We start from the raw sequence: 57,671 nt of genomic DNA, 5'->3' as shown, positions 1-57,671 counted from the left end.
CTGCAATTTCTAAGGAAAAGTCACTTTGGCGCTGTTCTTGCTGATGACATGGGCCTTGGCAAAACGGTGCAAACCCTGGCACACCTGCAAGTCGAAAAAGAGCAAGGACGTGTCAACCGGGCCAATCTTATTGTGGCACCCACAAGCCTCGTTTTAAATTGGTTTGAAGAAGCCAGGCGCTTTACCCCCAAACTAAAGGTGTTGGTTTTTCATGGCGCAAGCAGGCACGCTGACGAATTCGATGATTATGATCTGGTCGTTTCTACTTATGGCTTAATTCAGCGAGACAAGTCTCGGTTTTTAGATTATTCCTTTTACTATCTAATTTTGGATGAGTCGCAGTCCATTAAAAATGCAAGAACCAAAACCACACAAATTATCCAGCAAATTAAGGCTGAGCATCGCTTGTGCCTATCGGGAACGCCACTTGAGAATCATCTCGGTGAACTTTGGTCCCTTTTTCATTTCTTAATGCCAGGTTTATTGGGTGATGCCAAACAATTTCGCCAATTTTTCAAAAATCCTATTGAAAAGGAAGGCGACCTGGAAAGAAGGCAGCTTTTGGCCAAGCGTGTTCAACCGTTTATTCTTAGACGCACTAAAAACCAAGTTGCGCAGGAATTACCGGCCAAAACTGAAATGACGCGTACCATTGAACTGTCCGGATCACAAAGGGACCTTTATGAAGCCATTCGCATGAGCATGGAAAGAAAAATTCGCGAAGCCATTGCCAAACAAGGAATGGAAAAAAGCCATATCCTCCTTTTGGATGCACTGTTGAAATTAAGGCAAGTCTGTTGTGATCCCAAATTGCTATCAATGCCCGAAGCCGAAATGGCTTATGGGAATTCCGCAAAACTAAAAGCTTTACTCGAGTTACTGGACAGTTTGCTGGAAGAGGGAAGACGCGTTCTTATTTTTTCCCAATTTACTTCCATGCTGAAATTGATAGAGGAAGAGCTTAAAGGTCGAAACTACGAATATCTTAAATTAACAGGACAAACCCAAAACAGGCAGGCTTTGGTCAATCGCTTCCAAGAAGGAACTACGCCTATATTTTTAATCAGTTTGAAAGCGGGTGGAACTGGTTTAAATCTAACGCGTGCCGACACAGTCATTCATTATGATCCCTGGTGGAATCCTGCTGTTGAAGATCAGGCAACAGACAGAAGTCATCGGATTGGTCAGGAAAACCCTGTCTTCGTCTATAAATTAATAACCGCAGGCACAGTGGAAGAAGCCATTCTCGCTATGCAAAATAAAAAGAGGGAGTTATTTGAAGGAATATTGTCGGACAACCGGGATGCAATGATTAATTTAAGCACGAAAGACATTGAGCAATTTTTTGCTCCTTTGCCTAATCACTAAATGCTTCGCTCAGTTTAACTCTAACTTCTAAGGCTTTGATAAAATTTTTTTTCCAGCCAATTGCAAACCAGAACATCATAGCCTATTCTTTTTGTGAGAAAAATTATGGAGAAACTCTCATGAAACAATGGAAGGCCTTAGTTGCATTTGTGTTAGCTGTTCTGTTTATTCCCGCTGCATTAGCCCAATCTCCAGCAGGGACCTGGACAACTATTGATGATAAAACCGGCAAGAAAAGAGCGGTTATTCGTCTTAACGTCTCTGGTGGTACTTTGAATGGAACGGTTGTAAAAGTGTATCCTCAACCTGGTGATACCGGTGTTTGCTCCAAATGCCCTGGTGCTTTCAAAAATAAACCCATCCAAGGTTTACAAATTGTGTGGGGCTTAAAAGATAAAGGCAATGGTGAATGGGACGGTGGTCAAATCCTAGATCCTAAAACCGGAAAAGTCTATCGTGCCAAAATGACTGTTCAAGGCAACAAACTCTATGTTCGTGGCTATGTTGGCATGTCCATGCTCGGACGTACGCAAGTTTGGGTTCGCTAATAGAATTGAGTTGATGTAAAAAAAAGGCACACCCAGGTGTGTCTTTTTTTTTATTCAGCATTACAATAGCAGCAGTTCGCAGATTATTATTCGATTATGGCCGCCGAAATCAAAGTTCGAAAAGACACAGTCAACACCTTAAAAGCACCGCCTCATTCCGCTGAAGCGGAACAAGCCATTATTGGCGGATTGATGCTGGATAATCATTCTTGGGATGTCATCAGTTTAAAATTATGTGAAGCCGATTTTTACCGCACCGAACACCGGGTTTTGTTTCGCGCCATCAGTGATTTGGCTAAAAAAGATCAGCCATTTGATGTAGTAACCTTATTGGATATTTTAAAATCCAACCATCAACTCGATGATGCAGGTGGCGAAACTTATCTGTTTGAATTGGCAAACAATACACCGAGTGTCGCTAACATCAGTGCTTACGCGGATATCGTTCGCGAAAAATCGGTGCAAAGACAGCTCATCACTGTGGCCAATGAAATTGCTGATTCGGCATATAACACCTTGGGGAGGGATGTAACTGAATTATTGGACGCCGCTGAAACCAAGGTATTTGCCATTGGTGAACAAACAGGAGGGGATGGCGGTCCTGAAAGCATCAAATCCATTCTGGTCAAAACGGTTGAAAAAATTGATATGCTTTATAACAATGGCGATGCCTTAACGGGTTTAGCCACAGGCTTAAAGGATTTCGACGAAAGAACTTCGGGTTTACAGCCTTCTGATTTGATCATCGTAGCGGGACGTCCTTCTATGGGAAAAACCAGCTTGGTCATGAATATGGCTGAACATGCTGCCATTCAAGGTGGAAGGCCTGTGTTGGTGTTTTCCATGGAAATGCCTGCAGATTCCCTGGCTATGAGAATGATGTCGTCCTTAGGCCGGATTGATCAACATCGACTCCGCACCGGAAAATTACAAGACGACGATTGGCCAAGGGTCACATCCGCTGTGCATTTACTGTCCGAAGCGCCCTTGTTTATTGACGATACTCCAGCTTTAACGCCGGCTGAAATGCGTGCCCGCGCCAGACGTTTGGCCAAAGAACATGGCCAATTAGGGCTTATTGTGGTGGATTATTTACAATTGATGAAAGTTCCTGGCTTTAAAGCCGATAATCGCACAGCTGAAATTTCAGAAATTTCACGAAGCCTTAAATCTTTAGCCAAAGAATTGGAAGTACCAGTGATTGCGTTGTCGCAATTGAATCGAAGCCTTGAGCAACGTCAGGATAAACGGCCGGTGATGTCCGACTTGCGCGAATCCGGTGCAATTGAGCAGGATGCCGATTTGATTTGCTTCATTTATCGGGATGAAGTCTACAACGAAGACAGTCCTGACAAAGGAGTTGCCGAATTGATCATAGCCAAGCAGAGAAATGGCCCTATCGGTAAAGTACGAGTGGCCTTTCTTGGTCAATACACACGCTTTGAAGATTTGGCTTTTAACGGCTACCAGGGAGTTGACGAATAACGTGACAAGACCGACCCGTGTGCAAATTGATGCCAAAGCACTAGTGCACAATCTAAATGCAGTGAAGCGCTATGCACCAAACAGCAAAGTCATTGCCATGGTGAAAGCCAATGCCTATGGTTGTGGCCTTGCTTCGGTCATTCCTGTTTTGGAAGGGCAAGTGGATGCTTTTGGAGTGGCTTGCATTGAAGAGGCAATGGCCATTCGCTCCCTTGGTAGCCGAAGTGATTGCGTTCTGTTTCAAGGCGTGTTTAGCGCGGATGAGCTGCAGTTGGCTTCCACACATCAATTTCAATGCGTGATTCATCAGCCGCATCAATTACAGTGGCTGTTAAACCAAACTCTTCCCAGCAAAATTAAAGTATGGGTGAAGGTGAACACAGGCATGCACCGTTTGGGTTTCCCTACTCAGGACATTTATGAAATCATTGAGGCTTTAAGCCATTGCCCATGGGTGGATTCTGAAATTGGTTTAATGACTCATCTGGCTTGTGCAGATAATCCTAAGGAACCCAGCAATGAAAGACAGCTCCGCCTCTTTAATGAGCTTAGTCTTCCTTCGGTGAAACTCACCAAAAGCATCTGTAATTCGGCAGCAATTATGTCTTTTCCTGATGCTCACGCTGAGGTAGTCCGTCCAGGCATCATGCTTTACGGCGTTTCTCCTTTTGCTGAAACAACGGGGCAAGACATCGGTCTTATGCCAGTAATGCGTTTTATTTCTGCCATTAGTGCTATCAACCATTATCCAGATAAGGCGCGAATTGGCTATGGGGGCGTCTGGCAAACCTCAAGACCTTCAACCATTGGCATTGTGGCAGTGGGTTACGGTGATGGTTATCCAAGACACATTGCCGCCAACACAGCCGTTTGGATTAATGGCTTTAAAGCCCCTATAGTCGGGCGAGTGTCCATGGATATGCTAACGGTCGATTTGACGGATGCTCCTGACGTAGCTGTAGGCGATGTTGTTGAATTGTGGGGACCACATATTCCAGTGGAATCAATTGCTTCTTCAGCAGGAACCATTGCTTACGAATTACTTTGCCAATTTTCTCCCCGCATCCGTCAGATATAAAGGTTTAAAATTGGACAAAATATGGATAATATCTAATCGTAATGCTAGAATGGCAACCGATTTTACAATGATACTCAGGTGAATCATGAAAAAAATAGCAATAGTATCTCTTTCTTTATCCATGTTTCTTGCCGGTTGTGCGCAAGTGACCAATGAAGGGGTGGGTACTGTCACAGGTGGCGTTATTGGGGGACTCATTGGTAGCCAGTTTGGTGGAGGCTCTGGAAAAGTTGCTGCTGCTGCCGGTGGTGCTTTATTAGGAGCATACCTTGGTGGCAATATTGGCCGTACCATGGATCGTCTGGACAGACTTGAAATGCAAAAAGCTCTGGAAACTGCACCAACCGGAAGAGCGGTGGTTTGGCAAAATCCAGACACCGGTTACCGCTACACCGTTCAACCAACAAGAACTTATTACAGCAACAGCCAGCCTTGCCGAGAATACATCACAAGAGCAATGATTGGTGGAAAATCCCAGCAAATTTATGGGAAAGCTTGCCGTCAAGCAGATGGTTCCTGGAAAGTTGCCAGTTAAAAATGAACTCTGCCCTTTCTTTGGAGGGGCAGAGCTTCTTCTAATGTGAATTTATTGGGAGCCCATATTACAAGAGATCTGCTCTTCGCTTTTGACCTCTTCTGTACCGTAGGCATTTTTTAGGTTCTCAATGAATTGAGCCGTATTCGTTTTTTCTTCTCTTTCTTCGGCTTTAAACTTTAATCGATGTTGGTTAATGACGTTCTGGTTCTTCTCAAGCCAGGTATTTAACACTTCACCAACTTGTTTGCCATGGTTTGTAGGGTCTTGCAGAAGCGTTTTCAACTCTCCCAAGGCTGAAATTTTCCTTTCGGGGCTGCGCATGAATGGATTCCAGCTGGATTGAAGCCCTTTAATATGTTGTTCAAGTTCTCCCAACAGTTGACTTATTTTACCTTGCGAAGCCTCTTTTCCATTGGTGGAAACAGTTTTTTTGGTTTGCTGCAACTGTTCCTTCATATTTTGCGTAATCTGCCTCGACGCTGCATTCGTGGGTGCCTTTGTTTTAATCGATGATGGATTCTTCAATGAAACATCAGAATGGTTAGCCTGGGTTGCAACAGCGCCTGTAGCTTTTACTTGAGGTGGGGTAGCACTTTGTTTTTGTGTAACCTGTGCATGGGACTTTGTCTGGTTCGTATGACCGATTGCTGCCTTGCTATGCGTTTCGGAGGGAGTATGGCTTGCGGTACCAATCGGCCCCATGGCAGGATTTGGGAAGGATGTTTGGCTTTGAGTTGGACCCTCTCTGTTCATGCCACGGATTGGCGTTGATTGAGTCGTGGGGCCTTGTTTGCTCATGTCAAAATTCGAGGAAGACGGTTGACTGTGGCTAGGGCCTTGTCTACTTGTGCCATGAGTCTGCGAAGGCGTATGGCTGGAAGTATTCATCGATTCCATGGCATTAATCGGGGATGAAACACCTCTTGCCCCTCCCATGGCATGAGTCTGGCTTTTAGACTGGGATGAAACACCTCTTGCCCCTCCAATGGCATGAGTCTGGCTTTCAGACTGGGATGAAACGCCTCTTGCCCCTCCCATGGCATGAGTCTGGCTTTCAGACTGGGATGAAGCGCCTCTTGCCCCTCCCATGGCATGAGTCTGGCTCTGAGTTGCTGGCTGAGGATTCGGTGGAGTCCACATAACATGAGTCTGGCTTTGAGTTTGACTTGGAGTACCAATTGGTCCCATCGCATGGTTTTGTGTGTCTGCTTTATTTTGAGTGGTAGCGCTCTGGACTGCTTGTTGTTGTTTGCCAAAATTAAACTGCGCTGCAAACGCTTTGCCTAAGGCAACTTGCACAGTGGGGCTGGAATTAACCAAGGCATTTGGGTCAGAAATGTGTAATCCACAACCACTTCCTTCGTTCTCATCTGAGTAATAATACCTTCCACGGGAACTTGCATTGTATAAAGTCAGGTGTTTGCTGGCTTCGGCCAGCTCTCCCTCTCGGTTGAAAACGCTTTCTAATTTCTTTTGCCCTGCCTGAATCGAAGTAAGGCCTGGTTGAACCGGGCAAATGGATGATTCTGACACTAATCCACTACCAATATGTGGGTATTGAAACTTTGAACCTGAAAATAACTCTGGCAGTACTGTGTCTGTCATAAGCGCAGGCATCCTATCTTCCAGGTGAGTCGGGTATATCGAAGTGACTGAACCAGCTAAGGCGGGGGAATTGAATATCTTATCTTCAAGGACTTGCCCTTCAATTTTAACGCGCCATTGTCCAGGTGCAGTTGTACTTTCATAAAGGCTAATGCCATCGTTTTCTACTGCAAGTTGAGCTTTGAGCTCGCTCATTACTAATTCGGCAGTTTGCTTGTCATAAGGGGGGAGAACAACTGGTTATTTGCAGAATTTTCTTTCCAATCACTTTTAAGCTTGGGATGCAAGGAAGCCAAAATTTGAGTGGCAATTCTTCTTTTTGCGGAGTCAGACAGGTTTATTTTCTCCCTTTTTGAGGAGGACTGTGTAGTAGTTGCAGCCTGACTTAAATTCGCATCCTGTTTTTGTGTTTCAGGATGAACGGAGACTTTGTTAGACATGTAAGGGTTTGGCGATGCCTGAGATGGCGTTCCAGTGACATTTTGCGTTTTTGATGTAGGGACTGCTTGATTCACGGCATCTCTAGATTGAGGTGTAGCCATGGTGTAAAGGTGCGCTTCACTATTATCCTGCGAAACCGGCTTAGGTGTGGCGTTGTTAGTCGCTCCTCTAGATTGAGGCGACGCCATGGTGTAAAGATGTGCTTCACTATTTTCCTGTGGAGCGGGCTTAGGCGTTGCATTGTTAGTTGCTCCTCTAGATTGAGGTGACGCCATGGTGTAAAGGTGTGCTTCACTATTTTCCTGTGTAGCGGGCTTAGGCGTTGCATTGTTAGTTGCTCCTCTAGATTGAGGTGACGCCATGGTGTAAAGGTGTGCTTCACTATTTTCCTGTGTAGCGGGCTTAGGCGTTGCATTGTTAGTTGCTCCTCTAGATTGAGGTGACGCCATGGTGTAAAGGTGTGCTTCACTATTTTCCTGTGGAGTGGACTTAGGCGTTGCATTGTTAGTTGCTCCTCTAGATTGAGGTGAAGCTATGGTGTAAAGGTGTGCTTCATCATTGTCAGCTAAAACAGCTGTAGATGCCCGGTTGCTTTTTGGCTCTGGGTTGGTTTGAGCCTGAGCATTTCCAGGGTAAGAGGTGCTGGGTTGTGGATAGCCTATTCCAGATGAAGGAGTGACTCCAATGGCCTGATTGTGAACACTGGCTGCCCAAATAGCCTGCGCTTGATAAGCATTCGCTTGTTGTCCAATAGCATAATATGAAGCTGGGTCCACAGGTGCTGTTTGCGCAATCGGCTGCACAAAATTAGTTGGCGTGGGTTGAACAGCATTGGCTGCCCAAATAGCTTGCGCCTGGTATGCATTGGCTTGTTGCCCAATAGCATAATAGGAAGCCGGATTCACAGGAGCCGTTCCGGTCACCGGCTGCGCAAAATTAGTTGCCGTGGGTTGAACAGAATTGGCCGCCAAAATGGCCTGTGCTTGGTATGCATTGGCTTGTTGCCCAATAGCATAATAGGAAGCCGGATTCACAGGAGCCGTTCCGGTCGCCGGCTGCGCAAAATTAGTTGCCGTGGGTTGAACAGAATTGGCCGCCAAAATGGCCTGTGCTTGGTATGCATTGGCTTGTTGCCCAATAGCATAATAGGAAGCCGGATTCACAGGAGCCGTTCCGGTCGCCGGCTGCGCAAAATTAGTTGCCGTGGGTTGAACAGAATTGGCTGCCGAAATGGCCTGTGCTTGGTATGCATTGGCTTGTTGCCCCACAGCATAATAGGAAGCCGGATTTACAGGAGCCGTTCCCGTCATCGGCTGTGCAAAATTAGTTGGCGTGGATTGAACAGCATTGGCTGCCAAAATGGCCTGCGCCTGATAAGCATTAGCTTGCTGACCAATGGCATAGTAGGAGGCTGGGTTGACTTCAGGCGTTTGCGCCATTGGCTGAACATAATTCGTCATGGGTTGGACAAAATTGCCCTGGGTAACTGGGACTTGGTAAGGATTTGCCTGCGCAACCCCAAAGCTATACCCAGAGGCCAGATTAGGATTATTCGGCCATTGGGCCTGTCCCATGGCAGCATTGGCAGCGACAGGAGTAGGATTGCTTTGGAGTGGCTGGACAACCTGATTCGCGGTTGGACCAATGTTTGTGAAATCAAATGTTGGATCGTAACTGACCTGATGTCGCTGGACTCTAAAAGGCAAGGATTCCGCGGCAATTATATTGGCCTGGCTGTCATCAAAATAATGAATGTCCGTTGTAGGTTGAATGATATTCTGATTCGACATGCATTGATGTAAAAAGCTCAGCTGACCATTTTTATGAATGTTTTGCTGCTGAAGAGTGGCTATAGTACCGTTAAATTCATCCGCACTGGAAGCATTGATCCAGCTTACTAAGACAGGTGTATTAGATCCTTTCACCTGATATGTTGTGACAGCATAGGGTCCAGAGTATTGAGTGTTTACAGGTGTGAATTCTTTATCTCCAAGCATTCTGGAAAGAAACCCGGCCACCATGCTGGGGTTATTGTGGAAGGTTGCAATGGCAGAGGCTTGTTGATCATTATGGATGAAGAAGGATTCAGCTCCTGGTTTACGATTTCTATCGAACTCCTCTTTTCCCAGTTGATACATGTCCGCTTCACTTGCATTGGGAAATAAGGCTCTTTCCGTGTGTTTAAAAGTATGATTGACAGTTAAGGTTTGATCAAAATCAAACAAATGGACAGTATTTGGCATTTTTGGTCACAATTGATCAATATATAATTAAATGTAGCAAGTTAATACAATGATAGCAGAATATAAGCGAAAAATAATCCATTTTGTACAAATTATAGAAAATGTAAAAACTGATTGTGCTATATATTAAATAAGAATGGATGAAATCCCCATTTTAAGGATTGGGAGTTTTACTATGGCTCACCTAATTTTTTCAGCTTTGCCACAACCCAGGCGTTCTATTATTTACGTAAGCCCAACCCTTACAGCTGCTGAATGCGTTAAAAAAATGACTGAGGATGATATTGGAGCGCTGGTTGTAAGGGATGAAGAGAAACTTTACGGTATTGTTAGCGAGCGGGATGTGCTGCGCGCCTGTCTTTATAATGGTTTGAATCCTTTTAGTACCCCCGCAGCGGATATAGCTTTTACCGCAGTAAGTTTATTAAATTTATTTGATCCCGTTGAAAAAGCGATGGAAGTCATCACCCAAACCAAACGAAGACATGTACTGATTGAAGACAAAGGTGAAATTGTTGCCATTCTTTCTATTGGGGACTTGCTGCTTCACCTGCTGGAAGATAAGACTCGCGTCATCGAGCAGTTAGAAAATTATATTCACACCTATTAAGCTATCTGTCTCGCATTCATCTCAGTGATTGGGTTGTCACTCCTGAAAAATAATGTATAGTGGAGCATTATGAATGAAGGGTTTGAGTATGCGACTGATACTAAAGTGTTTTTTTAGCATTCTCTTGAGTCTTTTTTTGATCGCTTCCTGGGCAAAAGATTCGACTTCCACATGGGTTAAGCAAACCGACAAGCAACTTAAGATACCGGTTTATTTATTTTTATCCTCTACCTGTCCTTATTGCCATAAGGCGGATGAATTTTTCAAGACTCTTGAAGCTTCTCCCTGGCTTGAGGTTCATCGATACTTCATAAACACCGATAAATCAGCCTTAGCGACTTTTAATAATTTTCTTGTGCAACAAAACAGCAGTAATTTTAGCGTTCCTGCGTTCTTTTTTTGCAATTCACACTGGATCAGTTTTGCGGATGCACAAAGCACCGGGAAAACTCTGTTGCGGGCTTTAACCTTTTGTCGAGACGAAGTACAGAAAAATGGTCAGTTAACTGAAACAACAACAAAGGTTTTGCGCCAATGGGCCAATGCCAACTGGTATGAAAACAGCATTACTGAATATCCTTCGGCCGCCAATTTTATTGTATTGATGGCGATAAGTGATAGTTTAAATCCATGCTCCCTTTTTTGTTTTCTGGCCTTGTTTGCTTTTTTATGGTTAGTTGACAATCCGCGACTAAAAGTGGTTGCGGGTTTCTGTTTTATCTTTGCTGTGGCTTTGATGCATGCCTTACAACAAATTCCAAATGCCCTGTTCATCCAGTGGTTGAGCTGGATGCGCTTGCCTGCAGCCTTCATTGGTTTAGCATTGGCTGCATACGCCTTGAATTATTTTCGCAATTTAACCCGCCAAAGGCCCTATGCTTTTTTAATGTTGGTGGTATTGAGTGCGCTGGCAATACAGGCCTTTATGCAAATCTGTCTACCTAATTTTTCTCTTATTTTTGAACAGTGGCGAGTTAATCAGCCATTTTCCAAAGCAGAGGTCATTCTGCTGGAAATCATTTACCAACTGATATATGTCATGCCCCTGCTGATTGCCATGTTGATTTTCGGGTGGTTGCCCAGGGCAAATCGGGTTAAAAGACACAGTAAAACCTTAAGCAAAACCGCGCAACTGTTGCTGTTATTGACAGCGCTTTTACTAGTAATTTATCCGGTCTGGCTCTCAGTTTTTGGCATTTCAGTGCTGGTGTTGGCCGTAGCTATCCTTGCTGCTGTTATCTTTCGCTCAAAGGATCCGCTCTTTTTCTAGAGCAGGTTTATTGAAGTGCTGCCACCTCTAACTTTGGGCCACCCAGCCTGATCTCCTCCAGGGATTGATTAATTTCTTTCAATCGTTTGGTGTCGGCCCCGTTCACATCTACGATGATTTGCAAGATGTCTTTAATGGCTGAATCTTGTTCACGTTTGAGGCTGGTGGAGAAAAAGCCATATTCTCGGGAATGAAGCTGCTGTTGGAGGGCACTAATCATCTCCTTCAACCCTGTTTTTCCAGTTAAAAAATCATCCACGATTCTCTTATACAGAACAGGGATATCTTCTTGGCGCTCGTTGAACATAAGCCGCATATTATAAAAGCACATTTGCTCCTGGATTCGTTTCTCCAGGTTATTAACAGCTTCCTGCCTTCGGGAGCTGCGGCCAGAAATGGCATGGAATTGGTTCCAGTTGTTGATTGCCTCCTGAACATTTTGCAGCAGAGCAAGTGTTTTTTCAGGATGGCGGTAATTGCCAAACTTGGAAAACCGTTCCACCACCTCATGTAGGCGAAGCGTTCGATCAGAAGGATAGTCAAAAATAACGGAACTTTCCTTTTGCCATTTCATCCATTCATCATTGATTAAAGATTGCATTTGATAGTGAGTGTGTAAAGCTGGGGCGTGAGCCTTGATATACTCGAGTGTGACACTTCTTGGGTCTAATCGGTTAATGCTGATGTAATCCTTGATAAGAGCTGTCAACTCAATCATGTTCTGATCCGAATAAATTCGTTTATTTTCGGAAAGAGCGAAGTAGGGAATTTTTGTATGATTATTGATGATTCCCAAATCCCTGAAAAAGGCCATAGCTTGGTTGGTTTGTTCATAATCCGGTTTGAAATGCCCACTGCCACCATCGATCATCTGCGGTTCTCCACGAGGAATTTCCGCTTGCCCAGCCATAAACATTGGCAAATGGGAATAACTGTCGGCGTAGGAGGGGTGCAAAATGGCTTCGGGATCAAACAATATCGAAGTCCGGTCTGGAGCCAGGCTTCGTCCAAGGAAAAAGCTGCCATTGCAGTGAACGGTATAAATGCCACGTTGTTTATAATCTTCATCCTGCATCGTGAATGTGTCTTTCGCTTTGATGGCCAATTTATCGGTGGAGACGTAATCAAAACCCAGTCTTCTCTCGTCTTGTTTTCCAGTAATTTTAAATTTTATCAGTTTGGATTGATAAGGAAGAATTCGAAATTCCTCCAGTTCCTCGGCGGAGTAACTCTTCTCTTCAACCTTTGAGCGATAGGCCCAGAAATTATCTTCTGAATCTCGGCCTCCCAGTTTTAACAGATTGGCACTGCGTTTTAAGTTGGAATGAAATTTATTAAACTGTTCCTGAATTTCTTCTGAAGGGCGTTCCTGATGACTTACAAACAAGTTCACTGGATCATTGCTTACATCCCCGGGTTGTGGACGAGCCCAGGGCATAAAAAAAGAGTCATAGGGACGAATTTTTTCTCTTAATGCTATTTTTTCTCGAATTTCTTCCGCGTCTTTCCCGTTAATAATGTGAGCAATGACGTCGATGACTGAAGAAGCTAATTCTTGATGATTAGGGCTTGATGGCTGTGATTCAGCATGATGAAGCAAATGAATAAGATGATCAAAGCGTTCATAAATGGTTCTAGCATTGTACACGCTTCTTAGGAGCTGTTCGGCTTCCTTGTCAGGATTCGTTTTGGTCTTCCTTTTCCAATCGTCTACCGACAAGAGAGTTGGAAATGGCATAGTTGCTTCACTCGTAATAATACTACACTAACTATAGTTTAGAAAATTAACATTAAGTTAAAATTAAAAGCGGGTAGAAAAGTGAAAAAACAAAAATCTGGACAGGGAATTCCCTCTTTTTTTCCCATTCCCTACGAAGTTGAAGCAGGAAAGATCTATTACTGGTGCAGCTGCGGTAAAAGCAAACAACAGCCTCTTTGCGATCAAAAAAGTTGCGACAATCAATCCATTCCATATCGGGCTATACTTACAGAGACCCTCTATTTTTGTGGTTGTAAACAAACTAGAAATCCACCACTTTGTGATGGGTCACATGCCAAATTAATGCTCGATTACATAAGAAGAAAACAGAAAAATACTTAAGGAAGAGAAAAAAAGGATTTGAATGATGCTTGATCAACAATCTAAAAAGAAATCAGCTCACACGCTCAGTGAGTATGAAAAGCAGTGTCATAAATTACAAACCGAAGTCAATGTTTTGAAAAAAGCGATTGACCAATTGACTACTCTCCCAAGCGGCATCCATTTGGATTTGGATAAGCATTTAGTTGATCTCAAAAAGGCTCTTAAAAAGAATAAAGACTCCAAAGCCATTCAATCTCGGGTAGCCTCCCTGGTAGACGTGATGTCACATTTACAACAGCAAAGGCAGGACGAAAAAATTCTAATAACCGATTTCATCCACCAGGGTGCAAATCTATTGCATGAAATGCTGATTGAATTTAAGGATAAAGCGGCTTTTGAAAAAATGGAGCAATTACTAAAAACGGATGCAGATGAAAGAAAATTAATTAAGGAATTTGGCAAATTACTTACAGAATGCATCACCACAGTTGCGAAGCAGATTGAATATTGCGAGCAACATCATCACCATTTTTCTTCGAAACAAGTTAACAATCTCAACACAAAACTAAATGCAATCCTGCATATTTTGCTTGATAATTTACCAGCTCCTGAGCACCTTAAACCAAAGCAGGAAATGCTAAGGCTCAGTTTGGAAGAGGACTTAACGGAAGAGACTCTCATAACCATCGTTGATGAGTTGAAAGAACTTGTTATAAACAGCTATCAACATGAACAGCATCACTTGAAAGCTTTTGTTTCGGAGTTTTCTCAGCATTTGCGTGATTTGGATAAATATTTAAGGTCAACCACCGCTGACCTTGAGCTAGCTGAACAAGAAACGCAACACTTTGAAGAAGAGGTCAATTTAAACATTCAGAACATTAAGCAAGTGCTCAAGGAGTCAGATTCAACTGGGCAGCTCAGTGAACAGCTTAATGCAAGTTTGGCCGCCATAAAATCCCACACGAGTCATTATGTTGAAAATGAACTCACTCGTTTGGCAAATTATGAGCAACGCATTTTGGTTTTGCAGGATAAGATTTTAGAAACTGAACATGGGGCAGAGGATATAAAGCGCATGCTCTCTTTTGAGCAGATAAGAAATAACATTGACCCTCTAACGGGTTTGCCCAATAAAATGTCTTACCAAGAGCGTATTCAGGAAGCTTATAACCGATGGCGACGCGGTTTTGGCGAATTGTCTCTGGCAATTGCCAATATGGATAATTTTAAATCAATAAATGACCACTGTGGTCATCTAATTGGTGATAAAATTTTAAAGGAAATCGCCAGGATATTTCGCACTTCAATCCGCGCTGTCGATTTTCTTGCTTGTTATGGGGGTGAGGAATTCGTCTTTATTTTTGAACGAACTCAACTGCATCACGCAGTGAAAGTGGCTGAAGGGCTACGCAATGCGATAGAAGGCAATGCTTTTTATATGAATAACCATAAAATTCTTGTTACCGTTTCATTCGGTTTAACGAACCTTCAACATGGCGATAATCTCGAAAGCCTGTTCAAACGAGCCGATGCTGCATTGTTTGAGGCTAAACAATCCGGGCGTAATTGCATTGTAAGTTTTAAATAACTTGATCTAGTCTTATCAATTTGGGATCATCTTTGCCAGTGCCTATGGGGTTGGTGTTAGTATGAGTAAATTAAAAAGTATTCCTGTTGTGGTTGAAAGTGGACAGAAATATCGCACTGAGCAGGGTGTGGTTGCCATTAAAGATGGAATTAAATCAACAGAGCAATTGACAGAACGCTTGCCCAAACCAAAGTGGTTGCGCATCGTCAATCATACAACCCCCGCCTATCAGGAAGTGAAGCAGCAAGTGGTAAAACACAGGCTCGCTACGGTTTGCGAGGAAGCCAAATGTCCAAATATCGGTGAATGCTGGTCACACGGCACTGCAACCATCATGCTCATGGGGGCCGTTTGCACCCGGGCTTGTCGCTTTTGCGCGGTTGATACCGGAAATCCTCATGGCTGGCTTGACGCGAATGAACCTGAGAACACAGCAAATACCGTAGCATTAATGAATTTGGAGTATGTTGTACTGACGTCAGTGAATCGGGATGATCTTCCTGATGGCGGGGCAAAGCACTATGCCGATACCGTAAGGGCAATTAAGGCTCGTTGCCCACAAACCAAAGTGGAAGTGCTAACGCCCGACTTTCAGGGCATCGAAGCATGCATAGCGCTGTTATTGGACAGTGGAGTCGATGTTTTTGCCCAAAATGTAGAGACTGTGGAGCGATTGACGCATCCTGTTCGCGATAATCGCGCCGGTTATTGGCAAACTTTGAATGTATTGGCTTATGCCAAGAAATATCGTCCTGACGTGCTTACTAAAACCAGTTTAATGTTGGGTTTAGGTGAGACCGATGAGGAAATTATTAAAACAATGGATGAATTGCGAGCTCAACATGTAGATATTTTAACACTCGGCCAATATTTACAACCCACCAAAAATCACTTGCCAGTGGCTCGCTACGTAACCCCCGAGCAATTTCTTCAATTTCGCGAGATCGGTTTGCAAAAAGGCTTTTTCGAAGTGGCCTCAGGTCCTTTGGTGCGTTCAAGCTATCGAGCTGACCGTGTCTTTAAACGCGATAACTTAGGTTTATAACATAAGGAAAGATCGTGTCAGTTCCTTTAATTCCTATTATTTTATGTGGCGGGGCAGGTTCACGATTGTGGCCAGTCTCTCGCGAATTACACCCTAAGCCGTTTATTCGTCTGGCTGATGGCCAAAGCTTGCTGCAAAAAACATTTTTGCGTGCAGCCTCCCTAAGAGGGGTTGAGGACATTCTAACGGTTACCAACCGTGACTTATTTTTTAAAACCGAAGACGAATTCCGCGAGGTACAAACACAAGCTTTAAATTTATCTTTTATTTTAGAACCCTTCGGTCGTAACACGGCTGCCGCGATAGCTGCTGCTGCCTTGCAAATCCATGATGAGTATGGACCTGAGGCAAGGGCTTTGGTATTGCCCGCTGATCATCTTATCTCAAATCAGCAAGCTTTTGCTTTGGCTGTAAATCAGGCACTGGATTTAGCGGCTGATGAGCGCATTGTGACGTTTGGCATTCAACCGCAATCACCCGAAACAGGTTATGGTTACATTGAAGCCCAAGGCAACCAGGTGTTGCGTTTCGTTGAAAAACCAAATCTTGAAAATGCCAAAGAATATTCAAAGAGCGGCCGTTTTCTCTGGAATTCCGGAATGTTTTGTTTTCGCGCCCAAACCATGTTGTCGCAAATGGAAGTTCATTGTCCGGAAATTCTCCTTAAAACTAAAAGTTGTTTGGAGGTTTCAAGATCGGCGCGCGGGAAGGGCTTTTTTCAACTTGAGCTTGAAAGCAATGGTTTTGCTGCAGTTCCGGATATTTCCATAGACTACGCAGTCATTGAAAAATCCTCTGCGATTTCGGTGGTTCCTTGTGATATTGGCTGGAGTGATATTGGTTCCTGGAGTGCGCTTGGTGATTTGGTTGAACCTGACGTCCGAGGCAATCGCGTGGAAGGTGAGGCTTTATTGCAAGACGTTTCCGATTGCTATATTCGCAGCCAGGATCGTTTGTTGTGTGCCATAGGTGTCGATAATTTATTTATTATTGACACTCCGGACGCGCTATTGGTCGCCGACAAATCCCGAGCCCAAGACATTAAAAACATTTATCTGCAACTGAAAGAGCAGGGCCATGAAGCCCATAAACTGCACAGAACCGTTCATAGGCCTTGGGGTTCTTACACCGTATTGGAAGAGGGGCCACGCTTTAAAATCAAACGAATTGAAGTAAGGCCTAATGCCAGCTTAAGTTTGCAGATGCATTACCACCGAAGCGAACACTGGATTGTGGTAAGCGGGATGGCTAAAGTCATCAATGGCGATCAGGAAATGTTTGTTAACACCAATGAGTCGACCTATATTCCTGCCGGTCATAAACACCGTCTGGAAAACCCAGGTGTCCTTCCTCTGGTCATGATAGAGGTACAAAGTGGCGAATACATGGGGGAAGACGACATTGTCCGATTTGAAGATGTCTATGGGCGAAGTTAGCTGCTAAAGGCATAAGGGTTTCCTTTAGCAGCTACTCGAAGGCTTATGAACCTAAATTTCTTATCAGGCAAGTTCAATACTTCGTCGTTTAAAACGCTGAGTTAAAGATCTTGCAAGAATAAACATCACCAGTCCTAAGCCTACTGAAGCTAAACCTATGCCGAGATAATACTGCTGATAAACGCCTATACTGGCTTCAGGCAATATATTGTCCTCAGGAAGTGCCACAAACGCTGCCAATCGACCTGAAATGGCATTCGACAGGGATGAGGCTATGTACCAAACTCCCATGGCAAAAGCAATTTGTTCGCTGTCGCAATACAGGCCAATCATGCTCAAACCAATGGCAGAAACCCATAACTCGGCCAATGTGATCAGCACATAACTTAAACCAATGTAGTTGCCATTGATCAAGCCATTGGAGGCCATTCTGCATGCAAAAGCCAACAGCAGCAAAGCGGCTCCAGCCAATAAGGTACCAGCCGCAAACTGGTAGGGAATGATGAATCGTGGAAAGCGCGCGTAGAAACGAGGCAATTGAGTTCCAAGAATAATGATCAATAAAGGATTTAGCATCTGGTATTGGGCAGGGGAGAGCGTGAAACCCAGGAAGTGCAAGTCGGAATTATTTTTTGCGAACAGCACCAATGTGCTATTCATTTGATTATAAATGACGAAAAACACCACGGCTTCAGCGATTAACAACAGTGCCAGCAATTGCTTGGACCGTATTTGGCCAGTTAAAGACAAAGTTCTCTTTAAAAACCATAAAATACCAAATATGCAAGCCGTTGTAAGAATCACACTGGCTTGGTAGACATGGGAATAGGCATATAAGGTGAATAAATAAATAACCAGTATATAAGCGGCTAGGGTCCACATGTTTTGTCTGGAAAACGGGCTTTTATCTTTTCCCCAAAGCACATTGTCATAGAGCGAATAGCGCTTGGCAAAATTAATCGCAGCAATGGATTTCCCTATAAAGACCAATGTCAAAACCGAAAGGGGCCCATAAGGGCTATCTAACAGCTTTGGCGCAATGAGTGCAGCCAATAATCCGCCTACATTAATGGCCATGTAATAAAAAGTCATGGCTGATTTCCCTGCAATGGCATCATTGGCATAAATATGCGATACCATGCTGGATGCCGTTCCCATCAGCAGGGAATTGGTAACCGGAATCAGCGCGTAAGCAGCGATAAAAAAGGTGTCGCCATGAGAAACCAAAGTGAATCCGCTTAACATTACCAGCAAATAGGCCAGAGCCAATAGGACACTGCCTAGCAGAATGGCACGGCGAATGCCAATGATTTTATCGGCCATAAAACCACCGAGAATGGGCATTAGGTAGCCTGTGGCCTGGCTTATCCCTATAAATGCATAGGCTTTTTCTTGAGAGTATCCTAAGCCATGGGTTAGTAAAGGCCTGGTAAGGAATAGAATCAGGATGGTGTTTAACGCATAAACCGAAAATTGGCTCCAGAACGTTATGAAAATAATGTTATTCGTTTGCTGCTGGCGGATGCTGAATTGCGGGAAGTAGCTCTTGATTGTTTGTGCCACCATATAAACTCCCTTTATAGGCAGAAATCCTTTTCCATAAACTACTGTAACTTAAGTTTATTTCTTAGCCAATATCACATCAATAATATGGGTATCATGATAGGGGAAGCTGAATATTTCATTAAAAAGACGCTTGATGCGGTTTAATAGGAAATTTTTCGGCAGCATGCGGATGGTCAAGCTGTTGAGGAACCAGGTGCCTTCAATGCCAAACTGGATTAATTCTTCAATATTGTTCAATACAATTGGAATGTATAAGCGCTCATGCCGGACAATTTTAAATTGATGCTGAGAAAACACATGCCTTAACTCATCAAGTCCCGAGGCAACAGTCGTATTTTTGGTGAGAGCTTTGTAATAATGTCCTACAACCGTGCTTTTTAATGTTCCTTGTGCTATGAATTCGGCAAGGTATTGCTGAGCTACCGGAAAGGATTCATAGGTTGTGGTAATAAGCGAAAAATAGCCGTTTGAGCGAGTTAGGAGATCGGCTTCATTAAATAAAGTCTGAATGGGGATGTAGGCATTGATGAAATGGGCCAATACCAAATCCTGGCTATGATGGGGGAGGAAGCGGCTTGCCTCTGTGGCGCTGCCTTCAATGGTGGTCAAAGTTAAGGCCTGGCGAGCAAGCTCCAGCATTTCCGAAGAAATGTCAATGCCCGTGAAATCGGCCTCAGGCATGCAATGTGTCAGTTGCGCCAAAAATGCACCGTCACCCACACCAAAGTCTAGTACTTTATAGTGTGGCCTTAACCCCAAATGTTCTCGTTTAATTTGTGCAATCGCTGCTCGATGACTTTGGCTTATCGAGCCAAAACGATCGGCTGTGGCATAATGGCCTGCAATTTCATTATACATGGCCTTTAAGGACACTACGCTTTCCAAGTTAGAAACATCCAAACAGTATATCTCTATTTAACAGCGTTTTGCGACTATTCTTTGCTGGAAAAAATGATTGACGGTGAATAAAGGGGCATTATGAGAGATAAATAAAAAGAGATTTTTTATTTATCTGATGTTATGATTCACCCAAAAAAACGTCATCTTCAAGGAGCTCAGGTTTGAAGGATTTCAAGTTTTTATTTGCTCTTATGTCATTGATTTGGTTTACGGATGCATACGCCTACCTGGATCCAGGTACTGGAAGCTTAATCATTCAATCCACAATTGCAGCGGTTACCGGCGGCCTTTTTGTTCTGAAAACTTATTGGCATAAATTAAAATCGCTGTTTTGCAGAAAACAAAATACAGCCGAGGAAGAAAAAAGCCAGAGTCCTGAGTCGCCGCATAATCATTAATACAATGGATTAAGAAACGGATGAGCTTTTTGATTGTAGAGATTGATCAATGATTCAAATAACCATACAGATTTTGCTGTTTACTGGCTGTTTTCTTCTGGCTCTACTCTTAATTCTCCCTTGTGCACGTTTATTCGGTATTCAAATCCTTTCATCGGAAAGGGATTCTCATCTTGATGGGATACGAGGAATAGCCGCAATGATGGTTGTATGCTGTCACATCAACCAACACCTGCTTTCTTTTTTTAATCTGACTCAATATGCCGATGTAGGAAACCGGTTCGGCTTACTCGGTGTTGAAATATTTTTTGGGTTAACGGCTTACTTATTCACCAAGAGGGCTTGGCAGGGGAAGTTTGATCCGGCAACTTTTTATATATCCCGAATTAGACGAATAGTCCCCCTATACCTCTTCGCCTGTTTAATGACTCTGGTTTTTACATTTTATTTTGCCGGGGTTCACATTCCGAAATGGTCATTGTTTATTAAGTATTGCCTCGATGTCATAAGCTTTGGCTTCATCAGCGACAGGAACTTGATGATTGAAGGTTTCAATGCCAAAGCTTTGATTGGTGTGGCCTGGTCATTGAGTTATGAATGGAAATTTTATCTGTTTTTGCCCGTTTTATATTATCTTTATCAGTATTCCAGCAGATTGGCGATGATGGTTTGTGCTGTTCTTTTCCTGTTGGCGGCCCGGGATTTTTACGAAGCCGGAGCCGTATACTGGCCCTTTTTTATGATTGGCAGCAGCGCTGCTGTAATCACTTCATTTTGTAATGTGAATTCCGCTTCAATTAAGCGATTATTTTCCATCCTATTTTGGCTTTTTTTATCGTTAACATTGTTCTTCCCCAATTTTTCCTATCAGCATTTTTTATTGCTTTTTCCAGCTTTTATTTTCTTATTGTTAGGCGAGCCGAGCATATTGACCATTCGTCCACTCGTTGCTTTAGGACGGGTAAGTTACAGCATTTATTTGCTCCAGTATCTGGTTTTAATGCCTGTTGTGACTATTTGCTGGAGCAAGGATATTAAAACAGCAGGTCCTATTCTTAAATTTGCTGCAGCCTATTCCGTGGTCTGTATCCTCATACCATTCGCGTGTTTTACCTACAAATACATTGAATTGAAATGGTTGCACGGCAAGCCATTTTGGCGAAGGAGTAATGCTCTTGAGAGCGTTCCTGCCTAATCAACTGTTTATATCACTCAAATTTAGTCTGAACGGAAGATAGTACGCATGAAGATGAAACTTATTGATAGCAACCAGCAGATAGAAGCCGCACAACGCGTGAACTCTTCTTTTCGTGATCCGGGAGCTCAGGTTTATGAATTAAACGGTGTCATTTACCGGGAAATTTATGAGTCTTCCCATCCTGATTATCTGAAATTGATGTCGTCTGGTCTTTATGATGCACTGTCATCGCGTGGGCTATTGATAAAACATGAGGAAGTAGGCCATGAACGGGCATTAAACCCTCATGCTAAAGTGATTATTAAGCCTGAAATAATCCCTTTTATTTCCTACCCTTATGAATGGTCGTTTTCACAATTAAAAGATGCAGCTTTACTAACCCTTGAAATCGCTAAAACAGCAATTGAATATGGCATGATTTTAAAAGATGCCAGTGCTTACAATATTCAATTTTATCGCGGCAAACCTGTTTTAATCGATACAAGCTCATTGACTATTTACGAAGAAGGTACCCCCTGGATAGCATACAATCAATTCTGTAGACATTTTCTTGCGCCCTTAGCTTTAATGGCAAACAAGGATGTCCGATTAAACTGTTTATGCAAACAGTTTATTGATGGCATTCCGCTGGATTTGGCCAGTACTCTGCTGCCTTCAAGAACAAAACTTTCGCTCTCCTTATTTATCCATATCCATGTTCATGCAAGAGCACAACAAAAATTTAGTGATTCAGCGCAAAAAGTTACTTCAAAGCAAAATATTTCTAAAGTGGGTTTGCTCGGGCTATTAGACAGCTTAACCTCGGCAATTAATAAACAGCGCTGGAAACCGATTAAAACAGAATGGTCTGATTACTACACCCAAACCAATTACACCGATAAAGCGGCTGAACATAAGTCGCAAGTGATTGAGCAGTACGTCAATAAGGCGGCTGCCAAAGCCATTTGGGATTTGGGGGCCAATAATGGCTTTTACAGCCGTGTTGCAGCAAAAACAGGGGCTGATGTCATCAGTTTTGATATTGATCCTGTGGCAGTTGAAAGCAATTACATCAAGGTTAAACAAGAAAAAAATGTTACCATTCTTCCCTTGTTGCAAGACTTGACTGCACCAAGTCCTAATATTGGCTGGTCTGAAGGGGAGCGTGATGGATTTAAAGAGAGAGCTTCACCGGATTTGGTGATGGCCTTAGCTCTAATACACCATTTAGCTATATCCAATAATGTTCCCTTAACTCATATTGCTGAATTGTTTTCAAGTCTGGCAGATTATTTAATAATTGAGTTTGTGCCCAAAGAAGATTCGCAAGTACAACGATTATTATCCAGTCGCCCTGATATTTTCCCGACCTACCACCTTGAAGGCTTTAAGTCTGTTTTCTCTAACTACTATACGATTGTGGACGAAGTGTCCCTGCATGATAGCCAGAGAACACTGTTTCTGATGAAGAGGAGATAAGAGGGTGGGGCAATTCAAAGCAAATTGGCGTTATTTATTTGTATTTCCTTTTTTCTTAACGGCCATATTGACCTCATTTCTTGCTGCTAATGGCATTGAGAGTACCAGTCACGAAGCATTAACCTGTTACTTGTTGTTAACTGGTATAAGCTTCTTTCCAGGTTTGTTATTGATGTATGGAGGGGCTTTCTTAAGGATCAGTTTATTGTCATTTTTGGTTATTTTGTTAATACTTAGCCAGTTCAAAACGCTGCCTGTATTGCCTTTTTCATTGAAATACCGCTATTTGATACCTGTGCTTTTTGCAACAGTAGCCAGCCTTTTATATGTCCTTAGGAACAAATTGGACGAGCTAGTATTCCTGGTTTTTGGCTTGCTTTGGATTGGCGCTTTCTTTACTCCGAAAAGCAGTTTTATCCATGTTCAAGAATTTCAACCCGAACGGGATGCAAACAGTAATTTACCACCCTATGTCGAAGTGGTGCTTGATGAGCACATTGGCCTTGAAGGCGTTGATCCCAAGGATGCGCCGCAATTGGTGGATCAGATTAAAAATAAATACATCAATGAGCATTTCCGCGTGTTTGGCCGAGCCTTCAGTAGGGATGTGCGTTCGATTGCCTCATTTTCAAATTTCTTAAATTTTAAACCCATAAACGATCTTAGCCCTTATTTGAATGATGTAACAGAAGAAGATAAGCACAGCGTTATTAAAAATAAACTGTTTAAAGCACTTAGTCAGCAAGGTTATCATATTAATGTATTGCAAAGTTCTTACCTGGATGTGTGTGAACCTCAAAACCATGTTGCCTTTAAAACCTGCGTCACCTACAAGCACATTGCGCCAACCCCGGGCAATCCTTCAACGGGTACAATAACTAAGTCTGTGGCAATACTTAAAAATATTTTTTCCATATTGCACCTGGAAATCGTTTATAATCGCCTCAAAGAAAGCAAAGTTTGGGCATTGCTTGATTTGCCAAAACAGGATGATGAAACCTTATTGAGTCCGTCAACGGCAGCTTATAAAGCCTTTCCTGAAGTGTTAAGACTGGCGCAAAATATAAAGCGGGGAAATGCCTATTTTATTCATTTGCTTCTTCCACATGCCCCCTATGTATTTAATAAAGAGTGCCAGTATGTCGGGGAGCAGCAAAACAAAACCCAGGCTTATTTTAATCAGGTAGAGTGTACACATAAGTTATTAACTGAGTTTTTGCAGGTAGTGAATAACAACCCTGAGACGGCAAACAGCACAATCATTTTTCATGGGGATCATGGTTCGAGAATAGAAGAACCAGATGTACGAAGAAATTATCAATTTACTCAGGAAAATATTATTAAAAATTTCAGTGCCTTTTTCGCAGTGAAAAGCCCTTTATATTCTGCGGGCTATGACTTAACTGAATTGCCTTTGGACTTTCTCCTTAAGAAAATTATTTCAGGGAAAGATATAAAGGCAGAGGAAAAAACTGCAAACTTCGTGTATTTGAGAAGCCGCAATCAATTTGATTTGGGAAAAATGGCTATGCCTGATTTTCGCCTAGGCCAAGTGGCAGGACAACCAACAACAACCACATGATGAGATTATTAAAAACCTCTGGCTTGTCTGGTGTTGCTACTCTTTTAAAGATACTTACCAGTTTACTGAGTCTTAAAATCGTTTCCATCTATACAGGGCCTGAGGGTGTGGCCATTCTTGGACAGTTTATGGCCTTGGTAAACATCTTTGCCGTGATTGCCGGTGGGGGGATTAGTCTTGGGGTTATCAAATACGTTGCAGAGTATCGATTATCCTCCTCACGTTTGATTTCATTTTTGGGCAATGCGTCAGCTTATACTCTCTTTTTTTCAACAATAACCCTGTTGTTGGGTTTAATGTTTAGCAGGTATTTATCCCACTTAATTTTAGGAGCGGCTGAGTACGATTATTTAATCCGCTGGCTGGCCATTGTTCAATTGTTTGTTGCAATAAATACGTTATTTTGCTCTGTAATTAATGGATTTGAACAAATAAAACGCTTAGTCATTGTCAATATAAGCAGTAGCGTTATTAGTATGGTACTGGTCAGCATAATGTCTGTCTATTTTCAGCTCAAAGGCACTTTACTGGCATTTATTTTGTCCCAGGGATTAGCTGCTTTTATTACTCTGCTCGTCATTGTTCGACAGGATTGGTTTCCTCATTTATTGGCTTTTAGGTTTAAAACAACTTACTGGCTTGATTTATCCCGTTATTCTTTAATGAATATCATCAGTGCACTTACTGTCCCTGTTGCCCAAATTATTGTTCGAAATGACTTAAATCATCAATTTGGCTGGGAGTTCGTAGGCTATTGGCAGGCCGTTTTGCGGGTTTCCGATGCTTATTTGCTTTTTGTTACCACGGCTCTAACGGCTTATTATTTGCCCCGACTTTCACAACTTAAGACCAATCAAGCTTTAAAAGCGGAAATGTGGCAATCTTATAAAATTTTAATGCCAATCATTGCTGTAACTTTATTTTCCATTCAGGCAGGCCGGGACTTGATCATTCGAATTCTTTACACGGAAGGATTTGAGGCGGCGAGTGATTTATTCCTTTGGCAATTGGTCGGTGATTTTTTTAGAATCGCAGGCTGGTTGCTGACTTATCTGCTGTTGGCAAAATCCTGGACAAAAATGTACATCGCTACTGAAATTACCTTGAGCATCTTGTTTGTCATCATTAGCCATGTTTTATCCAGAGGCTACGGCTTGATTGGTGCCAGTTATGCTTTTGCACTGACTTATTTTATTTATTGGTTAATTATGCTGGGAGTAAGTTTAATTTACTTTAGGAAAAACAGAGAAATAATTCCAGACCTGGGCCATTCCTATTCCGTTTAGCGAATTGTTCAACATTGAAATAAGCTTTTTTTTCGAGTAGACTTCGGCCCTGAAAGAACAAAAAACCTGGGTATTATTACATAGAGGTAAAGGAATAGATGATTAAGGAATTATCAAGTAATGCAAGTAATAATGACCCTCTAATACCAAGTTCACTATTCATTAAATACATCCCTGTAAATCCCGGTGATTTACACACCCCCGTATCTTCAAGTGCACAGTCATTGTTTAATGCTTTTTTTGGTCATGGCGATTATGAAACCAGTCATTAAACTATTCGGATATTTTCTTGGTGGTTTTTTTTTGCTGTACTCCTTTTGGCAAGTACACTGGGATGAGTTTTTAACCTGCATCAAAAATATCGATTTGAGATGGATTATCGTCATGGCGGTCTCCTTACTGTTGTCGATGTTTTTGCGCAGCATCCGTTGGCAATTGATACTGGGTTTACCCAGACAGGACATGGGTCGGGTTTGGGATGCAACCTGCATAGGCTATCTTGGCACAGCAATTTATCCTGCAAAAGCAGGGGATGTCCTTAAAATTCTGCGCTTGCAAAAAACAACAGGCATAACCACTGGTGAAGCATTAATGAGCCTTATTGTCGATAGGATTTTTGATGGTTTGGCACTGAGTGCTTTGTTGGCTGTTTCCATTCTGGCCTGGGGAAAACTGCTCAATGTAAGTCATAGCCTCTGGCTGGTGGTGGCAGGTTTTATGGTTGTATTTCTACTCCTTTCCTGGTTTTGCATTAGCGGCCATCGGTTGGAACCCTTGTTTTTAAAATTATCCAACAAACACTCCTTCGGAAAATGGTTTTACCAGTTTTATCAACAATCCCTCAATGGATTGAAATTATTAAAATCTCCAAAACGACTATTTGCCTGTGGCGGTATCCAAGCTTTCATTACGGCATTTGATATTCTGGCTTGTTGGTATTTGTTCCTTGCGTTTGGCTGGAAAGATTTATCCCTACTGCCAGCAATCATCATCTTGGTTTACCTAGCCGCAGCGTTTTCATTGCCTTCGACGCCGGGATACATTGGCGTATACCAAATTGCGTCAATCTTTGCCTTAGGTTTATTCGGTATCCGGGAAACGGAAGCAGTGGCTTATGGGACTGTATTTCAAACCATCGCCTTCATTCTTTTTGTAGGTGTTGGCATTCAAGCACAATTGGGAAAGACAAAACACAGCTTACGTTCGGTTCATGACAGCAACTGAATGTGATAAGGGGATATAATGAGTGAAAAATTGGCTCTTCATGGTGGAACTCCTGTTCGCTCTACCTTACTTCCATACGCCCGTCAAAGCATTGACGAGGACGATAGAAAGGCAGTAGAGGACGTTTTAAAAGGTGATTGGCTGACCACTGGCCCCATGGTCAAACAATTTGAAGAAGCCGTCAGCCACTATGCAGGAGCCAAGGAAGCTGTGGCTGTAAATACGGGCACAGCAGCATTGCATGCAGCTGCATGGGCTGCAAACATTGGTTCAGGGGATGAGGTGATCGTTCCGGCCATTTCCTTTGTGGCCAGTGCCAATTGCGTGCTGTACTTAGGTGGGAAACCTGTTTTTGCTGATCTTTCCCCCGATACGCTCAACATTGATCCGAAAGAAATTGAAAGAAAGATCACGTCAAAAACCAAAGCCATTATCGCCGTTGATTTCGCAGGGCATCCCTGTGATCACGATGCAATTCGCGACATAGCTAAAAAAAATAATCTCACCGTAATCGAAGATGCCGCACATTCATTAGGCGCAAGCTATAAGAGTCAAAAGGTAGGTTCTATTCAGGAGATGACCATCTTAAGTTTCCATCCTGTAAAACATGTCACGACAGGTGAGGGGGGGATGGTTCTTACGAATGATGCAGCCAAAGCCAAACGCATGCGTTCATTTCGCCACCATGGAATTGATTTGGATTTCCACCAACGCGCACAAACTCAGTCCTGGCGGTACGACATCATTGGTTTGGGCTATAACTATCGAATTCCAGACATAAACTGCGCGCTTGGCCTTAGCCAATTGAGCAAGTTGGATGCGTGGCTTGAAAGACGCCGCTTCATCGCTGATTGTTATCAGGAAGGCTTGTCTGACCTGTCTGCCATTGAATTGCCAACCGAACGTGAAAACTGCAGTTCGGCCTGGCATCTTTATGTGATGCGTTTAAATTTCAATCAATTAAAAGCCAACCGAGACGAAATTTTTGCTGCATTGCGTGCGGAAAACATCGGAGTTAATGTACACTACATTCCCATTCCCTGGATGAGTTACTATCAACAGTTAGGTTATCAAAAAGGAAATTGGCCGGTCGCTGAAACGGAATACGAAAGGATGATCAGCCTGCCCATGTTTCCTGCTATGAACGATAAGGATATTGAGGATGCAATTGCAGCCATTAGAAAAGTAATTACTGCTTATAGGAAATAATAAGACATAGGATGATTGATTGATGAAACTTCGTCTTGCTGAACCAAAAGATTCATTGGCGATTTTGCATTGGCGCAATGACCCTCATAGCCGGGCAATGTCTCGCGATCAAAAACATATTGATGAAGTGAGTCATAATCTGTGGTTTGAAAAATTGCTGCAGAATCCCAAGCGCTTGTTGCTCATTGGGGAAATGATGGATGAGGCTGTAGGTATGGTTCGCTTTGATCAGCTAATAAATGGCACAACCTGGGAGGTCAGCATTGCTCTGGCACCTCAATTCCGCGGTCAGGGATTAAGTAAGAAACTGTTGGAAAAATCATTGAATTATTTTCATTCAAAATATTCAGAAGCTGTGATTTTGGCTGAGATTAAGCAATCCAATGTACCAAGTCGAAAATTATTTGAAAGTCTTGGTTTTCAATATGTTTCGACTCAGGGTGACATATTGTGCTTCTCCTACGAAGAAGCCTACGCATAACGGGGTTAGTGATATGACGGAAGAAATTAAACCACAACGGGTGGATAAATATTTTAAAAGCTTCTCTTTTTTGTGGAAAGGGGCTTTGGGCTATCTCGCTTACATAGCGGTTTTCCCAGTTTGGTTACCTGCATGGCTTCATAAGATCCGCGGGGTAAAAATGGATAAATTCAGAACGGTTTATATTGCCCCAAATGTATTGATTGATACCACATTCCCACAGCACGTCACCATTGAAGACAATGTCTACATTACCCGTGGGGCTAAAATCATCTCCCATACATCCTACACTCCTGCGACTCAAATCGAAACGGGGGTTGAATTCAGTGTTTCCGATGTCGTCATAAAATATGGGGCATACATCGGTGTAAATGCAATCATATTGCCCTCAGTCCAAATCGGCCGCTGTGCAATCGTTGGGGCGGGTGCCGTGGTAACGAAAGATGTTCCGGATTATGCGATTGCTGTAGGCAATCCCGCCAGAATTGTAGGCGATGTCCGCAATCTGAAAGATAAAAACAAAACTGCCAATGAACAAGTTACACAGGAAATGCTGTTATGACAGAAAAAGTGAAGGTATTGGTTATTGTCCCAGCCTACAACGAGGAAGACAGTCTTCCATCACTCCTATCTGAAATCAAACAACTGGGCTATGATGCCGTGGTGATCGACGATTGCTCCCGTGATGCCACTGCCCAAGTGGCCTCAAAATGTGGCTTTCCGGTGCTATCTCTGGCTGCCAATTTGGGGATTGGCGGAGCAGTACAAACTGGCTTTAAGTATGCGCTAAGCCATGGATATGACATCGTTGTTCAAGTGGACGGAGATGGCCAGCATAATCCTGTGTGGATTGAATCCTTAATTGACCCGATCATCAAGGGAGAGGCTGATTGCGTAATTGGTTCTCGCTACGTAAGGGAAAATCCGGATAAAGATTATAAAACCCCCTTTGCCCGACGAATGGGCATGTATTTTTCGCAGAGTATCCTTTATCTGGCCAGCGGTATTCATGTCACAGATACGACATCAGGATTGCGTGCTTTGAGTCGAAGGGCTTTTGAGTATTTTGCAAAATATTACCCTGTGGATCACCCAGAGGCCGAGGCCTTATTTATGTTACACCGCAAAGGATTTCGGATTGCGGAAATACCCGTAAAAATGCGGGGCCGGGTTCATGGACAGTCTTTGTTTAATTTTGCTAAAGCCAGTCTGTATCCAATAAGAGTTCTAATTGGTTTTACAGGCCTTTTATTGAAGAGAAGGGATAGTTAAGATGAGCTATATTTTGAAACCCGCAATACTTGGAGTAAGCGTTTTACTTCTGGTTTTGGCTTACACCATTCATCTTGTCCGCAGTGAGAAGCTCAGTGCCCATATGGCAATCAGCTGGATCATCGCTGAAATTGCCTTTCTTGTTGTGATGATGTTTGAACCCCTCAGGGTCTCCCTAAGATCCTTTCTTGGAGAGCAGAATGCCCCGTTCAGCTTATTTTTGCTCGGTGCGGTTTGGATTGTTTTTTTAATGCTAGAAAGCCTGACTCGAATTTCTTCCTTAACGAATAAACTGAAGCAAATCAATCAGGAATTGGCACTAACCCAGGAGCGTTTGAAACGGGCTGAGCAACTCATTCAGTCCAGTGAATTAGCGCAAGGCTTTGATCATGCGCAGTAATGTTCAGAAACTACTAGTCTTAATGTGGTTTGGCTTCTGCTTGTTCTTATTTGTCATCGTCGACCACCCAGTTCAGTTAGGGCGAGTATTTCCGAAGCAAATCGTGCTCATTCAAACCATGTATGAAACGGTTCACCCCTACTTTTATCGAGAAGCCCACGTATAGTGTGAAATACAATGAAATCTCTATTAATAATTGTTATTTATTCTTTATCCTTAATCGGTTGTGGTAATGCACTATTACTTCTCTTTTCTCCTACGCTGACCAGAACAATGGCTCTAAATATTAAATTGGCCTTGGGTACTGCGCTCTTGTCTGCTTTATGGATTATTTTAGGTCTATTGGGGTTACTTGAAAACAAAATAATCTGGACTACTCTCTTAGGCTTTGCTCTGTTTGGACTTATTCATTTAAGATCATTGGTCACGACGAATCGGGGTCAGTTAACTGAAGCCCTTGGGAATTCTCAGACTTATAAAAGCATTTATTTCTGGCTTGCATTGCTGTCGCTAATCATAATTTCCTGGATCGGCATATTAGCTTACCTTCGTCCTCCTGCGGGTGACGCTGCTGCTTTTTATATGGTTTACCCAAAAATCATTGCAGCAACAGGACTTTTAGAGGCTATGCCCGGAACCTATCATGATTTTTCCTCCATTGGACTGAGTGGAGAATTGCATTTTGCAATTCTTATGAAACTAGGAAGTGTGGCCGACGCCAAATTCTTTTCCTGGATGATTGGAGCTTGCCTGTTATTTCTCTTAAAAGAGCTAACCGAAGAGGTCGGGGGTGGCCGGGTTGCTCAAATTGTGGCAGTCGCCATGCTTCTGACTTCAACGACCTACACGGACTATTTATCCGATGGTAAAACGGATTTATTCGCTACTTTTTATGCCGTTGCCGCTATCTTTTGCCTAATCAGCAAAGAAAGAAAGCAATTCAGTAAAGAGTTGCTGATTTTGGCAGGTTTACTGTGCGGCTTTGCTATGTCTGCCAAATTTTCTTTCATCGTTGCATTATTCCCCGCAGCTGTATTTTTGTTGATGCTGCAAAACTTTTCGCAAAGACATGAACGATCTTGGTTTATACCCTTTCTCCTGCAATCCATGCTTTTCATGGCAGCAGTAGCTGTGGCACTTCTGCCGCATTTTATAAAAAATGCCATGTTGTTTGGCAATCCATTGGCACCCTTTTTAGGCATGAATAATTGGGCTGATCAATCATCCTGGTATAATTGGAAAGATACGCTATGGATTGTCGCTACTTATCCCCTATCGCTGGTGTTCGGCTTGTATCCTTTGATGGGTGGGGCGATGTCCGTATTGTGGATTGCAGCGTTTGCTCTTATCCCTTTCGTTTCAAAAACGAAATTCTCTCTTCGTAATCCGCTTATGCAATTAACTTTGGCAGGCTGCTTTGGCTTGCTTTGCTGGATAGGGGTTAAACCTTCTATATTTGTTTTACGATATTTCTTAGCCCCTTTAATTTTATTGATCCCCTTGCCCGCAATTGCTGTGGAGGAACAATGGAGTAGGGAGCTTAAACCCCGCATCGTCTCTCTTAGCTATGCTCTGTTCGCTGCTGTAATTCTGCTCATGGTGCCTTTTTTACCGAATACTGGTGCCTGGACCATTATGGCACTCAAAGACTTTCGCCATCCATTGACTCCCAAAGACAACTGCAACTGGGAAATATTTAGCTATTGCAAAGGATTTGATAATTTAAATCGTTCAGTACCTAAGGGAGAACGAGTGTTCCTAACTGGTTATTACAGTTATTGGATGCGTGACGATCTGTTACAATGCATCAATCAGATTAGTGATTTTGACTTATTCAGTAAGCCGGATGTAAACATGTGGTCAGAGCTATATGATCGAGGCTTTAAGCATGTCGCAGTACAAAAAGCCACCCACGACAAATATTTAAAGCAATTAAAAGCACAAAATCCACCGGATTGGTTGTTGGTAAAAATGGAATTTGAAGATTCTGATATGCCAATATTTCACATTGAATCGCGCGATCAAACAAAATTACCGCATTTATTCTGTGGACAAAATGCAAAAAGACAATGGAAACCACTTGTCAGGGTTGCGAGATCGTAATGCTGCCTAGGCTGATTAATAATGAGCCTGAATCTGGTTTTTGAGTTTTTATCTGGTTTTGCAGCTCGAAATGGGCATTGCAGGCTTACCATAATATAAAATGGTTTTTGATAATAGCGCCATGCCGTTTAACCAGATAAATTGGAAATAAAATGTTTTCTGCTGCGCTTCTTGTTTTTAGTTTTTTTTTCTAATAACTTTGGGGCTGATTGTTTAGTTTAAAGGAAATAAATGTCCAGTAGTTCTTTACCGCTTGTTTCGATAGTAATTCCCTGTTACAACGGAATGCCCTATTTAGAGGAAGCCATCGAAAGTGTTTTGGCACAGGATTACCCTAACATTGAATTGATAGTACTGGATGATGGTTCGACTGACGGTAGCATGGAATTGCTTCGCCGCTATGAAGGGCAATTTTATTATGAAAGCCATGCAAACATGGGGCAGGCTGAGACTCTTAATAAAGGCTGGCGGCTTAGCAAAGGCGAAATCCTTGCCTATCTAAGTGCTGACGACAAGTTAACCCCCAATGCCACATCTTTGTCCGTTGCTACGCTGATGCAAAATCCTGAGGTGATTTTGACTTATGCCGATAACCTGCTAATCAACAGCGAATCACAGCCAATTAGAAAACTGCTAACTCCAGAATTTAATCATTACCAAATGTATCTTAATGCAACGACCCCGGTAGCTGTGGCATCCTTCTTTAGGCGAAAAGCCTTTGAACAACTTGGCGGTTGGGATAAGAACTATAGGCAGATTGGAGACTATGAATATCATCTGCGCCTGATTAGAATGGGAGACTTTAAGCGAATCCCCCAAATTTTAGGTTACCATCGTGTCCATGAGAAATCAGCAAGTTATGCAAAAATGAACTTCGAAAGAGCGGATGAGTATAAGCAATTGCTGACCTCAGTTATTGAACAATGCCAGGATAACTACTTATTGGAGTTAAAAAATAAAGTTTTAAGTCAAGCTTATTTAATTTCAGGGCGCACCCACTGGCGTTCTGATCGTTACCGGACCGGATTTAAGTATTTTTTAAAAAGCCTGATGCTTTGTCCACAAAACCTTTTTTCGGCTAAAACTTATCGCATCATTTTAAATGCATTGTTTAATCGCAAGCTTCATCAATTATTTAAACTTGTTCAAAGCTTCATGGGCAAATTAAGTTCAAAACAGTCCACATTAAAAACCGATTTGGATTAATAGTATGATGAAGATTGCCATAACGGGTGCAAACAGTTTTATTGGACAACACTTATTGAAGCGATTGGCTGATGAGCCTGTTCAGGTTAATGCTCTTTTCAACAAAAGTAGGTCATTATCCGTTGAGGCTGAAAACATCAATTGGCTTCAAGGGAATTTACTGATTCCGACGAACCTTAATGAGCTCTTGAGAAATTGTGATGTAGTCATCAACCTCGCCTATCTTTGGCAGGGTAGTAAGGAAGACAATCTCAATGCCCTTGAAAATTTGGCAAGGTTGTGTATTCAAAATAAGGTCAAACGTTTTATTCATTGCAGCACAAGTTCAGTTTATGGCTCTTTGCAAGCCAAGGTTGTTGATGAAAATAGTCCTTGCATTCCAAAGACCGACTATGCCAAAACCAAGTTGGAGATGGAAAAATTCCTGCTGAACAATTACAGCAGTGTTTTTGAAGTGGCCATAATTAGACCCACACAGGTTTTTGGTCCTGGTGGAAGAAATTTAATTAAACTGGCCGATGATATAAAATATGGCTCCCGTATTAAGAACTACTTCAAGTCCTGTTTGCTCTCTAAAAGAAACATGAATTTGGTACCTGTCCAACAGGTGGTTGAAGCGCTTTGCCATTTGGTTCAGGTCAAACCTTTAACGAAACACATTTATTTAGTTTCTGATGATGAGAACACACATACTTATTCAGAGCTTGAGGCTTACTTGATGAAACGGTTAAATAGTAAGCCTTACAAATTCCCAAAAATTCCTTTGCCATTGTTCCTTTACAAAAACCTATATCGCTTATTGGGACGTGGGAAAATTAACCCTAAAATGCTTTATTTAGGGAAAAATCTTCAAGAAACTGGTTATAACCAGGGTGATTATTTTAAGACTCATCTGGATGAATTTATTCATTGGTACCAACAAACACACAAGCAGAGTTTATGAACATATTAAACGTTAATATATCCATTGATGCTTTAAGTGGGGGAGGCACAGCGGAAAGAACTTATCAGATGAGCCGATATTTAGCGAAGCAAAATTATAAATGCACTATTTTAACCCTGACATCCAATTTGACAGAAAAAAATTATGAAGAGTTAAAGAACGTTAATCTGATAATGCTCCCTTATCTCTCCAGGAGATTTTATCTACCTAAAGGTGGGTTGAAACGGATTAGAGATGCTGTGCGTGACGCAGATGTCATTCATCTCATGAATCACTGGACTTTTTTAAATGCGATCGTTTATCTGTTTGCGCGATTTTATCAAAAACCTTATGTGGTTTGTCCTGCCGGAGCACTAAATATTTTTGGTCGTTCCAGGTTTATCAAACAATTTTTTAATCGCATGATTGGCACAAAAATCATCCAAAACGCACAAGGACATATTGCAATAGCCGAAAATGAATTTGATCAGTACCAATCCTATGGGGTGGATAAGCAGCAAATAACCCTAATTCCCAATGGGGTGGTTGTCGAAGATTTTAAACCGGAGCAAAATCGAAGCTCAACTCTAAATCTCCCCCCAAATTATATATTATTCATGGGAAGATTGAATTACATTAAAGGCCCGGATTTACTGCTAGAAGCTTTTGCAAAACTACCGGAAGAATATAAAAATTACCATCTTGTTTTTGCTGGGCCTGATGAGGGGATGAAAGCATCCCTTGAAAATCGGGCTAAAGAACTGCAACTGCTTAATAATGTTCATTTTACAGGCAGTGTTAGCGGGATGGATAAGATTGATGCTTATCGGGGCGCTTCATTTCTGGTTGTTCCCTCCAGAAAAGAAGCAATGTCCATTGTGGTAGCAGAAGCAGGGGTGTTTGCCAAACCTGCACTCATAACCGATCAATGCGGATTTGATGCTCTTGAAACCATTCAAGGCGGCTATGTTGTTCCTGCCACAGCAGAAAGTTTGGCAGAGGGATTGGTAAAAATTATCAAAGAACCTACTAAATTTCAGATGGGGCAGAATTTAAAACAATTTATCATTGAACATTATACTTGGGACTCAGTAGGTAAAAAAATTGTTCGGTTGTATGAAACTCTTTGTTGAGCAGGGATGAATATGAATCAGTTAGAAGTCAATAATAGGGATAAATGGGGTGGAGATTTCTTAAACTCAACCAATTTTCTTATCGCCAGCCTTACGCTTGTAGCGCTCATTTCAATACAACCTTTTTTCATATGGTCGCACAGTAAGCTGTATTATTCTGCGTCAACGCTTTTACTTTGCCTTAGTTATTTGTTTTATTTTAAGAATGTTAAACAATTTAATTGGGATAACTTGGTTTTTATTCTCTGTTGCCTCTTTTTTTTAATCTACATAACTCTTTTGCCGAAAGCTAACCACCAGCATGTGCGCTGGATATTTCTTATGCCTTTTATAGTAGCTTACTTTAGTTTGCCATTTACTCTTCAAAAGAAAGTTTGCGAGTTTTTTTCTTTAAGTTTTTTACTCACATTGCTGCCAGGGATTCTCATTTTGCTGTTGATGATACTGGCTATACCTGTCCCCTTTACGACCATGGACAGCCCAGTAAGTTCATTTTCACAGAGTGGTGTTTATTATTTATGTTTTCCTGGGGCTATTTTTATAAATACAAATAGCATATTGCTCCCTAATGGAGGCATTCTCTCACGGTTATGCGGTATTTGGGGGGAGCCTGGGACAGTTGGAACTGTTTGTGCCTTACTGCTTGCTGCAGAAGGATTTCAATTAAAACATTTCAGATCAAAATTAATTTGGTTAGCAGGATTTTTGGCGTTCTCCCTTGCCTTTTTTGCTTTATTTTTAATTGGCGCTTGTTTATTTAGCCTTTTGGAAAGACGTTTTAACCTCATTGCCTACGTGTTGTTGAGCATCCTTGGCGTTTGTTTAAGCTTAGGAACCTTAAGTCCCATGTATGATGGAGCAAAAAAAGATTTTATTCAGCGAGTAGATAAAGAAAAGAAAACAAAAGTAACGAGTAAATTACTAATTGATAGCAGCGGTAGAAAGATATCACTCGGAACCAGCTTGCGGCAGAATGAAATCATCGATAATCGTTCAAGCATGCAGATGAACGAATTGTTCCGGGAATATTTATTTTCTGACGTAAAAACCCTTTTATTGGGCATTGCAAGTGATGCAAGCGATGTCTATGGTGGAGATAACAAAGCAACCTGGAAAATTATTTTTACCAATTATGGTGTAATCGGCTTTCTCCTTTTAATGGCTATCTTTCTCTATTACGCTTGTTTGTTTGTCAAAAGCAAGAACAATGTTACTTATATTGCGCTATTTTTCTTTCTCTTTTTCCTCAGTTTTTACCAAAGGCCAATCATATGGCTGCCATTTTATTTTGTTATTTTTTCCGGGGGGATCATCGGCCTGAGTTCCAGATTCGAACAACAGGAGATGCATCTGCTTGGAGCTGAGACGAATGCGGTTTAATAGTGAGTAAGCTGTTGTTATAGAAATTTAAATGAGACCAATCAATTTTTGGTAGTGCTTCCTATACCCCAATGTCTTTACCCAGGGCATTATGTCTTTTCAAAAGGACTGTGTTATGTATAAAGACCTAAGTTATAAAAAGGAGAGGTTTAGAACAAGTTTGACTCCAAACGCCTTGCTGCTGTTGCTTGTCTTGATTTGGCTAGCCGTATTTTTGCCAAGTCTCTATTTTTACAAGGACTCAAAACTATATTACTGCATGTTTTCCCTCTGCTTTTTAGCATTAATTCTTTCAGCCTTCATTGGAAGCGTTAGTTATAGCTATATGTTTTTAGCTGTATTTTTATGGTTGGGTTTTTGGATGAAAATGAGTTTGCACCTTATTTTTAAATATCCTTACCAGGAAGCCATCGGGTATTTCTCGCTTAAGAATGATTCATTTGATCCAGTGTTAAAGGTCGCCATGTTAGGAGTTCTGGGTGTTTTATTGGCGCGAGCCTTGTTTTACCTGCTGAAGTTAAGGCAAACGGTAAAAATCAATGTAGAAGAATATTGGCCAGCACCTGCTTGGTTTCAAAAGAACAGGCCACTGATATATAGCCTGTTGTTGCTGGCTGTTCTGGCACTGCCAATTTTTAATTTAGAATTTCAATTGGTGCAAACAGGGCTGATTCCTAAAACAATTTTATTCTGGCCTTGCAATGCCCTTATCTTTTGGTTTTTAAATATTGGATTTGTACTGATTATACTTCTAGCCATGGGATGGGAACTTCAACGCAATGACATTCGCATGTTTATTGTGCTTTATCTGCTTCTCCTTCTCGAAGCCAGCTTCAGTTCGCTGTCACTTATAAGCCGTTCCAGTTTTATTTTTCATGTTGTGCCAATCCTGTTTGTGTATGCCTTTAATAGAAATAAAATTATGTTGTCCTATCAAACAATCCTTCTGTTACTCGCATTAACTGGGGGTTTATTCTGTTGTTCACTTTATGAGGTGTCTGTTTTTAGAGGTTATTATTATTCAGGAGATTTTCTTCCATTGAATGAGACCAGGTCTGTTTCCTTGGAAACAGCGAAGGACCAAACCGAAGGGCAAAAGAGAAAGCGTTTTTCGAGCTTAGAGCATCATTCTCCAATTCTTGGCTTCTTAGGTGAATCCTTTAACGCCAATTCACAGCCTTACATTGAAAAGTTTGCCAAAGTTTTTGGCAATTTAGTGGTTGATCGCTGGTTGGGTATGGAAGGGGTTATGGCTGTCGTTTCCTACCCCAAAAAAAGCATTATGCTGTTGAAAGAGGCTCTGTTTAGAAAACAAAAATTAGGAGAAATGGACATTTATCAAGACATCGCACAGTCCCAGTATCGCCATATCGATTCTTCCCGTTTTACGTTTGCGACCCTACCTGGGGCTATTGCGTTCTTATATTTCAGTGGTTCTGGTTTGATTGTATGGATGGGGATGGCCTTTCTGACAGGTTTAATGATGTTGGGTGAAAGAAGCGTTTTTTTTATGACCCAAAGCAATTTACTTTGTGCCGCTTATGGCGTTAGTATTGCTTACAGCATTGAACAATTTGGTTTTTCTCCAATTGATGTCCTTAAATATTACATTTTAGTTTTTGCATTTTTTGTGATGGTTTTTTTCTTAAAAAATCAAAGTGTAAATGGCAATGCAAGTTGGTTTGTACGGACGACTTAATGAATTATTGTTAAAATACGGATGACTTTGTGAATATTTTGGTTGTTTCTCAATATTTTTGGCCCGAAACATTCATTATAAATGAATTAACACAGTGTTTGGTTGCCAATGGACATACCGTTGAGGTATTAACCGGTAAACCAAACTACCCAGATGGGAAGATTTTCGAGGGTTACAGCGCGACCGGATGTTCAAGAGACAGTTACTGCAATAATATAGTCGTTCATCGTGTTCCTCTTCGTCCCCGGGGAAGGGGGGGAAACAACTCATCAGGAACTACTTCTCTTTTATCTTAAATGGCCTGTTTCATTTTAACCGTTTGGTTAAGAATAAGGAATTTGATTTTATTCTCGTTTACGTGCCATCGCCTATTACATCTGTCATCCCAGCCATCTATTTAAAATGGAAACTTAAAACCCATCTTGCTGTTTGGGTGCAAGATTTATGGCCCGAAAGTGTCAAGGCTACAGGCTTTATCAATCATCCAGCGATACTGAAGGTTATCGGAAAATTGGTGAAAAAAATTTACCAGTTTTCAGACACACTACTGGTTCAATCACAGGCTTTTATTGAGCCTATGATGCGATACACCTGTAAGAATAAAATCATTTATTACCCCAATTCCTATCTGGAATTGAAAGCGCAAGAAAATGAGCAAATACCTGATGCTTTGTTGGAGGTTCTTGAGAATGAAACCTGTTTTGTATTTGCAGGAAATTTAGGTACTGCCCAATCTTTGGAAACCGTCATTGAGGCTGCTAAAAAACTTAAGTCCTTACCTCATTGTAAAATCATTTTAATTGGCAGTGGGAGTATGAGCCGATGGTTGGAAGAGCAAATTCAAAAAGAAAAATTGCATAATGTTCTTTTACCCGGACGATTCGAAGCTTCTTTAATGCCATCGGTTTTTGCCCGGGCGGCAGGGTTGCTGGTGACGCTTAAGCGCGAAGAAATATTCTCCTACACCATCCCTAGCAAGGTGCAAGCCTATTTAGCGGCTGGACGCCCAATCATTGCTGCACTGGATGGCGAAGGCGCCCGCATTATTGAGGAGGCGGGGGCCGGATTGGTCTCGCCTGCAGAAGACGCAGATGCGCTGGCAAAAAATATTGAACAGCTATATCATATGCCTTCTTTGGAGCGGGGTGCATTAGGCAAGGCTGGTCGCGCCTATTTTCTGGAGCATTTTGAAATGACCAAGCAAAGTCAAAGACTTGTCGAAATTCTTAAAGACAGGATTAAACAAAAGGAGAAGGCCTAAGTGAGAATTTTAGTTTTAGGCGCAACAGGCATGTTAGGCAGCGCTGTATTTCACACGTTTAATGAATCTGATCAGTTCGAAGTCTATGGCACAATAAGAAATCGACGAGCAAAAGAATATTTTCCCTCCAGTACTCATTCACATTTTTTAACCGACGTAGATGTTTTGGATGTAGATGCCTTATTTCAAGCTTTTGAGAAGGCTCGTCCAGACCTGGTCATTAATTGCATAGGTCTAATTAAACAGCATGATACAGCCAATGACCCTTTGGTGGCTTTACCCATTAACTCCATGTTTCCCCATCGTCTGGCAAAATTTTGCGCTTTGGCCAATGCACGTTTAATTCATGTGAGCACCGATTGCGTGTTTTCAGGAAGAAAGGGTTTATATAATGAGAGTGATCCGTCTGATGCCGAGGATTTATACGGCAAATCCAAATTTATTGGGGAGCTTGCTGATTTAAAGCATGCGATTACAATCAGAACGTCAATCATCGGCCATGAGATAAACAGTCATCACGCTTTGGTGGATTGGTTCCTTTCCCAAGAAAAGGCCGTGAAAGGCTATGCAAAAGCAATCTTCTCAGGTCTTCCTACTTTTGAATTAGCTCGTGTCATGCGCGATTACATCCTGCCTCGTCCTGATTTACATGGACTTTACCATGTGGCAGCAAAGCCCATCAATAAACATGATTTACTCGCTCTGGTGTCTGAAATTTACAACAAAAAAATTAATATTATTGCTGATGAGCAAGTGGTGATTGACCGTTCTCTTAATGCTGCCCGCTTCGAAGCAGCAACAGGGTATCGGGCTCCTTCCTGGCCAGAGCTGATTGCTCTCATGCATCAATCAAGAAAACTATATGGAGTTAATTAGATGTTCTATGACAAGGTCTTAATGATTACAGGAGGTACGGGTTCGTTTGGCCATACTGTTTTAAAACGTTTTTTAAAGTCCGACTTGCGTGAAATCCGAATTTTTAGCCGGGATGAAAAAAAGCAAGAGGACATGCGTAATGAATTAAATAATGAAAAAGTCAAATTCTACATCGGTGACGTGCGTGATGCGCGAGCAGTTGAAGAAGCCATGATAGGCGTTGACTATGTGTTTCATGCCGCGGCATTAAAACAAGTACCTTCTTGCGAATTTTATCCGATGGAAGCCGTACGCACGAATATCCTGGGCACCGAGAATGTGTTGAATGCAGGCATTGCCAATTCTGTGAAAAGAATCGTGGTGTTAAGCACTGATAAAGCAGTATATCCTATCAATGCCATGGGCATATCAAAAGCAATGGCTGAAAAGGTAGTGGTTGCAAAGTCCCGTCTAGTTACTGAAAAAGGTCCCGTTATTTGCGCAACCCGCTATGGTAATGTGATGGCATCACGAGGTTCGGTCATTCCCCTTTTCATTGAGCAAATTAAGGCAAAGCAACCCTTGACCATTACTGATCCCAAAATGACCCGTTTTTTAATGTCACTCGAAGACTCAGTAGATCTGGTACTCCATGCTTTCGAACATGCCCGCCAAGGCGATATTTTTGTACAAAAATCACCGGCATCAACGATTGCTGATTTGGCTCAGGCTCTTCTTGAGTTGTTTAAAAGCGACAGTGAAATCAAAGTCATCGGTACCCGACACGGTGAAAAACTTTATGAATCCCTAGTTTCCAGAGAGGAAATGGCTAAGGCAGAAGATATGGGAAGGTATTACCGCATCAGTGCGGATAACCGGGATCTTAATTATAAAAAATATTTTGTAGAGGGTGAGGAAATCATCTCAACTTTTGACGATTACACCTCCCACAACACTGAACGCTTAGCCATTCCTGAAATTAAAGATTTATTGCTTCGATTAGATTACATTCAGGAGACTCTTGATGCTTAAAGTTATGACTCTGGTTGGTACTAGACCGGAGCTAATTAAAATGAGTCGTGTCATTGCTGAATTGGATCAACACGTTGAACACGTTTTTGTCCATTCAGGACAAAATTATGACTATGAATTAAACCAGATTTTTTTCGATGATTTGGAAATCAGAAAACCCGATTATTTTCTAAATGTATCACGGGGCTCAGTCAGCCAATCCATTGCCGAAATTATTGCCAGTTCCGATGAGTTGTTCGAAAAAATCAAGCCGGATGCGTTAATGCTGTATGGCGATACCAACACTTGCCTGGCCGTCATTCCAGCAAAACGTCGTAAAATTCCTGTTTTTCACATGGAAGCTGGGAATCGTTGCTTTGATCAGCGTGTTCCTGAAGAGTTAAATCGGAAGGTGGTTGATCATTTGAGTGATATCAATATGGTCTTGACCGAGCATGCCAGACGTTACCTGATTGCAGAGGGCATTAAGCCTGAAACCATCATTAAAACAGGCTCTCATATGGAGGAGGTATTGAATTATTACATGCCCAAAATTCAAGCTTCCAACGTCCTGCAGCAATATGGTTTTAAAGAGCATAAGTATTTCGTGGTTAGTGCTCACCGGGAGGAGAATGTTGATTCCGCTGAGAACCTCAGTCAGCTGATTGAGAGTCTCGAGGCTCTGGCTGAACAATATCAATACCCTATTTTTTTCTCTACGCATCCGAGAACAAGCAAGCGCATTGAACATTTCATACAGCGGCCATTGAATCCTTTAATTCACTTCGCAAAACCGCTTGGACTGCTTGATTATATTCGGCTTCAGCTTTCGGCGTTTTGCATTTTATCGGACAGTGGGACAATCACCGAGGAAGCCTCTTTACTGAGCTTGCCAGCGATTACCATTCGCAATGCCCATGAACGTCCTGAGGGCATGGATGAAGGCACTTTAATCATGAGTGGTCTGCAAAAAGAAAGAGTACTGCAGGCGGTGCAAGTTGTAACCTCACAACATGATCATCAACATCGGGTTATTCCTGTTGTAAAAGACTACGAAGCAGGCCCTGTTTCTAAACAGGTCGTGCGCGTTGTTCTTAGCTACGTTGATTACATCAACAGGACGGTTTGGCATAAGTAATTTATCCCATTGGCCATAGCGGGAAGGTATGGCCTCTTGGAAAAATCACTCAAGCTTTGATGATTAACTATGGAGAGTAAATGACAAAAAGTCTTCCAGTTTACTCATTCCCCCCGCTGACGGAATTAGAGGTTTTGCTTGTTGCATTGTATTGTTGGCACACGCAATCTAATAAAATGCCCTTTGAAGTGTCATAGTCATGGAAATGCATTCTTAAATAGGAAGAAATGATGAGAGTTTTAGTTACAGGAGCTAATGGATTTATCGGCCGATATTTATGTCCCTTTCTGGTAAAAAATGATTTTGAAATCGACACCGTTTCATTTCGCAATGTAGAAGATGTGAATCATTATGATTTAGCCGATTACGACGCCATCATTCATCTTGCAGCCCTGGCTCATCAGATGCAGGGAGCGCCGGATGAGGCTTACATGAGCAGCAATTACGAATTGACCAAAGCTTTAGCCGATAAGGCAAAATCATCGAAAGTAGGCCGATTTATTTTTATAAGTTCTGTAAAAGTTTATGGTGAAACATCGGCAGATCAAGTATTGAATGAGGATTCTGCTTGCCTCCCGCAAGATGCTTACGGCCAAAGCAAGCTTTTAGCTGAACAATATTTACAGTCCATGGCGGATGATCAGTTTAAAATAGCCATTCTTCGCCTGCCTTTGGTTTATGGCCCTGAAGTGAAAGGTAATTTCCTAAGTTTGCTGAATTTGCATGCGAATAAAAAACTGATTCCATTTAAAAATATTATAGCACAGCGCTCCATGGTTTTTGTGGGAAATGTATGTGCTTTGATCATGACCCTGTTGAGTTATCAAGGAAATCAGCAAATATTCATTGCTGCTGATGACGTTGAACCCATCCAAATCAATGTATTATCGGAATTGATGTTGCAAGGTCTTGGGCGGCAAAGACAAGTCCTATTTTGTCGATTTCCAGCATTAATGCAGTGGTTAATCAAGCAATTTAAACCTGAAATTCATCGCCGTTTGTTTGAGGATTTTAAATTCACAGCAGCCCGCACTTTTAATGAATTGGCTTACCAACCCGCTTTCACAATCAAAGAAGGTATTGAGAAGACCTGTAATTGGTATCTTGGCAAATGAAATGGATTCAATGTGGTGTAAATTCAAAAAATCTCATAGAATTTTGCTTTTTTGAAGAGGCAAAAGAGGGAAAGAAATGTTTTCATTAGGTACTCTCTTTGTTGTGCTAATTTGTTCATGGCTACTTACCGGCTTAATTCGCCGTTATGCCTTAAAAGTGGGCATGCTAGATATACCAAATCACCGAAGTTCGCATGCTTGTCCTACCCCTCGTGGGGGAGGGGTTTCATTCGTTATTATGTTTTTGTCAGGGATTTTAATTCTGTATTCCTATGAGTTAGTAGACTCTTCGGTTATGCCGATTTTTATGGGTTCTGCACTGGCCATCGCATTAATTGGGTTTATTGATGATCGAATTCAAATTTCAGCAAAATGGCGTTTGTTAGGGCACTTTACGGCCAGTGCTTTTGCTGTCTACTGGCTCCAGGGGATGCCTTCCATAGCTTTTTTCTTTTGGACATTGCCTCAGGGGGTGCTGCTGAATGTTGTGGCAACTTTCTACGCAGTCTGGTTTTTAAATCTTTATAATTTTATGGATGGCATTGATGGACTGGCTGCTATCCAGGCGGTAACAGTGTGCCTGGGTGGAGCATTCCTGTATTACTTGCTTGGAGATTTCTCGGCGATGCTGTTACCCTTGCTTCTCGGTTTTGCCGTTTTGGGGTTTTTGTATTGGAATTTTCCACCAGCAAAAATTTTTATGGGTGACGTTGGCAGCGGTTTTCTGGGTTTTGTTCTAGCAATTTTGTCAATTCAAGCGGCACACATTAAAACCGAACTGTTTTACAGTTGGCTCATTTTATCGGCGGTCTTCCTGACTGACGCTACCATAACTCTGGTTCGCAGAGGTTTAGCCGGCCAGGCAGTTTTCGAAGCGCATCGAAGCCATGCTTACCAGCATGCAGCATGTCACTTTGGCAAGCATTTACCTGTGACCTTAGCTGTTTTAATAATCAATTTATTTTGGCTTTTGCCATTAGCGAGTCTTGCAGCATTAAATCATATGGATGGTTGTCTTGCCGTACTCTTAGCTTACATACCTATTGTGATGTTGGCTTTAAAGTTTAAAGCAGGGAAAGCTCAAGGCAAGCCACAAACAGCCAGCCTGGTGGAGCCCCAGCCTTGAGTATAAAAAATGAATTATTTCAATAAAAGAAGTCGGGCCGAAAAAGAGGGAGATAATTTTGGCGGCAATACCTTTAAGTTTGATTTATTTTTTCTCCTTTCCATTGCCGTCCTTCTAATTTGGGCGGTTGGTACAAGACCAAGCTTTGTTGGAATAGATACCAGTGGTTATGAGTATTATTTCGTAAGAATTTATAACCACCTTCCTGTTTACATAAATTACGAGTTTCTATATAAACTTTTTACCTGGATCTGCACAAAACTCTTTTCGTCTTACCTCTATTTCTTTGCTGCTTTTGCTTGCATAAATACTCTGTTGATAACTGTTTTTGTCTTTAAACTCAGCTCATTACTTCAATATAAGGTTCAAAGGTCAACGCTTTTTTTTCTGCTAGGAATATTTTTCTTTCTATCGCCATTCTTTTTCTCAGCCACTGTGAATGTACTCAGACATGGTACAGCAATATTTGCTTTGTTTATTTTTTATATTTCTTTAATTTCAGGCTTTGAGTTGTTCACCTTGGCAATTGCTGTCATATTTGCAATTGGCTTTCATCATACCGCCATCATTTCCCTGGCATTTTCACCCTTAGTTTTTCTCCCGAAACGATGGCTTCTTCTTCTCGTTTTTGGTTCGGCGACGCTGTATTTAACTGGCTTAAGTGAAAAATTAATCCAATTTGGTTCTTTGATAACCCATATTAATGTGTATGAAAAAATTCACGATTATGGGATGAAAGCCGTTTATAAAATAGGCATACGTTATAACTTCACTCTATTTACCTTAGGGATGGGATTAATTTTTACAGCCTTGGCCAAGTATGTTCTAAACGCTGAAGATAGAAAGCTATTTATGCCTTTGATTAAAATTTATTGGGTGCTCTCTTTGCCTTTTTTCTTTTTTGGCTTTGCTGCTTTTGCCGATCGTTATTTGCTGGGTGCTTGGTTGTTTTTATCAGTACTTGCAACGGCTTTTACGGCTTTATTTTTAAAAACTTATACTTTGTCAAACCGGTATTATTATGCATTATTCCTAACTTCATTTGCTTATCTTTTATTTAAGCTGCAGGGCCTGTAGTGCTTGGTTTTGATTGGCTACAACTTAAATTTCTTATGGGATATAATGTTTTTTCTAAAATAATGAGGATATTCCGAGGTCAATAAGGGTTGACTAGCATCGGCAAGAACACAGTTCATGCAGAAATTAGTTCAGCCTGATGGGGCCTTAATATCAATCTGGAAAGAGACTGAACTTGATTAAACGCGTTTTCGATTGTTTTTGTTCTTGCCTCCTGTTGGTTTTATTATCACCCATTATGGTAATCATTGCAGTTCTGCTGCGAATTTATTTAGGAAAGCCGGTTTTGTTTTGTCAGGAGCGGCCTGGTTTGCATGGTAAGTGTTTTAAAATGGTAAAATTTAGAACCATGCGAGATCTTGCAGATGAAAGCGGTGAGCCGCTATCAGATGCAGCGAGACTGACTGCCCTTGGGCGATTTTTAAGGGCCACAAGCCTGGATGAGCTGCCTGAGCTATGGAATGTGCTTAAAGGAAATATGAGTATGGTGGGTCCAAGGCCTTTATTGGTTGAGTACCTTAAGTTGTATAATGAGGAACAAAAAAGAAGGCATAATGTAAAACCGGGTATTACAGGTTGGGCGCAGATTAATGGGCGGAATGCGCTGGATTGGGAAGAAAAATTTCGTTTGGACTTGTGGTATGTGGACAACCAATCATTTTGGTTGGATTTAAAAATCTTGGCATTAACGTTAAAAAAAGTAATAAAGCGAGAAGGTATTAACCATCAGGGAAGTGCCACTGCCGAAAAATTCAAGGGAACTTCTTCATGAAAGTCCTGACAATTAAATCCGGAGCGAAATGAACGAGGCTTCTGGTGATTATACAGTTTTAGCTGTCCTTAAAATTATAGAAAACAAGAAGAGGTAACGTGTTAAATACAGCTTTTTCTCCATGGCCTAGTTATACAGAAGAGGAAGCCGATATTCTTCGTCGAGTGATATTATCAAATCGAGTGAATTATTGGACTGGAACTGAATGTCAGGAGTTTGAAAAAGAGTTTGCAGCGTGGACAGGTGTTGAATATGCGATTGCCCTATCCAATGGTACTGTCGCTCTGGATGCTGCACTGAATGCCATTGGCATTGGTCCTGGGGATGAAGTGATTGTCACTTCACGCAGTTTTATAGCCTCTGCTTCTGCCATCGTTACAGCCGGTGGCAATCCCGTTTTTGCTGATGTCGATGAAAATAGCCAAAACATCACCGCTGAAACCATTCGTGCTGTTTTGTCGCCCCGGACTAAAGCAATCATTTGTGTGCATTTAGCAGGCTGGCCTTGTGATATGGATCCCATCATGGCATTAGCCAAAGAAAGGAACCTTTTCGTCATTGAGGATTGCGCGCAAGCCCATGGCGCAAAATACAAGGGACGCTCTGTAGGCTCCATCGGGCATATTGGAGCCTGGTCTTTCTGCCAGGATAAAATCATGACTACTGGCGGTGAAGGAGGGATGGTGACCACCAGTGACCGTGATTTATGGTGTCAAATGTGGTCTTATAAAGAGCATGGTAAATGCCAGGAAGCGGTTCAAAATACTCAGCACAGCTCTGAGTTTCGTTGGTTGCACCATCGTTTCGGGACCAACGGAAGAATGCTTGAACTTCAGGCAGCATTAGGCCGTTTTCAATTGCAAAAAATGGCTGAATGGCACCAGAAACGATCAGAAAATGCCAAAGTCATCTGGGAAGTGGCTTCACGAATTAAGGGTTTACGAGTTCCTGAAATCCCGGAAAATGTTGAACATGCTGCATACAAATGTTACGTCTTCGTTGAAGAATCGCAATTGGCTGATGGCTGGGATCGCTCTCGAATTATTCAGGAAATAAACAAGAGGGAGGTTCCTTGCTATTACGGCTCTTGCCCTGAAATTTACCTTGAGAAAGCCTTTGATGGCACAAATTGGCGCCCGCACACGAGATTGCCGGCAGCCCGTAAATTAGGAGAAACCAGCTTGGTTTTTTTAGTTCATCCCACTCTCACCAAGTCGCAGATCGAAAAAACCTGCAGTGTCTTGGGTGCAGTGATGCTTGAGGCAACAGGGAATTCATGAAAATTTTGGTCACAGGTGGCGCTGGATTTATAGGTTCGGCTTTGATTCGCTACTTAATCGATGAAACCGAACATGCTGTCATAAATGTCGATAAATTGACCTATGCCGGTAATCTGCAATCGCTTGCAAGCATCGCAAACAGCAAACGTTACAGTTTTGAAAAAGCAGATATAGTGCAAAGTGAGCAATTGCAGCGTATTTTTCTTCGGCATCAACCCGATGCGGTCATGCATTTGGCCGCAGAAAGTCACGTTGATCGTTCGATTGACGGCCCTGCGTCTTTCATCCAGACTAATATCATTGGCACCTACAGCTTGCTGGAGGTAGTAAAATCTTACTGGCAGGCTTTGCCGGAATTAAAGCAAAATGCTTTCCGTTTTCATCACATTTCAACCGATGAAGTGTACGGGGATTTGGACGATCCTCACGAGCTATTCAAAGAAACTAGCCGATATGCGCCGAGCTCTCCTTACTCTGCCAGCAAGGCAAGTTCTGATCATTTAGTGCGTGCCTGGCATAGAACCTTTGGTTTGCCCATCCTCATTACAAATTGCTCAAATAATTATGGACCTTATCAATTTCCTGAAAAACTGATACCGCTTATGATTCTTAATGCATTAGCGGGTAAGCCAATGCCTGTTTATGGGGATGGCCGGCAAATTCGGGACTGGTTGTATGTTGAGGATCATGTTCGTGCCCTGTTAACTGTGCTTTACCATGGAAGAGTAGGCGAAACCTACAACATCGGTGGAGACAATGAAAAGCGCAACCTGGATGTTGTCTTTGAGATTTGCGACTTACTGGAAGAGTTACAACCTGCAAAACCCCCAGGCGTTCAATACTATCGACAACTGATTCAATTTGTGAAAGATAGACCTGGCCATGATCGCCGCTATGCCATTGACGCCAGTAAAATGAAGCAAGAGTTAAACTGGCTTCCCGAGGAAAGTTTTGAGACGGGGCTTCGTAAAACCGTAGAATGGTATTTGGCAAACAAGCAATGGTGTATGAACGTCCAGGACGGCTCCTATCAACATGAGCAATTTGCTGGTCAGAATGAGGAAATTAAGGCATGAAAGGCATCGTTTTGGCAGGCGGTTCAGGTACAAGGTTGCATCCCGTCACTCGCGGGATTTCAAAACATTTGTTGGCTGTTTACGACAAGCCAATGATTTATTACCCCTTATCGGTGCTGATGCTTGCCGGAATCAAAGACATTTTGATTATAACCACTCCCGAAGACAAAGCTTCATTTCAACGCTTGCTCGGCAGCGGTGAGCAGTTCGGAGTAACGTTTAGCTATGCCACGCAAGCCAATCCGGATGGCTTGGCTCAGGCTTTTATCATTGGGGAATCATTTATTGGCAAGGACAGTGTTTGTTTAATCCTGGGTGATAATATTTTTTATGGTCAGGGTTTCACGCCTAAACTCAGGGAGGTGGCCAACCGGCAGTCTGGAGCCACTGTTTTTGCCTATCCTGTGAAAGATCCAGGCCGTTTTGGAGTGATTGAGTTTGATGACAATTTAAAAGCCCTCTCCATTGAGGAGAAACCCGCTCAGCCTAAATCTAATTTTGCTGTCACCGGTTTGTATTTTTATGACAATCAAGTCATTGATTTCGCCAGACAAGTGAAACCTTCTCAGCGTGGGGAGCTTGAGATTTCCTGCATCAATCAAGCTTACCTTGAATGCAAGCAGCTGAAAGTCGAACTGTTAGGCAGGGGATTTGCCTGGCTTGATACCGGAACCCATGAGAGTCTTCTTGAAGCCAGCATGTTTGTGCAGACCATTGAACACCGGCAAGGTTTGAAAGTGGCATGCCTTGAGGAAATTGCTTATTACAACGGCTGGATTTCAAAACAAGCGATCGAAGAACAGGCAAAACACATGACCAAAAACAGCTATGGTACTTATCTGTTAGAATTGATTCGCGGCAATTAACCCATTTTTTGTAGGGGAAATATGATTCCTTTTAATAAACCGGCCATCGTAGGCAGCGAAATTAATTACATCCGCTTAATCCTCGAACAGCATGGGAAATTATGCGGCGATGGAACCTATAGCAAACAATGTCAGCAATGGCTTGAGCGGCCTGAAACAACACAAAAAGCACTGCTAACCCCTTCATGCACGGCTGCCCTGGAGATGGCGGCACTCTTAATTGACATCCAACCTGATGATGAAGTAATCATGCCTAGCTATACCTTCGTGAGTACAGCTAATGCTTTTGTTCTTCGAGGTGCTCGCATCGTCTTTGTTGATATTCGCAAAGACACCATGAATATGGACGAAAACAACATTGAAGCAGCAATTACGGCTAAAACAAAAGCCATTGTACCCGTTCACTATGCGGGTATCGCCTGCGAGATGGACAAAATTATGGCCATTGCAAAAGAACATAAGCTATTTGTAATTGAAGATGCAGCACAAGGTGTCATGGCTTCTTACAAAGGCAAGAGCCTTGGCTCAATTGGAGATTTTGGTTGTTACAGTTTTCATGAAACCAAAAATTATACCTCCGGTGGTGAAGGAGGGGCCTTGCTTATTAATGAGGAATCATTCGTTGAACGCGCGGAAATTATTCGGGAAAAAGGGACCAATCGCTCGCAATTTTTACAAGGTTTAGCGGATAAATACACTTGGCGTGATATTGGTTCAAGTTTTCTTCCCGGAGAACTGCAGGCAGCATACCTTTGGGCGCAATTGGAAGTTGCTGAGCAAATTAATGAAAAACGCAAGTGGCTATGGGCGCAGTACCATGAGGCATTTGAAGGGATGGAGCAGGCAGGTGTTGTCGAACGGCCCACGGTCCCCAAGGATTGTGAACACAATGGCCATATGTATTACTTAAAGTTATCTTCAGGCGAGGAGCGTTCACGCTTTATTGAGACGATGAAAGAACAAGGCATCCAAACCCCTTTTCACTACGTTCCATTGCATTCAAGTCCTGCAGGTCGTAAATTTGGTCGATTTTCAGGTGTGGATGTACACACTACTGTTGAAAGTGAACGATTGGTTCGTTTTCCCCTTTGGTATAATTTGTCGTCCTCAGAACTGGAGCGGATCATTAACATGAGTGTTGAAGCATTGAGGGCCTAACGTGCAGCAGCTTAAAGTGGCTGGCCTTACAGCCCTGTCACATCTTAGTAAACTCCTGGTCAATTTATTTATCATTAAACAAATTGCAGTCACACAGGGCCCCGAAGGACTTGGACTTTTGGGTAATTTCATGACGCTAGTGGTCATCGCCGGAACTTTAGCCGGGGGCGGCATTTCCTCGGGAATTATCAAATATATTTCCGAATTTACTGGTTCTTTAGACCGGCAAAGGAGTTTTGCCGGGAGTGCCTTTGTTTATACTGCAGCCTTCAGTTTATTCGTTCTACTTATAGGCTTGCTCTGCATTAGACCATTCAGTAAATATATCTTTTTAAGCTCGTCTTATTTCCCCTATCTCATTGCCTTCCTGGTTGCACAAATTTTTGTGGCATTTAATAATTTTGCCTATGGCTTAATGAATGGTCACAGGCGAAATAGTCTTTATGCCTTAGTTACAATCGTTGGCAATCTCATTGCCTGGTTTGTTGCTTCCTACTCCATTGATCATTTTGGCCAATGGGGAGCTATTATTGCCATTGTGGCGCCCGCTGTGTGCCCGTTTTTACCCGCCGCCATGGTTGCTGTCTCCCAGCCATCTTTGCACCGCTTGAAATTTCATTCCACTCGGAAAGACAGTGTATTGCTTTCACGATTCAGCTTGATGTTGTTGTTCAGTACCATTTGTTTTCCATTGGTTGAAATGCACGTCCGCAATGCCCTCATTTTTAACGTGAGTATCGATGCAGCAGGATATTGGCAAGCCATAACCAAACTGTCTTCAGCGTATTTAAGTTTTTATTCGTTGTTTCTTTCTTTTTATTTTGTTCCGATTATTTCAGCAGAAACAGACCGGGGTAAATTAGTCAAAGAAACAAAAAAGATGCTATTGTTTGTCGCTGCTCTTTTTATAGTCATGTTTACTGTGTTTCTCAGCTTGAAATCTTTTGTCATAGAGCTTGTCCTCTCTGACAAATTCATCGCCATTAGCCAATTGTTTGTTCTACAAATGATTGGCGATTTTTTCAGAGTATTGGGTTGGGTAATAGGATTTATTGTGGTTGCCAAAGCTTTGACTAAGCTGTTTATTTTAGGGGAAATCCTGCAAGGAGGGTTATTCGTTCTCCTCAGTTCCTTCGAGTTGCAACGTACAGGCGAATTACAAGCGGTCATTATCGCTTATGTTGAAACTTGTGTTTCATATTGCATCATTGCGTTGGCTGCATTTTATTATATCTTTCTGCGAAAGAAATTTAGATTAGCTCAATCGAGCTGAGGTTGAATCATTATGAGCAAAGACATTATTTCAACGCGCATTGCCCGGGTGTCCACCGTACCATTATTTATATTTACTTTACTTCGAACGCAAGTGGAAGCCATTCGGGACAGTGGTGCCGCAGTGACCATCATTACCAGTCCTGATGCAGGTTTGAAAGGGTTTAAACCCATTGAACGTTGTGAATTTAAAACCCTAGCCATCGCTCGTGAAATTAAGCCTTTCGCTGATTTGCATTCTCTCCTTAAACTGTTCAAATTGTTTCGCAAGCAACGGTTTACCATTGTCCATTCGAATACTCCCAAGGCAGGGCTGCTTTGTGCGATAGCCGGGAAAATGGCTGGTGTTCCCATTCGCTTGCACACCTTTACCGGACAGCCTTGGGCAACGATTGGGGGTTTGAAACGGTCGATGCTTAAATTTTTTGATAGACTCATTGCCACTTTAAATACCTATTGCTATGCCGACAGTGAAAGCCAGAAGGCGTTTTTAATTGAGAATAAAATCATCAAAGCCAATAAAATTTCGGTTTTGGGAAGTGGCTCTCTATCGGGTGTCGACATCACACGTTTCGATGAAGGGAGATTTTCACCCCAGCAAAAACAAGAAATTCGCGTTTCCCTAGGGATAAAAGAAGATGAAATGGTTTTGTTGTTTTTAGGGAGAATAACCAAAGAGAAGGGTGTATTTGAGCTGATTGACGCCTTTTCAAGATTGTTGGTTAGTCATTCCAAAATCACTCTGTTAATGGCAGGGCCTTTTGAACAAGGCATTGAGGCAGAAATCCGGGCATATGGGGAAAAGCAGTGCGGCAACAAAATCATTTTCTCCGGTTTTTGCGCCGAACCTGAACAACTCATTGCCATTTCTGATGTATTGTGTCTGCCCAGTTACCGTGAGGGCTTTGGTACCGTAGTCATTGAAGCCGCCGCGATGTCTGTTCCTGCGGTAGGCAGCAGAATTTATGGTTTGCAAGACGCGATTGTTCATGAAGAAACAGGCCTTTTGGTGGAGTCTAAAAACGTGGAAGATTTGGCAGTTGGCTTAAACCGATTGATTTCAGACGATTCCTTTCGACTCCGGTTGGGTCGGAATGCCAAGCTGCGTGCGGTTACTGAATTCGATTCACAGCAATTTGGTTTGCTTATGGTGCAGGAGTATGAAAAATTGCTTTCTAAAAATTCCTTCAAGAATTAATGAGGGGCGGCTTCATGCTTTGTGAATATAGCAAAAAAATGTTAATTACGATGGCTTCCATAAGCCGGTGTTAGAGGGTAATGTCCATGCATTCTTTAATCAGTGGGGTAGATACAAAGCGCTTCGGATTTAATGTAGCCAAGGTGCAGGAGTGGGGGGCATCGCCGCAGGAACTGATGATGCAGTTGAAAGATGCACAGGTAAAACTGATCATCTCCCGTTTGCCCAGCGAAAGAGTTGAAACCATCAATCAGCTCGAGGATTTAGGCTTTCAATTAAAAGACAGCCAGCTGACTTATAAATTTGATTTACACAGGCTGAACTTAAGCAATTTGGATTTGCCGAGCCATTTGCATGTGCGGGAAGCTTCCGAGGCCGACCTGCCGTCTATAGGTGTTTTGGCAAAGCTCGCGTTTAAGGATTACGGGCACTATGCCAACAACGCTCGACTTGATAAAAGCAAGGTTGATGAAATTTATGAAGATTGGGCCGTAAGCAGCTTCAGCAATAAAGATTATGCAGACAAATTTTTTATCATTTCCTCAGGAGAGGATGTGGCAGGGTTTTTGACGTTTAAACTGTGTGAGCAAAATGGGAAAAAATTTACCAAGGGTGGCATAGGTGCGGTTTCCGATCGATATCGCAATCAAGGAATTTTCAAACTCCTCAATAAACAAGGATTGTTGTGGGCAAAAGAATTAGGTCTTGATTGGGTTGAACACAATGCATTAACGACCAATTACTCAGTAGGTCGTGTATTCACTTCTCTTGGTTTTTATAATGCGGCATCCTATGTAACACTTCATTGTTGGTTAGATTAAGCATCCTACTGGCTGCTTAAGCATCCTACTGGCTGCTTAAGCAGCCAAGTTTCGTTTTTAGCTGTGAAGTAGTATCATCTTACAATTTGCTTTTTGAGTCTTTAAAATGTCAAAAGCTACGGTCGTTATTTCTTGTTTTAATCAAGAGGAATACATTGAAGAATGCCTTAACAGTGTCCTGGCACAAAAGACGGACTTTGATTTTGATATTCTCATTTCCGACGATTGTTCAACGGATGGTACTCAAGAGATCATTCAAAAGTATCAAGCCTCTCATCCGCAGCAAATCACTTGCATTTTGCGTGACCAAAATATTGGTGCCGGTAAAAATTACATCGAAGCACATAAAGCGGCTACAGGCGATATTATTTTTCATCTGGATGGTGATGACATCATGTTAGCTGGAAAAATGCAGAAACAGTTTGATGCGTTTCATGATGGTTCTGTGAATTTGGTGTTTCATAAGGCTTTATATTTTTCCGATGATAATCGTTATCAGGCTGAGACCGGCAATGCTGGTTCCCTATCTGAGTCTATTGTTTATTTTAATGCCAAAGATTTAGCTTTGTGGGGAACGGTAGCTGTACATAGCTCCTATGCTTATCGTAAATTGGCACGTAAGACAATGGATCCTGGACGGGATTTTATGGAATGGTTTTTTGCAATGGATTCCCTGTTGCCCTCTGGAAAAGGAGTCTACCTCAATGAATTGCTCGTAAAATATCGCTGTAATCCCAAGGGTAATGCTTATCTTGCCAGCAAGGCCGGGCGATTAAAAGCCTATAACATCTATTTCAATGATGTATTTCATTATTTCAAAACTGAACCAGCTTTGCGTCGCGAGTTGTATAGCAACTGCCTAGTCACTGCTTTGGCCATGCTTAAGGGACGCTGTGGTTTTGCAAAGGGGTTGCCACTGTTTTTATTGAGCAACTTGCATTATTTTCGACCTAATAAATTCAAGCGGACATTGCAGATGCGATCTTCGGTGGCACCGGCTAAGAAAATACGCTAACGGAAAAAAAGGTCATCCTTGACCCGTAAATACACAAATCATTAGATAGAAGGGGAACTTGAGCATTCGTCACAAGCATCGGCAACTGCTTTGACTAAGCTGGCTACTGGACGAGTGGCTAAAGCAAGGGTACTCAAAATAGGATTAATCAGGGCAGAGATTAGGGATGAAACAGCCTGCAGGAAGTGAGCACCGGCTTCCTTTAATTCTCCAGTGGTTCTTTCATCGAGCAATCTTGCAGATTGTTGTTGACCTTCACTCCACAAGCGAAAAGCATTGGCTAAAGAAGCCACAGAATTAAGAAGGCTGATGACTACATCCACCAAGTGGACGGGAGCAAGACCGACATCAATGATGGGGTTTAGCACATAAGCAAAAAAGTCGGAAAATTTCCTGTCTGTAGCTTGGATGGGTGTAACTAAATTGACAAGACGTTTGCTGGGTGAAAAGAAAGTGCCTTCTGAATTTCTAAGAATAGGTTTAACCACAGTAGCCATGTACAAACTCCTAAATGTAATGATAATTAGGTCACTTATTAAGCAGTTTGGTTTGTTTTATTCAAACTGAATCCCTAGTGTCTTATTGGGTAAAAAGTGACAGGCGATTATACAATAATGTGTATAAAGAGGGCAATAAAATGATTTGCTGTAAAAAAATATAACAACAAATCATTTTAATGAAAACGTTAAATGATTGTGGAAGGGGCGGATTGCTTTTTAGCACTTTCAACGCCAGGTTGATCAAATGCATTAATATTCCAAATCACACTTTGAGCATAAATTTTGTGCTCATACATCGCCACAAGCTGCCCCAGGGTAAAGGGAGAGCAGTCGGTCAATTCAATGTGATTTAAAGGTTGATTACCGGGGATATAACCATTCGGATCTAGGGGATTATCAACGCCATAGGCTAGAATTCGTTGTTTTGCATGAGACATTTCATTGATAATTTCAGAAGAGAATGATTTTAAACTGATAAAATCCAGAGCGACTTTATGAGTTCCCTGGCAAAGAAGCTGGTAATAACTATGCTGAGCCTGATTTCCTAGGCCACCCCAAACCAAAGGCCCGGTGGAATAGTTCAGTGCCCGTCCCGTTTGATCAATGGATTTGCCATTGCTCTCCATATCCAATTGCTGAACGTAGGAGACAAAATACTCTAATTGTTGTGCATAAACCAACATCAGCAAATTAGGTATATGTAAAAAGTTATTATTCCATATGCCTGCCAATGCCAGCATAACGGGTATATTTTGTTCAAAAGAGGCATTTTTGAAATGCTCATCCATATGGTGGGCACCTTCGAGCAGCTGACTGAAGGCCTCATAGCCAATGGCAATGGCGGCAATCAAGCTTACGGCGGAGCAGAGGGAAAAACGGCCGCCAACCCAATCCCAAATGGGTAACACCTGATTGAAACCAAATTCTTTTGCGCGCTGACCATGAGCGGTGACCGCAATAAAATGCTTGTCAATGTGCTGTGGATTGTCCAGCCATGCCAAAGCCTTTTTGGCATTATACAGTGTTTCTCTTGTGGTAAATGATTTGGATGAAACGATAAAAAGAGTGGTTTCGGGATTTAATTTTTTGGTCACATTGGCCAGTGCATAAGGATCGACATCAGAAACAAAATGATAATTCAGACGTTCATCGACTAAGTGAGCCAAGGCTTTAATCAGAAAGCGGGGACCCAAATCAGAACCGCCTATGCCGATATTAACTACATCCTGGATCGGTTTTCCAGAAAATCCCAGCCATTTTCCACTTCGGATTTTTTCTGAAATATCTTTCATGGCCTCACGTGCTGCCTGAACTTCAGGAATGATGTTATGCCCATTCACAAAAATACTTTCCTTGGCTGGGGCTCTCAGGG

General features: G+C 42.1%; 51 protein-coding genes (2 of these 51 cut by a window edge). 44 read left to right on the top strand and 7 right to left on the bottom strand.

Features of this window, described 5'->3' with window-relative positions:
* From EL203_RS09545 to EL203_RS09525, 5 genes are all read left to right on the top strand, one after another.
* Nucleotides 1-1,368, top strand: partial view of a DEAD/DEAH box helicase gene (locus tag EL203_RS09545; RefSeq protein WP_058469803.1) — the end only. The gene continues 1,902 nt to the left of window position 1, outside the view; the window shows 1,368 of its 3,270 coding nt (coding positions 1,903-3,270); its start codon lies beyond the left edge, outside the window; its stop codon occupies nt 1,366-1,368.
* A gap of 119 nt (nt 1,369-1,487) precedes the next feature.
* Nucleotides 1,488-1,916, top strand: coding sequence for a DUF2147 domain-containing protein (locus EL203_RS09540; protein WP_058469802.1), 429 nt, complete (start codon nt 1,488-1,490; stop codon nt 1,914-1,916).
* Nucleotides 1,917-2,012: 96 nt separating this feature from the next.
* Nucleotides 2,013-3,401: a replicative DNA helicase gene (dnaB, locus tag EL203_RS09535; RefSeq protein WP_058469801.1), complete on the top strand. Its 1,389-nt coding sequence runs from the start codon at nt 2,013-2,015 to the stop codon at nt 3,399-3,401.
* Nucleotide 3,402: 1 nt separating this feature from the next.
* Complete coding sequence (gene alr / locus EL203_RS09530; RefSeq protein WP_058469800.1) at nt 3,403-4,479, top strand: alanine racemase; 1,077 nt, start codon at nt 3,403-3,405, stop codon at nt 4,477-4,479.
* Nucleotides 4,480-4,564: 85 nt separating this feature from the next.
* Nucleotides 4,565-5,014 carry an RT0821/Lpp0805 family surface protein gene (locus EL203_RS09525; protein ID WP_058469799.1) on the top strand — a complete coding sequence of 150 codons (450 nt, stop codon included), beginning with the start codon at nt 4,565-4,567 and terminating at the stop codon, nt 5,012-5,014.
* 51 nt (nt 5,015-5,065) lie between these two features.
* Here the strand turns inward: EL203_RS09525 and EL203_RS09520 are convergent, their stop codons facing one another.
* Nucleotides 5,066-6,817 (bottom strand): SEC24 family transport protein, encoded by a 1,752-nt coding sequence (locus tag EL203_RS09520; RefSeq protein WP_126320113.1) that lies wholly within the window; start codon nt 6,815-6,817, stop codon nt 5,066-5,068.
* A 2-nt stretch (nt 6,818-6,819) separates the two neighbouring features.
* A complete protein-coding gene (locus tag EL203_RS09515) occupies nt 6,820-9,306 on the bottom strand; it encodes a hypothetical protein (RefSeq protein WP_126320112.1) in 2,487 nt (828 codons plus the stop codon).
* A gap of 175 nt (nt 9,307-9,481) precedes the next feature.
* On the opposite strand from EL203_RS09515, the gene EL203_RS09510 reads away from it, so the two are divergent.
* Nucleotides 9,482-9,916 carry a CBS domain-containing protein gene (locus EL203_RS09510; protein WP_058469797.1) on the top strand — a complete coding sequence of 145 codons (435 nt, stop codon included), beginning with the start codon at nt 9,482-9,484 and terminating at the stop codon, nt 9,914-9,916.
* Nucleotides 9,917-10,004: 88 nt separating this feature from the next.
* Nucleotides 10,005-11,186, top strand: coding sequence for a thioredoxin domain-containing protein (locus EL203_RS09505; protein WP_082888215.1), 1,182 nt, complete (start codon nt 10,005-10,007; stop codon nt 11,184-11,186).
* A 7-nt stretch (nt 11,187-11,193) separates the two neighbouring features.
* Here the strand turns inward: EL203_RS09505 and EL203_RS09500 are convergent, their stop codons facing one another.
* Nucleotides 11,194-12,924, bottom strand: a complete 1,731-nt coding sequence (locus EL203_RS09500; RefSeq protein ID WP_058469795.1) for a hypothetical protein — start codon at nt 12,922-12,924, stop codon at nt 11,194-11,196.
* Between the two features lie 81 nt (nt 12,925-13,005).
* Here EL203_RS09500 and EL203_RS09495 point away from each other — a divergent pair, with 81 nt between their 5' ends.
* The 4 genes from EL203_RS09495 to EL203_RS09480 all read left to right on the top strand — a co-directional run bounded on the left by EL203_RS09495 (nt 13,006) and on the right by EL203_RS09480 (nt 17,341).
* Complete coding sequence (locus EL203_RS09495; protein ID WP_232003930.1) at nt 13,006-13,287, top strand: CDGSH iron-sulfur domain-containing protein; 282 nt, start codon at nt 13,006-13,008, stop codon at nt 13,285-13,287.
* Nucleotides 13,288-13,309: 22 nt separating this feature from the next.
* Nucleotides 13,310-14,860 carry a GGDEF domain-containing protein gene (locus EL203_RS09490; RefSeq protein ID WP_064108340.1) on the top strand — a complete coding sequence of 517 codons (1,551 nt, stop codon included), beginning with the start codon at nt 13,310-13,312 and terminating at the stop codon, nt 14,858-14,860.
* A gap of 61 nt (nt 14,861-14,921) precedes the next feature.
* Nucleotides 14,922-15,905, top strand: coding sequence for a lipoyl synthase (gene lipA, locus EL203_RS09485; RefSeq protein WP_058469793.1), 984 nt, complete (start codon nt 14,922-14,924; stop codon nt 15,903-15,905).
* Nucleotides 15,906-15,919: 14 nt separating this feature from the next.
* Nucleotides 15,920-17,341, top strand: a complete 1,422-nt coding sequence (locus EL203_RS09480; RefSeq protein WP_058469792.1) for a mannose-1-phosphate guanylyltransferase/mannose-6-phosphate isomerase — start codon at nt 15,920-15,922, stop codon at nt 17,339-17,341.
* A 63-nt stretch (nt 17,342-17,404) separates the two neighbouring features.
* Here EL203_RS09480 and EL203_RS09475 read toward each other — a convergent pair whose 3' ends face one another.
* Both EL203_RS09475 and EL203_RS09470 read right to left on the bottom strand, forming a co-directional pair.
* Nucleotides 17,405-18,907, bottom strand: a complete 1,503-nt coding sequence (locus EL203_RS09475) for a peptide MFS transporter (RefSeq protein WP_058469791.1) — start codon at nt 18,905-18,907, stop codon at nt 17,405-17,407.
* Nucleotides 18,908-18,961: 54 nt separating this feature from the next.
* On the bottom strand, nt 18,962-19,780 hold the full coding sequence (locus EL203_RS09470) for a class I SAM-dependent methyltransferase (RefSeq protein ID WP_058469790.1): 819 nt from the start codon (nt 19,778-19,780) through the stop codon (nt 18,962-18,964).
* Nucleotides 19,781-19,968: 188 nt separating this feature from the next.
* Here EL203_RS09470 and EL203_RS09465 point away from each other — a divergent pair, with 188 nt between their 5' ends.
* The 33 genes from EL203_RS09465 to EL203_RS09305 all read left to right on the top strand — a co-directional run bounded on the left by EL203_RS09465 (nt 19,969) and on the right by EL203_RS09305 (nt 55,799).
* Nucleotides 19,969-20,205, top strand: a complete 237-nt coding sequence (locus EL203_RS09465) for a hypothetical protein (protein ID WP_058469789.1) — start codon at nt 19,969-19,971, stop codon at nt 20,203-20,205.
* A 49-nt stretch (nt 20,206-20,254) separates the two neighbouring features.
* A complete protein-coding gene (locus EL203_RS09460) occupies nt 20,255-21,400 on the top strand; it encodes an acyltransferase family protein (protein WP_058469788.1) in 1,146 nt (381 codons plus the stop codon).
* 48 nt (nt 21,401-21,448) lie between these two features.
* Entirely contained in the window at nt 21,449-22,861 is a 1,413-nt protein-coding gene (locus tag EL203_RS09455) for a methyltransferase domain-containing protein (protein WP_232003928.1), read from the top strand.
* 4 nt (nt 22,862-22,865) lie between these two features.
* Nucleotides 22,866-24,443: a sulfatase-like hydrolase/transferase gene (locus tag EL203_RS09450; RefSeq protein WP_058469786.1), complete on the top strand. Its 1,578-nt coding sequence runs from the start codon at nt 22,866-22,868 to the stop codon at nt 24,441-24,443.
* Entirely contained in the window at nt 24,440-25,729 is a 1,290-nt protein-coding gene (locus tag EL203_RS09445; protein ID WP_058469785.1) for an O-antigen translocase, read from the top strand. Before EL203_RS09450 ends, EL203_RS09445 begins: the two co-directional genes overlap by 4 nt.
* A 255-nt stretch (nt 25,730-25,984) precedes the next feature.
* Nucleotides 25,985-26,953 carry a lysylphosphatidylglycerol synthase transmembrane domain-containing protein gene (locus EL203_RS09440; RefSeq protein ID WP_058469784.1) on the top strand — a complete coding sequence of 323 codons (969 nt, stop codon included), beginning with the start codon at nt 25,985-25,987 and terminating at the stop codon, nt 26,951-26,953.
* Nucleotides 26,954-26,971: 18 nt separating this feature from the next.
* Nucleotides 26,972-28,162, top strand: coding sequence for a UDP-4-amino-4,6-dideoxy-N-acetyl-beta-L-altrosamine transaminase (gene pseC, locus EL203_RS09435; RefSeq protein WP_197723110.1), 1,191 nt, complete (start codon nt 26,972-26,974; stop codon nt 28,160-28,162).
* A 22-nt stretch (nt 28,163-28,184) separates the two neighbouring features.
* Nucleotides 28,185-28,643 (top strand): GNAT family N-acetyltransferase, encoded by a 459-nt coding sequence (locus tag EL203_RS09430; protein ID WP_058469782.1) that lies wholly within the window; start codon nt 28,185-28,187, stop codon nt 28,641-28,643.
* Between the two features lie 13 nt (nt 28,644-28,656).
* Nucleotides 28,657-29,205: an acyltransferase gene (locus tag EL203_RS14680; protein WP_058469781.1), complete on the top strand. Its 549-nt coding sequence runs from the start codon at nt 28,657-28,659 to the stop codon at nt 29,203-29,205.
* Nucleotides 29,202-29,915: a glycosyltransferase family 2 protein gene (locus EL203_RS09420; RefSeq protein ID WP_058469780.1), complete on the top strand. Its 714-nt coding sequence runs from the start codon at nt 29,202-29,204 to the stop codon at nt 29,913-29,915. Before EL203_RS14680 ends, EL203_RS09420 begins: the two co-directional genes overlap by 4 nt.
* Nucleotide 29,916: 1 nt before the next feature.
* Nucleotides 29,917-30,315 (top strand): DUF2304 domain-containing protein, encoded by a 399-nt coding sequence (locus EL203_RS09415; protein ID WP_058469779.1) that lies wholly within the window; start codon nt 29,917-29,919, stop codon nt 30,313-30,315.
* A 177-nt stretch (nt 30,316-30,492) separates the two neighbouring features.
* Nucleotides 30,493-32,418, top strand: a complete 1,926-nt coding sequence (locus EL203_RS09410; protein WP_058469778.1) for an ArnT family glycosyltransferase — start codon at nt 30,493-30,495, stop codon at nt 32,416-32,418.
* A 231-nt stretch (nt 32,419-32,649) separates the two neighbouring features.
* Nucleotides 32,650-33,624 (top strand): glycosyltransferase, encoded by a 975-nt coding sequence (locus tag EL203_RS09405; RefSeq protein WP_064108341.1) that lies wholly within the window; start codon nt 32,650-32,652, stop codon nt 33,622-33,624.
* A 4-nt stretch (nt 33,625-33,628) separates the two neighbouring features.
* Entirely contained in the window at nt 33,629-34,567 is a 939-nt protein-coding gene (locus tag EL203_RS09400) for an NAD-dependent epimerase/dehydratase family protein (RefSeq protein WP_058469777.1), read from the top strand.
* Nucleotides 34,564-35,679: a glycosyltransferase gene (locus tag EL203_RS09395; protein ID WP_058469776.1), complete on the top strand. Its 1,116-nt coding sequence runs from the start codon at nt 34,564-34,566 to the stop codon at nt 35,677-35,679. Before EL203_RS09400 ends, EL203_RS09395 begins: the two co-directional genes overlap by 4 nt.
* A gap of 12 nt (nt 35,680-35,691) precedes the next feature.
* A complete protein-coding gene (locus EL203_RS09390; protein ID WP_058469775.1) occupies nt 35,692-37,059 on the top strand; it encodes a hypothetical protein in 1,368 nt (455 codons plus the stop codon).
* 115 nt (nt 37,060-37,174) lie between these two features.
* Nucleotides 37,175-38,758: a hypothetical protein gene (locus tag EL203_RS09385; RefSeq protein WP_058469774.1), complete on the top strand. Its 1,584-nt coding sequence runs from the start codon at nt 37,175-37,177 to the stop codon at nt 38,756-38,758.
* A 514-nt stretch (nt 38,759-39,272) separates the two neighbouring features.
* Nucleotides 39,273-40,019, top strand: coding sequence for a glycosyltransferase family 4 protein (locus EL203_RS14595; RefSeq protein ID WP_232003927.1), 747 nt, complete (start codon nt 39,273-39,275; stop codon nt 40,017-40,019).
* Entirely contained in the window at nt 40,020-40,895 is an 876-nt protein-coding gene (locus EL203_RS09375; RefSeq protein ID WP_058469772.1) for a dTDP-4-dehydrorhamnose reductase family protein, read from the top strand.
* Nucleotides 40,896-41,906 carry a polysaccharide biosynthesis protein gene (locus EL203_RS09370; RefSeq protein WP_058469771.1) on the top strand — a complete coding sequence of 337 codons (1,011 nt, stop codon included), beginning with the start codon at nt 40,896-40,898 and terminating at the stop codon, nt 41,904-41,906. It abuts the gene before it with no gap.
* Entirely contained in the window at nt 41,899-43,023 is a 1,125-nt protein-coding gene (gene wecB / locus EL203_RS09365; protein ID WP_058469770.1) for a non-hydrolyzing UDP-N-acetylglucosamine 2-epimerase, read from the top strand. Before EL203_RS09370 ends, wecB begins: the two co-directional genes overlap by 8 nt.
* A gap of 230 nt (nt 43,024-43,253) precedes the next feature.
* Nucleotides 43,254-44,138, top strand: a complete 885-nt coding sequence (locus EL203_RS09360; RefSeq protein WP_058469769.1) for an NAD-dependent epimerase/dehydratase family protein — start codon at nt 43,254-43,256, stop codon at nt 44,136-44,138.
* 76 nt (nt 44,139-44,214) lie between these two features.
* Nucleotides 44,215-45,264 (top strand): MraY family glycosyltransferase, encoded by a 1,050-nt coding sequence (locus EL203_RS09355; protein WP_058469768.1) that lies wholly within the window; start codon nt 44,215-44,217, stop codon nt 45,262-45,264.
* A 9-nt stretch (nt 45,265-45,273) separates the two neighbouring features.
* Nucleotides 45,274-46,341 carry an EpsG family protein gene (locus EL203_RS09350; protein ID WP_058469767.1) on the top strand — a complete coding sequence of 356 codons (1,068 nt, stop codon included), beginning with the start codon at nt 45,274-45,276 and terminating at the stop codon, nt 46,339-46,341.
* Between the two features lie 175 nt (nt 46,342-46,516).
* Entirely contained in the window at nt 46,517-47,113 is a 597-nt protein-coding gene (locus tag EL203_RS09345) for a sugar transferase (protein WP_058469766.1), read from the top strand.
* A 98-nt stretch (nt 47,114-47,211) separates the two neighbouring features.
* Nucleotides 47,212-48,393, top strand: coding sequence for a DegT/DnrJ/EryC1/StrS family aminotransferase (locus EL203_RS09340; RefSeq protein WP_058469765.1), 1,182 nt, complete (start codon nt 47,212-47,214; stop codon nt 48,391-48,393).
* Complete coding sequence (rfbB, locus tag EL203_RS09335; protein WP_058469764.1) at nt 48,390-49,469, top strand: dTDP-glucose 4,6-dehydratase; 1,080 nt, start codon at nt 48,390-48,392, stop codon at nt 49,467-49,469. Before EL203_RS09340 ends, rfbB begins: the two co-directional genes overlap by 4 nt.
* A complete protein-coding gene (gene rfbA / locus EL203_RS09330) occupies nt 49,466-50,335 on the top strand; it encodes a glucose-1-phosphate thymidylyltransferase RfbA (RefSeq protein ID WP_058469763.1) in 870 nt (289 codons plus the stop codon). Before rfbB ends, rfbA begins: the two co-directional genes overlap by 4 nt.
* Before the next feature lie 21 nt (nt 50,336-50,356).
* A complete protein-coding gene (gene rffA, locus EL203_RS09325) occupies nt 50,357-51,493 on the top strand; it encodes a dTDP-4-amino-4,6-dideoxygalactose transaminase (RefSeq protein ID WP_058469762.1) in 1,137 nt (378 codons plus the stop codon).
* Nucleotide 51,494: 1 nt separating this feature from the next.
* Nucleotides 51,495-52,766 carry an O-antigen translocase gene (locus EL203_RS09320; RefSeq protein WP_058469761.1) on the top strand — a complete coding sequence of 424 codons (1,272 nt, stop codon included), beginning with the start codon at nt 51,495-51,497 and terminating at the stop codon, nt 52,764-52,766.
* Nucleotides 52,767-52,778: 12 nt separating this feature from the next.
* Nucleotides 52,779-53,963, top strand: coding sequence for a glycosyltransferase (locus EL203_RS09315; protein ID WP_058469760.1), 1,185 nt, complete (start codon nt 52,779-52,781; stop codon nt 53,961-53,963).
* 86 nt (nt 53,964-54,049) lie between these two features.
* Complete coding sequence (locus EL203_RS09310) at nt 54,050-54,784, top strand: GNAT family N-acetyltransferase (protein WP_058469759.1); 735 nt, start codon at nt 54,050-54,052, stop codon at nt 54,782-54,784.
* A gap of 106 nt (nt 54,785-54,890) precedes the next feature.
* Nucleotides 54,891-55,799: a glycosyltransferase family 2 protein gene (locus EL203_RS09305; RefSeq protein ID WP_058469758.1), complete on the top strand. Its 909-nt coding sequence runs from the start codon at nt 54,891-54,893 to the stop codon at nt 55,797-55,799.
* Nucleotides 55,800-55,840: 41 nt separating this feature from the next.
* Here EL203_RS09305 and EL203_RS09300 read toward each other — a convergent pair whose 3' ends face one another.
* Both EL203_RS09300 and pgi read right to left on the bottom strand, forming a co-directional pair.
* A complete protein-coding gene (locus tag EL203_RS09300) occupies nt 55,841-56,296 on the bottom strand; it encodes a hypothetical protein (RefSeq protein ID WP_058469757.1) in 456 nt (151 codons plus the stop codon).
* 188 nt (nt 56,297-56,484) lie between these two features.
* A protein-coding gene (gene pgi / locus EL203_RS09295) for a glucose-6-phosphate isomerase (protein WP_058469871.1) crosses the window boundary here: on the bottom strand, nt 56,485-57,671 show its 3' portion. The gene runs 286 nt beyond the window's last position; the window shows 1,187 of its 1,473 coding nt (coding positions 287-1,473); its start codon lies off the right edge, out of view; the stop codon is at nt 56,485-56,487.

It is taken from the genome of Legionella jordanis (assembly GCF_900637635.1).
Taxonomy (GTDB): Bacteria; Pseudomonadota; Gammaproteobacteria; order Legionellales; family Legionellaceae; genus Tatlockia; species Tatlockia jordanis.
This window is presented reverse-complemented; position numbering and strand designations above follow the sequence as displayed.

Coding starts and splice junctions, on each gene's coding strand:
- EL203_RS09430 (WP_058469782.1), top strand. CDS start 28,185: ATGAAACTTCGTCTTGCTGAACCAAAAGATTCATTGGCGATTTTGCAT.
- EL203_RS09305 (WP_058469758.1), top strand. CDS start 54,891: ATGTCAAAAGCTACGGTCGTTATTTCTTGTTTTAATCAAGAGGAATAC.
- lipA (WP_058469793.1), top strand. CDS start 14,922: ATGAGTAAATTAAAAAGTATTCCTGTTGTGGTTGAAAGTGGACAGAAA.
- EL203_RS09400 (WP_058469777.1), top strand. CDS start 33,629: ATGATGAAGATTGCCATAACGGGTGCAAACAGTTTTATTGGACAACAC.
- EL203_RS09505 (WP_082888215.1), top strand. CDS start 10,005: ATGCGACTGATACTAAAGTGTTTTTTTAGCATTCTCTTGAGTCTTTTT.
- EL203_RS09315 (WP_058469760.1), top strand. CDS start 52,779: ATGAGCAAAGACATTATTTCAACGCGCATTGCCCGGGTGTCCACCGTA.
- EL203_RS09355 (WP_058469768.1), top strand. CDS start 44,215: ATGTTTTCATTAGGTACTCTCTTTGTTGTGCTAATTTGTTCATGGCTA.
- EL203_RS09390 (WP_058469775.1), top strand. CDS start 35,692: ATGAATCAGTTAGAAGTCAATAATAGGGATAAATGGGGTGGAGATTTC.
- EL203_RS09300 (WP_058469757.1), bottom strand. CDS start 56,296: ATGGCTACTGTGGTTAAACCTATTCTTAGAAATTCAGAAGGCACTTTC.
- EL203_RS09540 (WP_058469802.1), top strand. CDS start 1,488: ATGAAACAATGGAAGGCCTTAGTTGCATTTGTGTTAGCTGTTCTGTTT.
- EL203_RS09460 (WP_058469788.1), top strand. CDS start 20,255: ATGATTCAAATAACCATACAGATTTTGCTGTTTACTGGCTGTTTTCTT.
- wecB (WP_058469770.1), top strand. CDS start 41,899: ATGCTTAAAGTTATGACTCTGGTTGGTACTAGACCGGAGCTAATTAAA.
- EL203_RS09405 (WP_064108341.1), top strand. CDS start 32,650: ATGTCCAGTAGTTCTTTACCGCTTGTTTCGATAGTAATTCCCTGTTAC.
- EL203_RS09310 (WP_058469759.1), top strand. CDS start 54,050: ATGCATTCTTTAATCAGTGGGGTAGATACAAAGCGCTTCGGATTTAAT.
- EL203_RS09515 (WP_126320112.1), bottom strand. CDS start 9,306: ATGCCAAATACTGTCCATTTGTTTGATTTTGATCAAACCTTAACTGTC.
- EL203_RS09395 (WP_058469776.1), top strand. CDS start 34,564: ATGAACATATTAAACGTTAATATATCCATTGATGCTTTAAGTGGGGGA.
- rfbA (WP_058469763.1), top strand. CDS start 49,466: ATGAAAGGCATCGTTTTGGCAGGCGGTTCAGGTACAAGGTTGCATCCC.
- EL203_RS09475 (WP_058469791.1), bottom strand. CDS start 18,907: ATGGTGGCACAAACAATCAAGAGCTACTTCCCGCAATTCAGCATCCGC.
- rffA (WP_058469762.1), top strand. CDS start 50,357: ATGATTCCTTTTAATAAACCGGCCATCGTAGGCAGCGAAATTAATTAC.
- EL203_RS09445 (WP_058469785.1), top strand. CDS start 24,440: ATGATGAGATTATTAAAAACCTCTGGCTTGTCTGGTGTTGCTACTCTT.
- EL203_RS09455 (WP_232003928.1), top strand. CDS start 21,449: ATGAAGATGAAACTTATTGATAGCAACCAGCAGATAGAAGCCGCACAA.
- EL203_RS09415 (WP_058469779.1), top strand. CDS start 29,917: ATGAGCTATATTTTGAAACCCGCAATACTTGGAGTAAGCGTTTTACTT.
- EL203_RS09350 (WP_058469767.1), top strand. CDS start 45,274: ATGAATTATTTCAATAAAAGAAGTCGGGCCGAAAAAGAGGGAGATAAT.
- EL203_RS09360 (WP_058469769.1), top strand. CDS start 43,254: ATGAGAGTTTTAGTTACAGGAGCTAATGGATTTATCGGCCGATATTTA.
- EL203_RS14680 (WP_058469781.1), top strand. CDS start 28,657: ATGACGGAAGAAATTAAACCACAACGGGTGGATAAATATTTTAAAAGC.
- EL203_RS09420 (WP_058469780.1), top strand. CDS start 29,202: ATGACAGAAAAAGTGAAGGTATTGGTTATTGTCCCAGCCTACAACGAG.
- EL203_RS09525 (WP_058469799.1), top strand. CDS start 4,565: ATGAAAAAAATAGCAATAGTATCTCTTTCTTTATCCATGTTTCTTGCC.
- EL203_RS09410 (WP_058469778.1), top strand. CDS start 30,493: ATGAAATCTCTATTAATAATTGTTATTTATTCTTTATCCTTAATCGGT.
- dnaB (WP_058469801.1), top strand. CDS start 2,013: ATGGCCGCCGAAATCAAAGTTCGAAAAGACACAGTCAACACCTTAAAA.
- EL203_RS09440 (WP_058469784.1), top strand. CDS start 25,985: ATGAAACCAGTCATTAAACTATTCGGATATTTTCTTGGTGGTTTTTTT.
- rfbB (WP_058469764.1), top strand. CDS start 48,390: ATGAAAATTTTGGTCACAGGTGGCGCTGGATTTATAGGTTCGGCTTTG.
- EL203_RS09510 (WP_058469797.1), top strand. CDS start 9,482: ATGGCTCACCTAATTTTTTCAGCTTTGCCACAACCCAGGCGTTCTATT.
- EL203_RS09370 (WP_058469771.1), top strand. CDS start 40,896: ATGTTCTATGACAAGGTCTTAATGATTACAGGAGGTACGGGTTCGTTT.
- pseC (WP_197723110.1), top strand. CDS start 26,972: ATGAGTGAAAAATTGGCTCTTCATGGTGGAACTCCTGTTCGCTCTACC.
- EL203_RS09500 (WP_058469795.1), bottom strand. CDS start 12,924: ATGCCATTTCCAACTCTCTTGTCGGTAGACGATTGGAAAAGGAAGACC.
- EL203_RS09520 (WP_126320113.1), bottom strand. CDS start 6,817: ATGAGCGAGCTCAAAGCTCAACTTGCAGTAGAAAACGATGGCATTAGC.
- EL203_RS09385 (WP_058469774.1), top strand. CDS start 37,175: ATGTATAAAGACCTAAGTTATAAAAAGGAGAGGTTTAGAACAAGTTTG.
- EL203_RS09490 (WP_064108340.1), top strand. CDS start 13,310: ATGATGCTTGATCAACAATCTAAAAAGAAATCAGCTCACACGCTCAGT.